Here is a 46006-nt window from a genome sequence, read left to right on the forward strand (position 1 = left end):
TTCGTGGCCGCCCGCGCGCCCGCCTTCCCGCGCCCTGCTCGCGCGAACGTCGTGCGGGCGGCCCTCGACCTGATCGAGACGCCCGACCTCGCGCCGCTCTTCGCCCGCGATGCGCGCGCCGAGGTCAGCCTGTCGGGGCGGGTGGTGGTGGAGGGCGTCGAGCGGCCGGTCTTCGGCCGCATCGACCGCCTCGCGGTCGCCGACGGCATCGTGCGGCTCGCCGACTTCAAGACCGGACGCCCGCCGGACGAGGGCGCGCCGCCGCCGCGCCCCGAGACGGCGCAGATCGCCCTCTACGCCCGGCTGCTCGCGCGGATCTACCCGGACCACGCGATCCGGCCGATGCTGGTCTGGACCTCCGGCCCGGTGATCCGGACCTTGAGCGAGGACGAGATCGCCGAGGCTTTGGCCGGGCTCGGGCTCGCCGCAGCCTGAGGCGGCTAGGGGGATCTCGCGGCGGCCCGCGCCCCATGCGGGCGGCCCCTGCGGAAATGGCGGTTGCGTCGGTGCGCGAGAACCAGCATCAGGCATCCCGTATTTCGGGCCGTTCGGATCGCCGCCGCCGGATTCTCGTCACGGGAACGCCGAGGGTCGGAGCGAGCCGAAGCGCCGTCGCCTGTCGACGCCGTCCGTGATCGTTCAGGCACAGGGAAATCCGACATGAAGACGCGCGCAGCCGTGGCGTGGGAGGCGAAGAAGCCGCTCACCATCGAGACCATCGACATCGAGGGGCCCAAGGCCGGCGAAGTGCTCGTCGAGGTGATGGCCACCGGCATCTGCCACACCGACGCCTACACCCTCTCGGGCCTCGATTCGGAGGGCAAGTTCCCGGCGATCCTCGGCCACGAGGGCGCGGGCATCGTCCGCGAGGTCGGCGCCGGCGTCACCGACCTGAAGGTCGGCGACCACGTGATCCCGCTCTACACGCCGGAATGTCGCGGCTGTAAGTCGTGCCTGTCGCAGCGCACCAACCTCTGCACCGCGATCCGCGCGACGCAGGGCCAGGGCGTGATGCCGGACGGCACCTCGCGCTTCTCCTGCGTCTCCACCGGCGGCAGCCCGGGCGGGTCCGACACCCTGTTCCACTACATGGGCTGCTCGACCTTCTCGAACTTCACCGTGCTCCCGGCGATCGCACTCGCGAAGATCCGTGAGGACGCCCCCTTCGACAAGGTCTGCTACATCGGCTGCGGCGTCACCACCGGCATCGGCGCGGTGATCTACACCGCGAAGGTCTGGCCCGGCGCCAACGTCGTGGTGTTCGGCCTCGGCGGCATCGGCCTCAACGTGCTCCAGGCCGCGCGGATGGTGGGCGCCGACAAGATCATCGGCGTCGACATCAACCCCGACAAGCAGGAGATGGCGAAGAAGTTCGGGATGACGCACTTCATCAACCCGAAGGAAGTCGGCAACGACCACGTCGTGGCCGCGATCCTCGACGCGACCGGCGGCGGCGCCGACTTCTCGTTCGACTGCACCGGCAACGTCAACGTGATGCGCCAGGCGCTCGAGTGCTGCCACCGCGGCTGGGGCGAGTCGATCGTCATCGGCGTGGCGGAAGCCGGCAAGGAGATCTCGACCCGTCCGTTCCAGCTCGTCACCGGCCGCGTCTGGAAGGGCTCGGCCTTCGGCGGGGCGCGGGGCCGCACCGACGTGCCGAAGATCGTCGACTGGTACATGGAGGGCAAGATCAACATCGACGACCTGATCACCCACACCATGCCGCTCGACCAGATCAACCACGGCTTCGACCTGATGCACGAGGGCAAGTCGATCCGCTCGGTGGTGATTTACTAGGCCACGACGCGTACGCCCTCCCCCCTCGAGGGGGGAGGGACATGCCCGCCCGACCGTCCCGATCAGGAGATCACCCCATGGAAACCGTCTCGAAGGCCCTCTCGCATGGTGGCGTCCAGGGCGTGTACCGGCACGACGCCGAGACCACCGCCTGCCCGATGACCTTCGCGGTCTTCGTGCCGCCGCAGGCCAAGGACGGCCCGGTGCCGGTGCTGTGGTACCTTTCGGGGCTGACCTGCACCCACGCCAACGTCATGGACAAGGGCGAGTACCGGCAGGCCGCCGCCCGCCACGGCGTGATCGTCGTCGCGCCGGACACCTCGCCCCGCGGCGAGGGCATCCCCGACGAGGCCGGCAACTGGCAGTTCGGCTCCGGCGCGGGCTTCTACCTCGACGCGACGGAAGCTCCCTATTCCGCGAACTACCGGATGTGGAGCTACGTCACCGAAGAGCTTCCGGCGCTGATCGCGAAGAACTTCCCCGCGGACATGAGCCGCCAGGGCATCGTCGGCCACTCGATGGGCGGCCACGGCGCGCTCACCATCGCGCTGACCTATCCCGACCGCTTCAAGTCCTGCTCGGCCTTCGCACCGATCGCCCAGCCCTCCACGGCGGGCTGGTCGAAGCCGGCCTTCGAGAAGTATCTCGGCGCGGACACCGCGGCCTGGCGCGCCCACGACGCCACCGCGCTGATCGAGGACGGACACCGCTTCCCCGAGCTCCTGGTGGACCAGGGCACCGACGACAGCTTCCTCGACGACGGCCTGCGGCCGTGGCTGCTGGAAGAGGCCTGCAAGAAGGCCGGCATCGCGCTCACCCTGAACATGCGCGAGGGCTACGACCACTCCTACTTCTTCATCTCCAGCTTCATGGACGACCACATCGCCTGGGCCGCCGCCCGGCTGAAGTGACCGGACGGTGCCCGCCGCCTGACAGACCGCACGAAGCTTCGGCGCCGCATGGCCGGTGCCGGGGGTTTTACAGGCCCGCGATGCTATAACCTTCCGCAAAGACGCCGCCGCCCGATCCGGGACGGACGTCGCGACGGGAGGATGCCATGGCCGGTCTCGACAGGCGACAGGTGCTGATGCGGGCCGGGCTCGTGGCGATCGGCGCGGGGCTTCCCTTCCGCGCCGCCGCCGAGGACCGGATCGCCCTGCCCTTCGGCAACGGCGCGCGCGCCCTCGTCCGCTATCCGGGCAAACGCCCGCTGATCCAGCTCACCAGCCGCCCGCCGCAACTCGAAACGCCGTTCTCGGTGTTCGACGAGGGTGCGATCACGCCCAACGACGCCTTCTTCGTGCGCTACCACTTGGCCGACCTCCCACTCGCGATCGACCCGGAGACGTACCGACTGGAGATCAAGGGCCATGTCGAGCGCCCGGTCGCGCTGTCGCTTGCCGACCTCAAGCGCATGGCGCCGATGGAGGTTGTCGCGGTGAACCAATGCTCCGGCAATTCCCGCGGCTTCGTCGAGCCACGCGTCGCAGGCGGCCAGCTCGGCAACGGCGCCATGGGCAACGCCCGCTGGACCGGCGTGTCGTTGAAGGCGGTGCTCGACGCGGCTGGCATGAAAGCCGGCGCGGTGCAGGTCGCCTTCGACGGCCTCGATGGCCCGGTGATTCCCGAGACCCCGGACTTCGTGAAGGCGTTGACCGTCGATCACGCCCGCTCCGGCGAGGTGATGCTGGCTTGGGGCATGAACGGTCAGGACCTGCCCTTTCTCAACGGCTTTCCGGTACGCCTCGTGGTGCCGGGATTCTACGGCACGTACTGGGTGAAGCACCTCGGCGCGATCACCGTGCTCGACCGACCGTTCGAGGGCTTCTGGATGAAGTCCGCCTACCGGATCCCGGACACGCCGTGCGCCTGCACCGAGCCGGGCAAGGCGCCTGCGGCCACGGTGCCGATCGCGCGGTTGAACGTGCGCTCGTTCGTGACGAACCTAAACGACGGCGCCAAGGTCAAGGCCGGGCCGACATCGCTTCGCGGCATCGCCTTCGACGGCGGCTCCGGCGTCGCGCGCGTCGAACTCTCGACGGACGACGGCCGCACCTGGATACCGGCCGAGCTCGGACAGGATCTCGGCCGCTACGCGTTCAGGACTTGGACGGCGACCACCGAACTCGGTGCCGGCATGCATGCCATTCGTGTGCGCGCGACAGCCAAGGATGGCGCAGGCCAGCCGATGGAGCCGCAGTGGAACCCGCCGGGCTACATGCGCAACGTCGTCGAGACCACCCGCATTCAAGCGGCCTGAGAGGGGGAATCGATGTCCATTCGCTGCCACATCGTACTTATGGTCTCGCTTTGGGCGGGCGCAACGACGGCCGCGCCGCTGGATTACGCGTTGCCGGATGCCTATTCCGAATTGCGTTCGAGCGCAGGCCAAGAGGCCGGCCGCACGGCGGCGCAGGGCAATTGCCTCACCTGCCATTCGACCGACTACATCGCGATGCAGCCGCCGGGCAAAGGTAAGGCGTTCTGGGATGCTGAGGTGACCAAGATGATCAAGGTCTATCACGCCCCGATCGACGAGGCGGACGGCAAAGCGATCGCCGCCTATCTCGCGGACGCCTACTGAGGGCGTCCCGCCGACGCGGACCGGTTCAGCGAAGGGCCGTCCCCGGAAGGGTCATCGATGTCGCTTCCGCGACCGCTCCGTGTGACGGCGTCTGCTCGGACAGGTAGATCCGGCCGCCCACGAACAGCAGCGCGAGCGCCCAGAACACAATCGCGGCGCGGCGCGTCTCGCCGTAGCTCCCGAACTTTCCGGAGATCTTGGCGTCCGCACAGGCGCGCGACATCTCCATCGGCTCGCCGAAGGGGTCGTAGGCTGTCGTGAGTTGGTCGAGCTGGGCGGTCATGATTGAAGATGTCGCGCTTGGGCGCGCCTGAATCAATGGTTGCGTCTTCCGAAGATTCCTCGATAAGGAAAGACTTCTTCTCCGCCTGATCCTCGGCGTGGAAGTTCCTTCCCAAGCGCCCCTCGGGGTGCGGATTCTGCCGAGCGAGAGGCCGCATGGGCGCTGACTCGAAGCCGATGACGACATCCGCGCGCACCGAGCCGACCGCCGGCGCCGGCCCGTTCGCGCTGCTGCCGGGCATCCTCGTCTGCGTCGCGATCACCGGGATCGCCATGGGCGTCCAGGCCGCCGAGGAGCGCGCGCTGGATCACCCCTACATCGAGGCCCTGGTGATCGCGATCCTGCTCGGCATCGCGGTCCGCAGCGCCTGGGTGCCGGGTCCGCGCTTCCGCAGCGGAATCGCCTTCAGTGCCAAGCAGCTGCTCGAGCTCGCCGTGACCCTGCTCGGCGCCTCCCTGAGCCTCGGGGCGATCGTCGCCTCGGGGCCGGCGCTGCTCACGGGCATCGTCGGGACCGTGATCCTGACGATCGCGGCGAGCTACGGCATCTGCCGCCTGCTGGCGCTGCCGGCGCGGATGGCGATCCTCGTCGCCTGCGGCAACGCGATCTGCGGCAACTCGGCGATCGCCGCCGTCGCCCCGGTGATCGGGGCCGACAACAAGGACATCGCCGCCTCCATCGCCTTCACCGCCGTGCTCGGCGTGCTGATGGTGCTCGGGCTGCCGCTGTTCGTGCCGCTGGCCCACCTCTCCGACAACCAGTACGGCGTGCTCGCCGGCCTCACCGTCTACGCGGTGCCGCAGGTGCTGGCGGCCACCGTGCCGGTCAGCCTCGTCAGCACCCAGGTCGGCACCCTGGTGAAGCTCGTGCGCGTGCTGATGCTCGGCCCGGTGGTGCTGGCCTTCTCCGTCATCGCCCGGTGGCTGCCGGCCGACGGCGGCGCCGCGACAAGGCCCGGCCGCCTGAGCCTGACCCGGCTGGTGCCGTGGTTCATCGTCGGCTTCCTGGTGCTGGCGAGCCTGCGCTCGCTCGGCCTGATCCCCGACGCGGCCGCGCTGCCGATGACGAGGTTCGCCGGCCTCCTCACCGTCGTCTCGATGGCGGCGCTCGGCCTCGGCGTCGACGTGCGCATCCTCGCCCGCGTCGGCGGCCGCGTCACCGCCGCCGTCACCGGCTCGCTCCTCTTACTCATCGGCATCAGCCTCGTGCTGATCCGGACGCTCGGCATCCCCTGAGCGGCTGCGACGCGGGCGCCGAGACGGTCTATCCTCCGCGTCCCCCGGCGCGACGCCGTCACGAAGGATCGAACCCCATGCGCCTGGATGCCTCCGAACGCGGCGTCTTCCCGATCGCCCCGACGCCGTTCCATGCGGACGGCCGCATCGACGTCGACTCGATCGACCGGCTGACCGACTTCTACGCCGAAAACGGCGCCACCGGCCTCACCGTGCTCGGGGTGATGGGCGAGGCGGGCAAGCTCGATCAGGGCGAGGCGCTCGATGTCGCCCGCCGCTTCATCGTGCGGGCGGAGGGCCTGCCGGTGATCGTCGGCGTCTCGGCGCCGGGCTTCGCCGCGATGGCGTCGCTGGCCCGCAGCGCCATGGATGCGGGCGCGGCCGGCGTGATGATCGCGCCGCCGAGCACGCTCCGCACCGACGACCAGATCGTCGGCTATTACGCGCAGGCCGCCGAGGCGATCGGCGCCGACGTGCCGTTCGTGATCCAGGATTACCCGCTGACCTTCAGTGTGGTGATGACGCCGGGCGTGATCCGCCGGATCGTCAACGACAACCCGGCCTGCATGATGCTCAAGCACGAGGATTGGCCGGGGCTGGAGAAGATCTCGGCGCTCCGCGGCTTCGAGGCGGACGGCGCGATGCGGCACATCGCGATCCTGTGCGGCAACGGCGGCCTGTTCCTCGATTTCGAGACCGAGCGCGGCGCCGACGGCGCGATGACCGGCTACGCCTTCCCCGACATGCTCGCCGACGTGGTCCGCCTGGCGGCTGCCGGCGAGCGCGACGCCGCGCACGACCTGTTCGACGCCCACCTGCCGCTGCTGCGCTACGAGCAGCAGCCAGGCATCGGCCTGGCGGTCCGCAAATACGTGATGGCGCGCCGCGGACTGATCGCCTCGCCCGCCCAGCGCAAGCCCGGCGGCGCCCTCGGCAAGAGGGCGGTGGCGGAGGTCGAGTACCTGCTCGGCCGCCTCGCCCGACACGACCCCCGCGCCGCGTTGGCCCCGGTCTGACGCCTCACGTCGCTTACACGTCTCATCGAAGCGAAACGCGATCAGTCCCGCTCCCTCGCCGTCATCCCGGATCGATCCGTTGGCGATCGGATCACCCTTCCCCGTCACCCCCGAGCGACCATTCGCCGACGCGGGCGAGGTGGTCGTAGTCGCCGTAGGACTTGGCGTATTTCGGGTAGGGCCGCGAGGTGTAGGCGGCCTGCCCCGTCATGAAGCGGGCGACGAGCCCCTTCAGGCGCGTGGCGTGCTCCTCGACGATCTCGGGGACGGTGCGCGGATCGCCCTTGGGCGGCTTGACCGCCAGCGGCACGAACGGCTTCCGCCCGCCGGAGGCGTGGACGTAGAGCAGGTCCGGCGCCGCGTCCGCCGCCAGGAAGCCGTCGAAGGCGCCGTGCATCAGCATGGCCGCCTCCAGGGTCAGCTGCGGCGAGAAGCCGGCGAAGATTTCCCGCGCGGAGGGCGGCGCGCCGGTCTTGAAGTCGACGATGCAAGCGCCGTCGGCCCCGCGCTCGATCCGGTCGGCGCGCGCCCGCAGGGTGAAGGTCTCGGACCCGAGCGGGATCGCCCAGCGGCCGAAGATCTCGGGCTCGACGCGGGCGAGCGTCGCCCGCCGCGCGATCTCCCAGGGCAGGTAGAGCGCGGCCATGCGCTCGTAGCGCGGCCACCACTCGGCGTAGAGCTCGGGGTAGGTGTTGGCCGTCTCCGAGAAGGCGTCGACCGCGATCTGATTGAGCCGCTGCCACGCGATCTCGGGGGCGGGCAGCGCGCCCGGATAGCGCTCGGCGAACTGGCCGAAGATCGCGTGGATCATCGTGCCGCGGTCGCCCGCGCCCGGCCGCTCCGCCACCGCCTCCAAGGGATCGAGCCCGAGCACATGGCGCGCGAAGATCGCGTAGGGGTCGCGGACCAGCGTCTCGATCTCGGTGACGCTGAGGCTGCGCGGGAACAGGGCCGGGTCCGGCTTCGGCTTCGGCTGGGTCAGGCGCGGTTGCGGGGCCGCGGTGTCGAGCGCGCGCGCGTAGCCGGCAAAGCGACGACCCGCGTCGAGCGCCGTCGCCCACGCCGCCTCGCCCGCGAACGCGCGGATGCGCTGCAGGAAGCGCGACGGCACGGTCGGCGAGCCCTCGCGCTTGGCCGCGCGGGTGATCACCGCGTCGCGGCAGCTCATGCCCTGCACGAAGTCGTGGGCGGCCTGGCCGAGCTGGCGCTCGGGCGGGTTGAGTCCGACGCGCTCGCGCATCGGGCGGTTGAGGAAGGCGTCCGTGGTGGTCTTGCCCGGCCAGACGCCCTCGTCGAGCCCGGCGAGCACGACGCGATCGTAGTGCATCAGGCGCGATCCGAGCGGATCGAGGATGCTCAGGCGCGGGTGCGGCGCCGGACCGGCGCAGGGCACGGTGCGGTCGGCGGCGAGCGTGGTGAGGAAGGCGGGGTAGTCGTCGAAGTGTCCCGGCAGCAGCGCCGCGTCCGCCTCCGCGCGGTGGCCGACGAGGTTGCGCACGTCGTCGAACAGCGTGTCGAGGCAGTTCAGCGAGGCGTCCGCGATCGGCTCCGTCACCTCCGCCGGCCGCGCCAGCAGCGCCTCGCAGACCTCGGCGTGGAGGCGTGCCGCCTCGACGAGGTCGCAGGACGCAGGCTCGGTGCCGCACGCGCCCGCGAACGCCGTAAGCGGGGCGAACGCGGCCTCCAGGTGGTCGAGGATCGTCGCCGCCAAGTCCCAGTCGAGGTCGGAGAGGCGCTGCTTGGCGCGGGGCTGGTGCCTGTGCGGGGCGGCGCGCTGGGCGGCAAGCGCATCCTTCAGGCCCTGGAAGCTGCCGGCCGGCGCCGGGCCGCGCAGCACGCCGATCTCGAGGGCCGCCGCCCCGCGCATGACGTCGCCGCGCGGAAGGCCGAGGCCGACCAGCGGGTGCGCCAGGAGCGCGATGATCCGCGGCGGGATCGCGTCGCCCTGCTCGGCGTGGAGGTCGACGGCAAGCTCCGCCGAGAGCCGCGCCAGCCGGCCCGCCGAACTGCGGCTCAGCGTCGACCCGGCGCTGTCCTCGGCGACGATGTCCCAGCGGGCGAGCTCGGCGGCGACCCGCATGGCGAGCGCGCGGTCGGGCGTGATCAGGGCGGCCGTCCGGCCCGGGGTGGCGAGCGTTTCGCGCAGGGCGAGGGCGGCGATCAGCGCCTCGTCGCGCTCGTCGGCGGCCTCGGCCACGGCGAGCCCGGCGAGGCCTTCACGGCCGAGGGTGTCGCGCAGGGCCGGGTCGAGGCGCGCCCAGGCGTCGGTGGTCTCGGCCGGGCGCAGGGCCTGGGACAGCAGGGCGGCGCGCGCGGTCGCCTTGGGATCGTGGCCGCCGAGATCGACGATCGCGGCCCGTGCGAAGCCGAGGCAGCCGGGGCCGAGCAGCCGATGCAGCACGGCCTGCGGATGGCCGTGGGCGACCTCGCGGTCGAAGCCGGCGCCGGTCTCGATCGCGTCCCACCCGGCCTCGTCGAGGTCGAGGTCGAGCCCCGGAAGCACCACCGCGCCGTGCGGCAGCCCCGCCACCGCGGCGATGAGCTTGGCGGTGGCCGGCACCGAGCCGGTGGAGCCGGCGATCACCACCGGGTCGCGCGGCCGTGCGCGGGTCAGCCGCGCGGCCTCCGCCAACACGAGGTCGCGCGCGCGCGAGACCGGATCGGTGAGGCCGCGCTCGGCCAGGATCCGCGGCCAGTTCTCGGCGGCGATCCGCACGAAGTCGAGGGTCAGGCCGAAATAGCGCGAATACTCGGCCTCGACGGCGCCCGCGATCTCCGACCAGGGCAGCCCCTCGACGGTCAGCGCGTCCATCAGGCCTTCGAGGTCGGCGGCCAGCGCCACCGCGTCGGCGGGCGAGGCCGGCACCAGGAACGGCACCTCCTCGTCGATCGGCAGCAGCGAGCGATCGACCGCTTGTGCCCAGGACTGCACCAGCCGGGCGAGGATCAGCCGGCGCTCCAGCTTCTGCATCTCGGGGTCGAGCCCGGTGGCGGCGTTCGCCACGAGCGGCATCGCGGCGAGATCCAGCTCGGCCTCGTCCGCCTCGCCGAGCGGGATCATCCGCGGCAGCAGCGCCGCCTCGCCGAGCCGCGCGGCGAGGCGCTTGGCCAGCTCCTTCGCCACCCCCGGCGTCGGCAGGTAGATCGTCACGGCGGCCAGCGCCAGCGGGTCGCCCCCGAGGTCGCCGACGAGGCGCCCGTCGAGCAACGCGTCGACCAGCGTCGGCAGGAACGGCGCGCCGCGGGTGATGGTGAAGACGTGGGAGGGTTCGATCGGTTCGATCTGGGTCAACCGAGGATCCGTTCGCGCTCGTGCGTGAAGTTGAGGGCCTTCCTGCCAGACATCGCGCTCGTCAGGTAGAGGTGCAGGCCATCAGTGATCAAAGTCACGTCCGACTCTTGAGCATCCAGGATCGAGATGTCGTTGAGACCGAGCGTGTCGAAGTCGGAGGCATTCACGGCGACCGCACTTGGAACATATGTCTCCGTTGCCGCCTCGGCATAGCCACGAAACGCCTGAAGTACGGGGGCGAGACGAGTCTGGTCGAACTGCCGGATCAGGTTCGAGGTCTCGGCGAGGACGTTCGGCGTCGTGACGAAGACCGCCGCATCCCCGATCACGAGCTTCAGCAGCGCGAAGTCGTCGATCGTGTAGATCCGTGTCCGCCGGTGGGCGGCGATGTAGGTTTCCGACGCGGTCCCGACGAAGAGCAGCAGAAGCAGGTTCGTATCGATGAACAGGCGTCTCGCACTCAAGGCTCGACTCGGCGGTCGGTGACGGAGACGACGCGGCCGTCGTCATCCTTGAGGTGCACCACCTTGTAGGATCGCTTGAGGTCGAGATCGCGCCCAAGTGCCGTCACCAGCGGCTTCGACGCGTCCCAAGGACGCGAAAAGCCGACGGTGATGAGCCATTGGTTCAGTGCGTCGTCGAACCGAATCTCTTCGAGGCCGATGTTCTTCGGCTGCTCGGCATCGAAGACCGTGGCGACATAGTCCTTCGCTTTGGAAACCGCTTCCTTCACGTCCACCGGGACCTCCGCAGCGACCAGGGCCAGCCTCGACGCGAGCAATCTAGAGGTTCCGCTTCCGTTCCTCAAACGGAATCGCCGCTCACCCCTCCTGCGCGCTTACCCGCACCCGCTCCTCGGCGGCGCGGATCGCGTCCGGTGTTCCGACGTGGAGCCATTGCCCGTCCAGGCGGAGGCCCGAGAGGCGGCTCGCCGCGATCGCGCGGTCGAACAGCAGGTTGAGCGAGAAGGCGCCGTCCGGCGTGTCGGCGAACAGCTCCGGCTTCAAGACCGCGACGCCCGCGTAGATGAAGGGCGCGATCCGGCGCTCGCCCCGCCGCGCGAGGCGGCCGTCGGCGGCCATCACGAAGTCGCCGGCGCCCTCGTAGCCGAGGCTGGTGGTGGTCGGCGCCACCAGGAGCAGGATGTCCATGCGCGCCGCGTCCCAGGCCTCGATGAGCCGGGCGAGGTTCGGGGTCGGGCCTTCCAGCCAGAACGAATCCGAGTTGAACACCACGAACGGATCGGCGCCGACGAGGTCCAGCGCCTTCTTCACGCCGCCGCCGGTCTCGAGCAGCGCCGCGCGTTCGTCGGAGACGACGACCTTCGGCAGGCCGCCCCGCTTGGCCAGGTGACCCTCGATCAGGTCCGGCAGGTAGTGCACGTTGACCACCGCGGTCTCGATGCCGCCTTCCGCCGCCCGGTCGAGGGCGTGGTCGATCAGCGCCTTGCCGGCGACCTCCACCAGGGGCTTCGGCACGGTGGCGGTGACGGGGCGCATGCGCTTGCCCAGGCCCGCGGCGAGGACGAAAGCGCAATTTATCGGGGATCGCGTGATCGGCGCTTGCGCGGTCGGCGGCGAGGCGGGGGTGTCGCTCATGCGCGGGGCTCGCGAAGGAGGGGTCGGAGGGCGGCTCAGGCGGGCTCGGCGGGCGGCTCGGCGGGTGCGAGCAGCCCGGGCAGGTGCCGCAGGTGCCAATCGCGCAGCGACGCCAGGGCCGGGTGGGCGAGGTTGCGGGCGAGGTAGCCCTCGATCCGCGGGATGTGGGCGAGGTAGGCGGGCTTGCCGTCGCGGAGGTTCAGCCGCGCGAAGATGCCGAGGATCTTGGTGGCACGCTGCGCCGCCAGGATGGCGTAGGCGGTGGCGAAGCCCTGCACGTCGAAGGCCGTGTCGCGGGCGCGGCGCTCGCGGGCGTAGAGCCCGAGCAGCCGGAGCTCGAACTCGGCGTTGGCGTCGACCCGCGCGTCCTGGAGCAGCGAGGCGACGTCGTAGGCCGGGTGGCCGAGCACCGCGTCCTGGAAGTCGATCACGCCGATGCGCTCCAATCCGTCGCGCTCGGGCAGCCAGATCAGGTTGGGGGAATGGTAGTCGCGCAGGGTCCAGGTCGGGCGGGCGGGTACGGCGCCCTCCAGCACCTCGGCCCAGAGCGCGCCGAACTCGGCCCGCGCCTCCGGCGAGAGCGTCACGCCGCGCAGCGCCGGGGCGTACCAGTCCGGCAGCAGCTCGGTTTCGAACAGCAGCGCCTCGGCGTCGTAGGTCGGCAGCACGTGGTCGATGCCCTCGGCCACCGGCAGCACGCCGGGCAACTCGACGGCGTGGAGCTTGGCCAGCAGGCGCGTCGCCTCGGCGTAGCGCTCGGGCCGCGGGCCGGCGGCGTCGACCACCGGTTCGATGCCGAGGTCTTCGAGGATCAGCAGGCCGGTGTCGAGGTCCTCGCCGTAGATGCGCGGCGCCGAGAAGCCCAGCGCCCGCAGCCCCCGGTCGATGGCGACGAAGGCGTGGACGCTCTCGGCGAGCTTGACGATGGCGCTGTAGGGCTTGCCGTCGCGCACCGGGGGGCCGTCGGCCCGCGGCGGCGAGATCATCAGCACCGCCGAGCGGCCGTCGGGATGGGTCAGGCGCTCGTAGGCGCGCGACGACGCGTCGCCCTGCATCAGGGTGCGCGTCGCCTCGTCCCAGCCGCTGCGGGCGAGCAGCGCGCGGACCGCGCGCGCGCGATCGAGGCGGGCGCGCATGCCCTCGGTGCCGGAGATGCGCGCGAACCGGGAGCCCTCGCCGAACTCGGGCCGGAGCGACAGGTCGATCGAGAGCACCGGCCCCTCGCGCGGCGGCAGCCGCTCGGGCCACTCGACCAGGGTGATCGCGGAATCCGTCATCTCGTCGAAGCCGAGCTCGACCAGCTCGTCGGCGCTGCGCAGGCGGTAGAGGTCGGCGTGGACGATCGCGCCGAGCCGGCCCTCGTAGGGCTGGATCAGGGTGAAGGTCGGGCTTGGAACCTCGAGGTCCGGGTCGCCGGCCAATTCGCGGATCAGCGCGCGCGCGAGCGTGGTCTTGCCACCGCCCAGGCCGCCCGAGAGCGCGACGAGGTCGCCCGGCATCAGGAACTCGGCCAGGAACAGCCCGAGATCCTCGGTCGCGCCCTCTTCGGGCAGGACGATCTCCCAGGCCGGCGGCTGACCGTCCGACGGGGGCGTGCCGGCCGCGGGGGCATCGCCCGAGACGGCGTCCTGCCGGTCGTGATCGGGATCGTCGTCGCCCAAAACCGTCAACCTCCGAGCGCCGGTGCGCGGCGCGGCCTTCGCATCCGCTGTATCGGAGGATCCTTAACCGAACTTCGCGAAATCGCGCATCCCCGCCCGCCCCGACGACCGGTGCGAGCGGCTACGGCGCGACGATCAGCGCCGCATCGTAGGGCGCGAGCCGCCAGGTCTTGGTCAGGGCGAGGGTCTCCGCGAGCGGCACCGGGCGGCCGAAACGGTAGCCCTGGCCGTAGGCGCAGCCCATCTCGGCGAGGGCGTCGGCCTCGACCGGCTCCTCGATGCCCTCGGCGACCACCGGGATGCCGATCTCGTCGGCGAGCCGCAGGATCGTCTGGATGATCTTGCGGTTGGACGGGGTGGTGAGCATCGCGCGCACGAACTCGCGATCGACCTTCAAGGTGGTGATCGGCAGCTTCGAGAGGTCGCTCAGCGACGAGTAGCCGGTGCCGAAGTCGTCGATGGCGACGCCCATGGCCGCCTCGCGGCACTGGCTGAGCGCTTCCGTGGCGCCCACGGGATCGCGCATCACCGTGGTCTCGGTGATCTCGAGCTTCAGCGTCGACGGGGCGATGCCGGTGCTGCGCAGCATCTCGCCGACCATCTCGGGGAAGCTCGCCCGGGCGAGGTCGTGGCCGCTGACGTTGATCGAAAGGAACAGCGGCCCGTCGGTGGCGGCCGGGTTCTGCAGGGCCGCCCTCATGATCTCGGGTATGATCCGCCCGACCTCGGAGACGACCCATTGGGTGATCTCGACGATCAGTTCGCTCGCTTCCGCGACCGGGATGAACGCCATCGGGTGCACGAGGCCCTTCTCGGGATGGCGCCAGCGGATCAGGGCCTCGAAGCCGGCGAGCGCCTCCGTCCCGAGGTGGAAGATCGGCTGCAGGTACAGCTCGAACTCGTTGCGGTTCAGCGCCAGGCGCAGCGCGCGCTCCGTCATCATCGCGTCGATCGAGGCCTCGAAATCCGCCTTCAGCGACGGCGAAAAATGGGCGCCGGCGGCTCGCGTCGGCGCGACCCTACCGTTCGGCGCGACCGTACCGTTCGGCGCGACCGTACCGTTCGGCCTCGGCAGCGCCACGGCATCCCGGCAGCAGGCCATGATGACGCCGAAGCACAGGCGCAGGATCGGGTCGGCATTGTGCAGGCGATGCCGGATCTGCTCCTCGGAGACCGAGACGAGGATGCAATCCTCGATCGCCCGCGCCGAGGCGGAGCGCGGGCCGGCATCGAGCAGCGCCATCTCGCCGACGATCTCGCCGGCGGCGCGCTCGGCGATCGACACCTCGACGCCGTCTCGCCGAAGGAAGAGCGCGGCCCGCCCCGCGACGATCAGGTTAGGCGAACGCGCCGGGCTCGCCCTCCTCGAAGATCGCGGCGCCGGCGGACAGTGTCACGTAGGCGTTAGGATCGTTCATCTTCCGGTCCATGCCCCGCAGACCGCACCGGTGGCCGATGCGGAAATTGCCCGACCGACATTAATCAACCCGCAATTTTCTTGGCCGCCGATCGAAAAACCACGATCGATCACGTGAATGCTTTCTTCCACCGCCCAATAGTGGCCATATCCACGGACACAAACGCTGGACGGTCAAACGAATACTACTCGAGGTGGCGCCGGTTGCCTTCTGCCAACGCGACCCGGCGGCGGCGCCCACCGGATCACCCGACGAACCGCCAGACGTGGCTCTGCTTGATCTCGGCATCCTCCAGCGCCCGCGTCACCGGCACGGCGTAGCTGGCGATCGCCTCGAGGCGGGCGCGCGGCAGGTAGCTGCGGCCGGGATCGCCGAGCAGCACCGTGGTGCCGGCAGCGTGCAGGCGCCCGAGCCAGCCGCCCACCGCGGCGGCGAGGTCGCGCTCGTAGAAGATGTCGGCGGCGAGCACGAGGTCGACGTCGGGCACGGTGCCGACCAGGTCGGCCGCCGTCGCGGTGATCCGGCCGGCGACGCCGTTGGCGGCGGCGTTGAGCGGGATCGCGGCGATGGCGAAGGGGTCGAGGTCGCTGGCGAGCACCGAGGCGGCGCCGGACTTCGCCGCGGCGATCGCCACCAGGCCGGAACCGGAGGCGAAGTCGAGCACGCGCCGCCCGGCGACGACCTCCGGGTTGTCGAGGAGGTAGCGGGCGAGTGCCTGGCCGCCGGCCCAGGCGAAGGCCCAGAACGGCGGCGGCAGGCCGATCTCGGCCAGTTCGTCCTCGGTCTTCTGCCACAGCTCCGTCGCCTCGTCGGCGACGTGGATCACCAGCTCCGGCGCATGCGCCACCGGCAGCAGGCGGGTGTTGGCGCGGATGAAGGCGTCGGCGTCTTTGCTCGCGATCATGAGCCCAGCAGCTCGCGGTAGAGGCCGGAGACGGCCGCGGACACCGCGGCCTCCGAGAACCCGTCCTCGACGACCCGTCGGCGGGCCGCGGCGCCGAGACCCGCGACGAGGGCCGGGTCGCGGGCAAGGCGCACCAGGGCCGCGGCCAGGGCCGGCGCGTCGTCCGGAGGGACGACAAGGCCCTCGACGCCGTCGCGCACCAGGGCGCGGCAGCCCGGCACGTCGGTGGTCACGAGCGCCCGGCCGCAGGCGGCGGCCTCGAGCAGGGTACGCGGCAGGCCCTCCCCGCCCCGCGAGGGCAGGCAGCCGACATGCGCGCTGGCGAAGGCCGCAGCCGCGTCGCGCGTCGGCCCGAGCCAGGCGACGCCGTCGCGGGACCAGTCGCGCAACGTCGCCTCGGGGATCGCGCGGCGGTTCGAGGCGTCGGGGGCGCCGTGCAGGGCGAGTTCGACCGCCGCGCCTTGCGCGCGGGCGAGCCGCACCGCCTCGACGGCGACGTCGATCCCCTTCGACCACAGCATCCGCGCGACGATCGCCACGCGCAGCGGTGGGTGGGGCGGCAGCGGCGCCGGCACGAACGCGTCCGGGTCGACTCCGGCGCCGCCGACGATCGTCACCGCGGTGTCGGCCGGGTCGAGGCCGAGGGCGGCGGCGTCGTCCGGGTTCTCGAACAGGAAGCGGGTGCGCTTCGAGGCCAGCGGCCCGCGGATCAGGTGGCGGAGCGCCGTGCGCGCGAGGCGGCCGGCGGCGTCGCCGCGCGCGCCGATCAGCCCGAGGCCGGTGAGCGCGTAGACGCGGGCCGGGATGTTGGCCATCGCCGCCGCCGTGCCGCCGACGAGGATCCCGCGCAGCGCGATGCAGTGGACGATGTCGGGGTTCAGGGCCTTCAGGATCGCCGCAAGTTGCCCGGCCGCGTAGCCGGCGGCCATCGGGTTGAGGCTGGAGCGCTCCGCCTCCAGCGCGACCACCCGGGCGCCGGTCGCCTCGATCGCCGCGCGGTGCTCGCGCACCCGCGTCACCACGGCGACCGACAGGCCCATCGCCACCGCCGCCCGCGCCATCGGCAGGAAGTGCGAGGCGAAGAACCAGTCCTCGGTGACGACGAAGGCGAGGCGCCGCATCGGCGCGGCGGGGGCGGGGGAGTCGGCGGCGTCCATGGGCCGACCTCTAACACGGGCGGGCATCCGTGTGCGGCGGATACGCAAGCGCCGGAACAGGGCCGGTCCGGCCCCGGTTGAGGCCAGGCTTTCGCAGGGAGGAGCAGGGCCGATGGGAGCGGAGCTGATGGCATCGGACGAGACCGCCGGCACCGTCGTCGACCCGCGCGACGCGGCCGCCGAGGCCGGGCTCGCCTACGTCGACGACACCATGCCCGGCCTGACCCGGAAGAAGACCGCCACGGGCTTCCGCTTCGTCGACGCCAAGGGCGCCCCCGTCCGCGACAAGGCGCAGGTCCAGCGGATCAAGTCGCTCGCGATCCCGCCGGCCTACACCGACGTATGGATCTGCCCGCGCCGAAACGGCCACATCCAGGCGACCGGGCGCGACGCCAAGGGGCGCAAGCAGTACCGCTACCATCCCGATTTCCGGGCGGCGCGGGACTCGACCAAGTTCAGCCACATCATGGCCTTCGCCGACGCCCTGCCCGGCATCCGCACGCGCATCGACGCCGACATGCGGCGCAAGGGCCTGTCGCGCGAGAAGGTGCTCGCCACCGTGGTGCACCTGCTGGAGACGACGCTGATCCGCGTCGGCAACGACGACTACGCCCGGGCCAACAAGAGCTACGGGCTGACGACGCTGCGGGACCCGCACGTCAAGGTCGAGGGCGCGGAGATGACGTTCCGCTTCAAGGGCAAGAGCGGCAAGACCTGGGACCTGTCGGTGAAGGACCGGCGCGTGGCCAAGATCGTCAAGGCCTGCCAGGATCTGCCGGGCCAGGAGCTGTTCCAGTACGTCGACGAGGCGGGGCAGCAGCGCGACGTGACCTCCTCGGACGTCAACGCCTACCTGCGCGAGATCTCGGGGCAGGACATCACGGCGAAGGATTTTCGCACCTGGGCCGGCACGGTGCTGGCGGCGCTGGCGTTGCGCGAGTTCGAGGCCTTCGACGGCGAGGCCGGCGCCAAGAAGAACGTTCGCGCGGCGATCGAGAGCGTCGCCGGGCGGCTCGGCAACACGCCGACCATCTGCCGCAAGTGCTACATCCACCCGCAGATCATCGACTGCTACCTCGAAGGCGCCCTGCTGCTTCAGGTGAAGGAGGCGGTCGAGAGCGAATTGGTCGAGGATCTCAGCAGCCTGCGCCCCGAGGAGGCGGCGGTGCTGAGCCTGCTGCAGAACCGGCTCACCGCGGACGCGCCGACGGCTTCGAAGGCGAAGGCCGGCAAGGCGAGGAAGACGGCGGCCAAGGCGGCCGAGCCGGTGAAAACGCAGGCGAACAAGACGAAGGCAAGCAAGACGAAGACGGCGGCCAAGGCGCGAAAGTCGGCCAAGGCGAGGACGACCGCTGCGAGCGCGGAGCTGGCGCGCGCTTGAACGGACCGGCCGCGCGGCCGGGTCGCAGCGCGCTCAGTGGCGCGCCGGACCTTCGCCCGTGTTCGTCCGAGGCGCTTCGACGCCGCGCCGGCTGGTCTCCGCGTCGAGCACCGGCGCGAGGCCGAGTTGCCGGGCGAGCGAGACCAAGTCCTTCAACCGGCCGGTCTGGGTCTTGCGCCGCAGGTTCAGGCGGTGGGTCTCCACCGTGCGGACCGAGAGCATCAGGCGGCGCGCGACCTCCTTGTTGCTGAAGCCTGCGCTGAGGAAGCGCAGCACCTCGGCCTCGCGCGGGGTCAGCCCGAGGCCGTCGGCCGGCTCGGCGGCGGCGGAGACCGGCTCGGCCTCGACCTCGGCGCGGGCGATCAGCTGCAGGGCGCCCTCGGCGAGGGCCAGCACGGCGTTGCAGAGGTCGCGCGGGGCGGCGGAGCGCGCCACGAAGGCGTCGGCCCCGGCCCGGAGCAGGGCGTCGAGGTCGGCCGCATTCAACGCCTGGAACGCCACCAGCGTCTTCAGGGCCGGCAGGCGTGCCTTGAGGTCGGCGAGGTGGCCGAGGCCGTCCGCCAGCCGCGTCTCGTCGAGGAAGATCAGCGCGACGACGTTGGCCGGGTCGACCCGGTCGAGGTCGGCCTCGCCGATCGTGTGGAGCGCCGGCATGTGCTCCAGCGTCGCGCGGAAGGCGGGATTCATCTCCTGGGGCTCGTCGAAAACCAGGACGTCAACGGCCATACTCATCCCGCACACCCCATCTTTTCCCGGCATGGCACAATTCCGCCGGGGTCGGAGAAGGTGTTTCAAGACTCGTTCCAGACGAATCCTGGGGTTTTCGGCCTCGGACTTGTGTCGAAATCACATATGGCGCGAGGCTTATACTTAACGCGTGTCTCGCGCAGGCACAGCGCGATCAACCTTAACGCAGGCGAATCGCTGCGAAATCCGGCGCGATCGTGTCCGCGCCCGCCCTGCGAAGACTGGCGAGGTACGCCCGCCCGCCTCGCTCCGCAAGGACATCTGGCGTCGGACCCGCGGGCGGCGTCAGCCGGCGCGCGCGAGCACGATGTCGGTCTCCGCCGAGACGACGCGGTCGCGCCCGGTGGTCTTGGCCTCATAGAGGGCGATGTCTGCGCGCTTGGTGAGCGCGGTGACGCTGTCGCCCTCGCACCAGGTGCTGACGCCGAAGCTGCAGGTCAGGCGCACGGGGCCGCGCGTCCCGCGGATGCGCAGGTCCCGGATCTGGAGGCGCAGCCGCCCCGCGACGGCCTCCGCCGCCGCGAGCGAGAGCCCGGGCAGCACCACCGCGAACTCCTCGCCGCCGAGGCGCCCGGCGATCCCCTGTGCGCCGAGGAGATCGGAGACGGCGCGGATCGCGGCGTCGCCGACGTCGTGGCCGTGCTCGTCGTTGATGCGCTTGAAGTGGTCGATGTCGGCGAACACGGCCGACAGGGTGCCGTGGTTGCCGGCGCGCTCCGCGACGGCTCCGACGCGGGCGAAGAAGGCGCGGCGGTTGAGCAGGCCGGTGAGCGAGTCGGTCTCGGCGAGGCGGATCAACTCGTCCTGCATCGTGGTCAGCCGCTCGGCGGCGCGCAGGCGCGCATGCAGCTCCTCGGCGCCCGGCGGCTTTTCGATGAAGTCGTCGGCGCCGCTGTCGAGGGCCTCGGCGAGGTTCCGGGCGTTGCGCGCCGACGACATGGTGATCACGTAGAGCGGGCGGCGCGCCTCGGCGAGCAGCCTGGCCGACCAGCACAGCTCCAACCCGGTCATCGGGCGGACTTCGAGGCTGGTGATCAGCACCCGGACGCTCGGCGTCTCCTCGAGGAAAGCGCAGGCGGCGGCGGAATCGGTGAACGTGTTGATGACGTGCCCGCGCGGTTCCAGCAGCCCGGTGATGACCTTGAGGACGACGCGGCTCGAATCGACGATGACGATGTGCATGGCGCGCGATACCGGTGGAAACTGGCGTCGCACGAGATGGCCTGAAAAACCTTAAGATGCAGTCTCAGCGAGATACGCGCAGAACGTGGATCGCAGGATCGTACGAGGCGACGCAACCGCCGACGCCGCGCGACGACCCTGGCGCGCCGACGGGAGAGGCATGTGACCACAGCGAAGAAGTCGATCGGGACCGGGGCCCCACCCTACCCGCGCACGCCGGACGGCCGCTACTTCGTCGTCGGCGGACGGCTGTGGCGCTGCAGCGATCCGCGCCTACCCGAGGAGACCCGGCAGCGCCATGTCGATGAATTGATGGATGCACGCCGCGCCGTCGGGGCGGCCAAGCGCGCGAAGCGCAAGGGCGAGGCCGGCGCGGCCGAGCTGATGCGGAGCGCCCGCGACGCGGTCCAGGCCGCCAAGGAGGCGCTCGGCGAGCGCGGGCCGGTGTGGTGGGGCGACGGGGCCGAGGATCAGGGCGGGCGCAACCCACGCGACTCGCCCTACGCCGCGTGGTACGCGGCGCTCACGCGGGCGGAAGACGCCTGAGGCTCAGCGGTGCGGGACGGAGACCGTGACGACGGAGACGCCGTTGCCGGTCTGGACCCGCCCGCCGGAGGTCCAGGCGCCGTCGCGGCCGCGCGAGAGGATGCGGGGGCCGCGTCCGGGGCGGGCGACGGCGCGCTCGCCCGGGTTGACCACGGTCACGCTCGGCGCGGCCACCGGCGCCTCGCGCAATCCGGAGATCGTCGGCACACCGTAGGTGCCGTAGCTCCACGGCGCCGGGACGATGCGGTTGGGAGAGGGCACGCTGCTGAAGGGCGCGCCGACATAGGCGCCGCGCACCGCCTCGTCGGCAAAACCGTAGCCGCCCTGGCCGGCATAGGCCGCGCCGTAGCCGTAGGACGTGACGCGGACGGTCTCCGCGCTCGCCGCTCCGGCACCGAGGGACAGGGCGGCGGAAAGGACGAACGAAGCGGCGAGCGACGGGCGGTGACGGGCCATGGATCGGAACTCCGGACGGAACGCTGACTTCCCGGGCAAACCCCGGTTTCGGCGATCTCGTTCCGGTTCGGGGCGGCGAGCTACGTGCGAAGACTGCTTAAACCGTGCGCCGGGCGGTGTTGCGCACAGCTTCGCGCAACGAACCCAAATCGAACCTGTCCGACGTCGATCCGGTTCAGCGGCAGGTGGTGATGCGGCGGACGATCCAGCCCTCGCCCTCGACCCAGAGGCGGCGGCGCATGCGGCTGCAGGTGCCGCCATCCTCCTCGCCCTCGTTCGCCGAGACCGCGCGAACCGGCGGGGTCACGTCGGCGACCTTGGTCACCGCGGCGGTGGTCGCCGAGGCGGCCGAGGCAGCGGTCGGAGTAGCAAGGGGGGCGGCAAGGCTGAGCAAAGCCACGAGCGTGAGGGCGGGAGCAACGGACGTCGTCGACATGGATCTGGATCTCGCCTGGGCAGCGTTCCCGGCGCGTCGGCACCGGTCGCGGACGACGCTTTTCCGCGTCTTCAAGCGAGTAATCCGCGACTCCGCGTTTCGGTTGCAACGCGAACGTGCATCCGTGCCAAAATGGGATGACGCGTGACCGCGCCGCCACGAGGCGGCGACACCGGCGTCCTCGGCTTCAGTCCAACTGCTCGATCAGCCCGTCGCGGATCGTGACCCGGCGGTCCATGCGGGCGGCGAGATCCATGTTGTGGGTCGCGATCAGCGCCGCGAGGCCGGAGGCACGCACCAGCGAGAGCAGGATCGAGAAGACGTGGCCCGCGGTCGAGGGGTCGAGGTTGCCGGTGGGTTCGTCGGCGAGCAGCAGGCGCGGCCCGTTGGCGACGGCGCGGGCGATGGCGACGCGCTGCTGCTCGCCGCCCGAGAGCTCCGCCGGACGGTGGACGAGACGGTCCTTGAGGCCGAGGAAGCTCAGGAGCTCGGTGGCCCGCGCCTTCGCCTCCCCGCGCCCGAGGCCGCGGATGAGCTGGGGCATCACCACGTTCTCCAGCGCCGAGAACTCCGGCAGCAGGTGATGGAACTGGTAGACGAAGCCCATCTCCTCGCGGCGGAAGCGCGTGCGCTCGGCATCCTTCATCGCCGCGGTCGGCTGGCCGCCGACATAGACCTCGCCGCCGTCGGGCCGTTCCAGCAGGCCGGCCAGGTGCAGCAGCGTCGACTTGCCGGCGCCCGACGGCGCGACGAGCGCCACCAGCTCGCCCGGCCAGATCGCGAGGTCGGCTCCGCGCAGGATGTCGAGGCCGCGGTCGCCCTGCGCGTAACGCCGCTCGACGCGGGAAAAGAACAGGGCCGGCACCGGCGGAATGCCGGCGGGCTCGGGGGTTCCACTCATGGGAATGCCGCTCAGCCGTAGCGCAGCGCCTGCACCGGATCGAGCCGGGCCGCGCGCCAGGAGGGATAGACCGTCGCGGCGAGCGCGAGCAGGAACGAGGTCAGCACCACGACCGTGATCTCGGTGGGGTTCATCTCGGCGGGGATCTCGGCGAGGAACCGCACCGTCGGGTCCCAGGCTCCGGGAAACAGCACCCGCTGGATCGGCTTGATGTTCAAGGTGATCAGGATGCCGAGCCCGAGGCCCGACAGCGTGCCGACGAGGCCGATCAGCGCGCCGTTGATCAGGAACACGCGCATTACCGTGCCCGGCGTCGCGCCCATGGTGCGCAGAATCGCGATGTCGCTCGACTTGTCACGCACCAGCAGGATCAGGCCGGAGACGATGTTGAGCGTCGCCACCACGACGATGAGGCTCAGGATCAGGAACATCACGTTGCGCTCGACCTCGAGCGCCCCGAAGAAAGTGCGGTTGCGCTGGCGCCAGTCGGTGAGCAGCACCGGCCGCTCGGCCGCCATCTCCAGCGGCTCGCGCATGGCGGCGACCGCGTCGGGGTTGTCGATGTAGATCTCGATCAGGCTGACGTCGCCCTCGCGGTTGAAGAACGCCTGCGATTCGGAGAGCGGCATGAACACGAAGGTCGAATCGAACTCGGTCATGCCGATCTCGAAGATCGCCTTCACATTGTAGCTCTTAGTCCGCGGCGCGGTGCCGAAGGCCGTGGTCGCCCCCTTCGGCGTCGAGAGGGTGATGGTGTCGCCGGCCTGGATCGCCAGGCTGTCGGCGAGCCGGCGGCCGATCAGCACGCCCGAGCCGTCGTCGAAGCCCTCCAGCGTGCCGCCGCGCAGGGATTTCGAGATGCCGCCGATCGCCCCGAGGTCGTCGCCGCGCACGCCGCGGACCAGCACGCCGCTGCCGCCGTAGGGCGAGGAAGCGAAGGCCTGGCCCTCGACCAGCGGGATCGCGGCGCGCACCCCCGCCACCTTCGAGAGCCGCTCGGACAGGTCGGCGAAGTCGGTGAAGGTGCGGTCGATCGGGGTGACGAAGATGTGGCCGTTGATGCCGACGATCTTCGACAGCAGCTCGGTGCGGAAGCCGTTCATCACGGAGAGCACGATGATCAGCGTCGCGACGCCGAGCGCGATGCCCAGCACCGAGAAGAACGCCACCACCGAGACGCCGCCGCCCCGGCGCCGCGCGCGGAGGTAGCGGCCGGCGATGATCCACTCGAAGGCGGCGAACGGCGCGGTCGCGCCGCCGCGCGACGCCGGCTTGGCACCCGGCTTGGCGTCCGGTTTGCGCGGGCTCGCCCCGGTTTCGGCTGCGACCGCCATGGGAGCCTCAGGCACGCCGGATGCGCGCGATCAGGTCCACCGCCGCCAGGGTCTCGCGCTCGCCGCCGGCGCGGCGCTTCAGCTCGACCTTGCCCTCGGCCAGGCTTTTCGGGCCGACCACCACCTGCCAGGGCAGGCCGATCAGGTCGGCGGTGGCGAACTTGGCGCCCGGCCGCTCGTCGCGGTCGTCGTAGAGCACGCTGAGGCCGGCGGCCTCCAGCGTCGCCTGGATCTCGGCGCAGGCGGCGTCGGTGCCGGCGTCGCCGACCTTGAGGTTGATCAAAGCCACGTCGAACGGCGCGACAGCATCGGGCCAGACGATGCCGGCCTCGTCGTGCGAGGCCTCGATGATCGCGGCGACGAGACGGCTCGGGCCGATGCCGTAGGAGCCCATGTGGACCGGGCGCTCGATCCCGTCCGGGCCGGCGACCTTGGCGCCCATCGGCTCGGAATACTTCGTGCCGAAGTAGAAGATGTGCCCGACCTCGATGCCGCGGGCCGACATGCGGTTCTCCTCCGGCACCTCGGCGAAGGCGTCGGCCTCGTGCATCTCGTCGGTGGCGGCGTAGTGCGAGGTCCAGGCGTCGACGAGGCCCTGCAGGGCGGCGACGTCCTCGAAGTCCACGGTGGCGGGCGGGATCTCGAAATCGAGGTAGGCGCGGTCGCAGAACACCTCGCTCTCGCCGGTCTGGGCCAGGATGATGAACTCGTGGCTGAGGTCGCCGCCGATCGGCCCGGTGTCGGCCCGCATCGGGATCGCCTTCAGGCCGAGCCCTGCGAAGGTGCGCAGGTAGGCGACGAACATCCGGTTGTAGGCGTGGCGCGCGCCGGCCTGGTCGAAATCGAAGGAGTAGGCGTCCTTCATCAGGAACTCGCGCGAGCGCATGGTGCCGAAGCGCGGCCGCACCTCGTCGCGGAACTTCCAGGAGATCTGATAGAGGTTCTTCGGCAGGTCCTTGTAGGAGCGCACGCTCGCGCGGAAGATCCCGGTCACGACCTCCTCGGCGGTGGGGCCGTAGAGCATCTCGCGCTCGTGCCGATCCTTGATGCGCAGCATCTCCTTGCCGTAGGCGTCGTAGCGGCCGGATTCCCGCCACGGCTCGGCCGACTGGATCGTCGGCAGCAGCAGCTCGACCGCGCCCGCGCGGTCCTGCTCGGTGCGGATCACGTCGCAGACCTTGTTCAGCACCCGCAGGCCGAGCGGCAGCCACGCATAGATGCCGGCCGATTCCTGGCGCACGAGGCCGGCGCGTAGCATCAACCGATGCGAGACGATCTCGGCTTCCTTGGGCGTCTCGCGCAAGGTCGGCAGGAAGTAGCGGGACAGACGCATGGGGCTTCTTTTGACGGTTCCGGCGGGCGGCTCGGGGCGGGCGGCGCGCACGGACGCCGATCCCGTTGCCGGGGGCACACAACACATTGCAACCGGAAAACACAAGCGGCTTGGATTTTTCGGGCCGGCCGGAGCCCGGTTTCGCCCGCGCGAGCGTCCGGCGGCGGGCCGGGAGGCCGATTCATGCGGCCTGTCGGCGAAAAAACGCAGATTTCTCTCTTCGACCCGGTGACAGGACGAAATGTTGTTCCTATAAGCGGCCCGCGATGGTTGCGAAGCCCCTTAGAGGGCACGCAAAGGTCCGGGTCTCGGGAGGAAAATCGACCGCCACGCAGTCAATGCGTAGGACAATCAAAGGTCGAACCAGATTGACTGCTAGAAAAGCAAGGCCTCAGGCCTTGCTTTTTTGTTTTGCGAGACCACCGACGAGCGCTTTCCTCTTGGCGGCATTGGCCGGGCCGCCGACGCGGACGGCATTCAGCGGGCGGCCATTACCGGCAATCCGAGCACCAGCCCGCGCAGGCGGACGTTGCGCTAGAGCCCCGTCAGCGGAAACGCGGCGAGCGCGACCAGGAAGGCCGCGCCGGCGGCGAGCGTCGTCCAGATCGCCTTCTCGCGCAGACGCGGCGCGGCGGGCGCGCCGGGGTCCTGCCCCGGCACCACCCGGGCCGGGTCGGTCTCGGCCTGGTTGCGGATCGGCAGGATCGCGAAGAGCAGCGTCCACCACACCACGAAGTAGAGGGCGCTCGCCCCGAACACCGTCAGGCGGAACTGCAGCACCGCCACCGCGACGAAGGCGGCGACGAGGACGAGCACCACGCCGAGCGTCCGCGGGGTCGAGCGCGCCACGGCCTTGAGGAATGCGTTCACCCGGATCAGACCTGCTCCAGCTCGGTCAGCGTCCCGAGGAAGTCCTTCGGGTGGAGGAACAGCACCGGCTTGCCGTGCGCGCCGATGCGGGGCTCCCCGGTGCCGAGCACGCGGGCGCCCTCGGCCTTCAGCCGGTCGCGGGCCGCGATGATGTCGTCGACCTCGTAGCAGACGTGGTGGACGCCGCCGCCCGGGTTGCGCTCGACGAAGCTCGCGATCGGCGAATCCGCGCCCAGCGGCGCCATCAGCTCGATCTTGCTGTTGGGCAATTCGACGAACACGACGGTGACGCCGTGCTCCGGCTGCGGCAGCGGCGCCGTCAGCGTCGCGCCCAGCGTCTCGCGGTAGACCTTGCACGCGGCGTCGAGGTCGCGCACCGCGATGGCGACGTGGTTGAGCCGGCCGATCATTGGTTTCTCCCGATCTTCACCGTGCCCTTCCCTCTCCCCTCTGCGGGAGAGGGCGGCCCGCGAGCTAAGTCGGGAGAGGAGAGCGACGGTGCCTGGAATGGCGTTCCCCTCTCCCGACCTTCGCTCACGCGAAGGCCACCCTCCCCCCGCTTCAGGGGGAGGGACGATCGCGATCAGACCTCGACCACCTGCACGTGGCAAGCGGGCTTCTTGCCCCAGACCTCGTTGACGGCCGAGCGCACGGCGCGGTCGACGGCCTTCTCGACGGCCTCCGAGTCGCGGCGCTTGCCCTTCGACAGGCCGGACAGCGTGCGCGAGACCGAATCGACGACGGTGTCGATCAGCGGCGCGCCGCCGCGGCCGCGGTTGGGCAGGCCGATGATGTCCACCGCCGGCTCGCCCAGCACCTCGCCGCTCTCGTCGATGGCGATCGCCACCGAGACGAGGCCGGCCTGCGCGAGCTTGCGCCGCTCGGGGATCGCGCGGTCCTTGCCGTCGATCAGGACGTTGCCGTCCTTGAACAGGCGGCCCGACTTCACGTGGTCGATGATCTCCGGCCGGCCGGGGCTCAGGCGGATCAAGGTGCCGTTGCGGGCCTTGACCACGTTGTCGACGCCGTGGGCGCGGGCGAAGCGCGCGTGCTCGTCGAGGTGCAGGGCCTCGCCGTGGACGGGAATCGCCGTCTGCGGCCGGGTCCAGGCGTACATCTCGGCCATCTCGTCCCGGCGCGGGTGGCCTGAGACGTGGACCAGCTCGGTCCGGTCGGTGATGACCTCGACGCCCTGCTCGATCAGGTCGTTGATGATCGCGCCGACCTCGCGCTCGTTGCCGGGGATGGCGCGCGAGGAGAAGATCACCTGGTCGCCCGCGGCAAGCGCGATGTCCGGGTGATCCTTACGGGAGACGCGGGCCAAAGCCGCACGCGGCTCGCCCTGCGAGCCGGTGAGCAGCGCCACGACCTTGTCGCGCGGCAGGTCGCGCCAGGAATCGGCGCGGCGGAAATCCTGCAGGCCGTCGAGGAAGCCGCATTCGCGGGCGACGTCGATCACCCGGTCCATGGCGCGGCCGACCGCGACCACCTCGCGGCCGCAGGCCTTGGCCGCCAGGGCCACGGCACGGATGCGGGCGACGTTGGAGGCGAAGGTCGTCACCGCCACGCGCTGCGGCGCGACGGCGATGAGCTTGGCGAGCGTCGCGGCGACCTCGGCCTCGCTCGGCGAGAAGCCCTCGCGGACGACGTTGGTCGAATCGCAGACGAGCGCCAGGATGCCCTCGTCGCCCATGGCGCGGAACGCCTCGGCCGAGGTCACGTCGCCGAGGATCGGCGTCGGGTCGATCTTCCAGTCGCCGGTGTGCAGCACGAGGCCGGCGGACGTCCGGATCGCCACCGCGTTCGACTCGGGGATCGAGTGCGAGACCGGCACGTAGTCGATCTCGAACGGTCCGAGCGTCACCCGGCGGCCCGGCTTGATCTCGCGCAGGTCCACCTTCGGCGCGCCCGGCTCAGACAGGCGCCGGGTCTCGAGCAGGCTTTTGGCGAAGCGGGTGGCGTAGACCGGCACCTTCAGGCGCGGCCACAGCTCGGAGATCGCGCCGATATGGTCCTCGTGCGCGTGGGTGATGAAGATCCCCAGGAGGTCCTTCTTCCGCTCCTCGATGTAGGTGAGGTCCGGGAACATGAGGTCGACGCCGGGCATCGCCTCCTCGCTCGCGAAGCCCATCCCGCAATCGACCATGATCCACTTGCGGCCCTTCTCCGGCCCGAAGCCGTAGAGGGCGGCGTTCATCCCGATCTCGCCCACGCCGCCGAGCGGCAGGAAGACGAGCTCGTCGTGTCCCGTTGTCATCAGTTCCAAATCCATCTCATGCCGCCGTCGCGGCCGTCCCAAAATGCACCTCGCCCGCCGTCACGGTTCGCCGCGTTCCGTCCGGGGCGAGGATCACGAGCCGCCCCCCCTCGTCGATGTCTTCGAAATCGCCGACCAGGGTCTCCGTGCCGCTGCGGACCGCGATGCGCGACCCGAGGCCGGAGGCCCGTGCGAGCCATCGCTCGCGAATCTCAGGGAATCCCCGCCCGCGATCCCAGATACGGGCCGCCGCGGCAAGCTTATTCGTCAGATCCGCCAGCACCATGCCGGCATCACCTGGGTATCCGAGCCCCGCGAGCGAGGCGGCGGAACTCGAAAACGCCTCGGGAACGCCTGCGACATTGACGCCGAACCCGATCGCCACCGCCCGCCTGCCGCCCGGCAGCGTCTCCGCCTCGAGCAGGATGCCGGCGAGCTTGGCGCCGCCCGCCAGCACGTCGTTCGGCCATTTCAGCCCGAACGTCCCGGCCGAGCCCGAGCCGCAGACCGCCTCCAGGGTCTCGACCAGCGCGACCCCGGCGACGAAGCCGAGGCCGGCGACCCGCTCCGGCTCGACGCCCGCCACCGGCCACAGCACGCTGGCGGTGAGGTTCCCCGGCACCGAGGCCCAGGCGTTGCCGCGCCGGCCGCGGCCGGCCTCCTGGGCGTGCGCCGCGACCCAGAGCGGGCCGGTCGCCCCGGCGCGCGCCTGGTCGAGCGCTTCGGTGTTGGTCGAGCCGAGGCGGTCGTGGACGTGAAGGCGATGCCCGACGGCGCGCGCGCCGTCGCCGAGACGGAAGTCCAAGGCCCTAGAACAGCGACTTGGCCGCCGCGCCCGCCGCCCCGACGAGCGGTGCCGGCAGCAGCCAGAACAGGATCACGACGACGCTCGACAGGGCGAGCACGATGCGCAGGCCCGGGGCCATCGCCTCGTAGGGCGCCTTGGCCTCGTCGAAGTACATGATCTTGACCACGCGGATGTAATAGTACGCCCCGACCACGCTGGTGACCACGCCGACGACGGCGAGCGCCACGAGGTTGGCCTGGATCGCGGCGGCGAAGACGTAGAACTTGCCGAAGAACCCGGCGAGGGGCGGGATGCCGGCCAGCGAGAACATCATCATCGCCAGGCAGAACGCGATCCACGGGTGGGTGCGCGAGAGGCCGGACAGGTCCTCGATCGTCTCGAACATCTCGTTCCGGCGGCGCAGGCTCAGGATGATGGCGAAGGCGCCGAGCGTCATCGCGAGGTAGATGATCATGTAGACCACCACGCCGCGGATGCCCTCCTCGGTGCCCGCCGCCAACCCGATCAGGGCGTAGCCGACGTTGCCGATCGACGAGTAGGCCATCAGGCGCTTGAGGCTGCGCTGGCCGATGGCGGCGAAGGAGCCCAGCGTCATCGAGGCGATGGCGATGAACACGATGATCTGCTGCCAGATCGCAGTGACGTCGGGGAACGCGCCGATGAAGACGCGGACCGTCATCGCCATCGCCGCCATCTTCGGAGCGGAGGCGAAGAACGCCGTCACCGGCGTCGGAGAACCCTCGTAGACGTCCGGCGTCCACATGTGGAACGGCACCGCCGCCAGCTTGAACGAGACGCCGGCCGCGACGAACACGATGCCGAGCACGATGCCGAAGCCGGCATCCTCGTGGAGCGCCGAGACGATACCGGGGAAGGACACGGTGCCGGTGAAGCCGTAGACCAGCGAGGCGCCGTAGAGCAGCATGCCGGAGGAGAGCGCGCCGAGGACGAAGTACTTAAGGCCGGCTTCGGTGGACTTCAGGTCGTCGCGGTGGAACGCGGCGATGACGTAGGCGGCGAGCGACTGCAGCTCGAGGCCGAGATAGAGCGCGATCAGGTCGTTGGCCGAGACCATGACCAGCATGCCGATCGTGCACAGCACGATCAGGATCGGGAACTCGAACCGGTCGATCTTCTCGCGCTGGAAGTAGTCGCGCGACAGCAGGATCGTCGCGGCGGAACCCAGCAGCACCAGGGCCTTCATCACCTTCGAGAAGCCGTCCTGGATGAAGCTGCCGGACAGCGTCGTCACCTTGGTGCCGGGCGCCTGCGACATCACCACGAACAGGGCGACGAGCAGCAGCGCGAGGGCGCCGACGTTGATGGTCTCGACGGAGCGCTCGCCGCGGAACGCGCCGTAGAGGATCAGCACCATCACGCCGACGCCGAGGATCAGCTCGGGCAGCAGCGGGGTGAGCGAGGGCAGGACGGTCTGCACGGTCTGGACGGTCGGCATCTCTGGCCCTGCCTTCAGCGCGCGAGGGGCAGCGCGGCGGCCGCGGTCTGCGTGTTCGAGAGGGCGGCCTTCATGCTCGTCATCAACGCCTCGGTGGAGGGGGCGAAGACGTCGAGGATCGGGGCCGGGTGGACGCCGTAGTAGATCGTCAGCGCGACGAGCGGCGCGAGGATCAGCTTTTCACGGTTGTCGAGATCGAGGATGCCCTGGAGATTGGGCTTCTCGAGCTTGCCGTAGATCACCCGCGCGTAGAGCCACAGGGCGTAGCCGGCCGACAGGATGATGCCGAAGACCGAAAAGAACGCCACCGTCGGGTTCGCCTTGAATGCGCCCATCATCGCCAGGAACTCGCCTACGAAGCCGGAGGTGCCGGGCAGGCCGACATTGGCCATGGTGAACACCATCATCGCCACGGCGTAGAGCGGCATCCGCTTCACCAGGCCGCCATAGGCCGCGATCTCGCGGGTGTGCATCCGGTCGTAGACCACGCCGACCCCGAGGAAGAGCGCGCCCGAGACGATGCCGTGCGAGATCATGAGGAACAGCGCGCCCTGGATGCCCTGCTCGTTGAGGGTGAACAGGCCGAGCGTGACGAAGCCCATATGCGCCACCGACGAGTAGGCGATGAGCTTCTTGATGTCGGTCTGCATCAAGGCGGTGAGCGAGGTGAAGATGATCGCGATCACCGACAGCGCGAAGACCAGCGGCGCGAAGGTGTGGCTCGCATCCGGCAGCATCGGCAGCGAGATCCGGATGAAGCCGTAGCCGCCCATCTTGAGCAGGATGCCGGCCAGGATCACCGAGCCGGCGGTGGGCGCCTCGACGTGCGCGTCGGGGAGCCAGGTGTGCACCGGCCACATCGGCATCTTCACCGCGAAGCTCGCGAAGAAGGCCAGCCACAGCCACCATTGCATGCCCACGGGGAAGCGGGTCTGCAACAGGGTCGGGATGTCGGTGGTGCCGGCCTGCCAGTACATCGCCATGATGGCGAGCAGCATCAGCACCGAGCCGAGCAGGGTGTAGAGGAAGAACTTGAAGCTGGCGTAGATGCGCCGCTTGCCGCCCCAGATGCCGATGATGAGGAACATCGGGATCAGGCCGGCCTCGAAGAAGAGGTAGAACAGCACCAGGTCGAGCGCCTGGAAGACGCCGATCATCGTCGTCTCGAGCACGAGGAAGGCGACGAAGTACTCCTTCACGCGGGTGCCGATCGCGTGCCACGAGGCGCCGACGCAGAACGGCATCAGGAACGTCGTCAGCAGCACGAGCGGCATTGAGAAGCCGTCGACGCCGAGCTTGAACCGGATCGTCTCGGCGAGCCACGCGTGGCTCTCGACGAGCTGGAAGCTCGCCGAGGTCGCGTCGTACCGGTTCCAGGCGACGAGCGAGAGCAGGAAGGTGACGACCGTGGTCGCGAGCGCCGCCCAGCGGGCGTTCTTCGCGACGGCCTTCTCGTCGCCCGACAAGGTCAGGATGAAGGCCGCGCCGCAGAGCGGCACGATCAGCAGGCCGGAGAGGATGCCGAGACCGAACATCTAGCGAAGGCTCCAAACGATGGGATTCGCGCTCGGACGGCACGACGCAGCCGCCTCTCCCGTGCGGGAGAGGGTTGGGGTGAGGGATGAGGACGTGCCGGAGAGGTCACGCCCCTCACCCTGTCCCTCTCCCATTGGAAGAGAGGACCCGCGCAAGGGCCGGATGCGATGCTGAGCGACGACCATCGTCAGTGCCCCCCGGGCTTCGGAAGGCCGGCCATCAGGTACCAGCTCAGGATGCCCGCGACGCCGATCAGCATCACGAAGGCGTAGTGGTAGACGTAGCCGGTCTGGAAGCGGACGACGCCGCGGGTCACGTCGACGACGCGGGCCGCGATCCCGTCCGGGCCGGCGCCGTCGATGGCGCGGCCGTCGACCTGACGCCACAGGAACAGGCCGAAATCCTTGGCCGGACGCACGAAGATCCGGTCGTAGATCTCGTCGACGTACCACTTGTTGAGCAGGAACCGGTACAGGGCCGGCTGCTGGGCGGCGAGCGCGCCCGGCAGCTTCGGCCGGCGGATGTACATGATGAAGGCCAGCACGAACCCGAGCAGCAGCATGATGAACGGCGCGTAGGAGACCAGCGCCGGCACGTGGTGGATGTCGTGCATGATGTGGTTGTCGGGCCCGTGCGCCAGGGCGTGGCCCCAGAACGCGTCCATGCCCTCGCCGATGAAGCGATCCTTGAAGATCAGGCCGGCGAACAGCGCGCCGAAGGCGAGGATGCCGAGGGGGATCGTCATCACCAGCGGGGATTCGTGTGGCGTGTGATCGCCGTGATGGCCGTGCCCGTGGTGGTCGTCGGCGACGAGGTCGCTCTTGTGCGCCGGCTCGATGTCGTGGCCGTGGTCGTCGTGCGCCACGCCCTCGGTGTGGCCCGGCGCGCCGTCGGCTTCGACGGCCTGAGACGCATGCGCGACGGCCGGCGTCGCGTGGTCGTCGTGGTGGGCGTGCGCGCCCCAGCGCGCCGGCCCCTCGAAGGTGAGGAAGAACAGGCGCCAGGAATAGAACGAGGTGAAGAACGCCGCGATCACGGTCGCCATGAAGGCCAGCGTGTGCCCGGGCCGCGTCGAGGCGTAGGCCGCCTCGATGATCGCATCCTTCGAGTAGTAGCCGGCGGTGAAGGGGAAGCCGATGAGCGCCAGCGTACCGATCGCCATCATCGCGGTGGTGAACGGGATGTAGCGGCGCAAGTCGCCCATGTTCCGCATGTCCTGCTCGTGGTGCATCGCGTGGATGACCGAGCCGGCGCCGAGGAACAGCAGCGCCTTGAAGAAGGCGTGGGTGAACAGGTGGAAGATGCCGGCGGAGTACGCGCCGACGCCGAGCGCGACGAACATGTAGCCGAGCTGCGAGCAGGTCGAGTACGCGATCACGCGCTTGATGTCGTTCTGCACCAGGCCGACCGTGGCGGCGAAGAAGGCGGTGATGCCGCCGATGACCGTGACGAACACGAGGGCGTCGGGCGCGAGCTCGAACAGCGGCGACAGGCGCGCCACCATGAACACGCCGGCCGTCACCATGGTCGCGGCATGGATCAGCGCCGAGACCGGGGTCGGGCCTTCCATCGCATCCGGCAGCCAGGTGTGCAGCAGGAACTGCGCCGACTTGCCCATCGCGCCCATGAACAGCAGCAGGCAGGTCAGCGTCAGCGCGTGCCAATCCTGGCCGAGGAAGTGGAAATGCGCGTCCTTGAGCTCGTTCACCCGCGGGAAGATGCCGTCGAAGGCGACCGAGCCGAACAGCACGAAGACGAGGAAGATGCCGAGCGAGAAGCCGAAATCGCCGACGCGGTTGACGATGAAGGCCTTCATCGCGGCGGCGTTCGCCGAGGGCTTCTCGTACCAGAACCCGATCAGCAGGTAGGAGGCGAGGCCGACGCCCTCCCAGCCGAAGAACATCTGCACGAGGTTGTCGGCCGTCACCAGCATCAGCATGGCGAAGGTGAACAGCGACAGGTAGGCGAAGAAGCGCGGCCGGTGCGGATCCTCCTCCATGTAGCCGACGGAGTAGAGGTGCACGAGGGTCGAGACGGTGGTGACGACGACGAGCATCACCCGCGTCAGCGTGTCGATGCGGAAGGCCCAGTCGACGGTGAGGTCGCCGGCCGTGAACCAGGTCGCGACCTGCACCCGCGTGGCGTGGTCGCCCTCGATGAACACGCCCCAGGACAGCAGCGCCGAGAAGGCGAGGCAGGCGGTGGTGACGTACTCGCAGACCCGCGCGCCGATGAAGCGCCCGAACAGCCCTGCGATGAGGGCGCCGATGAGCGGGAAGAAGACGATCGCGTGATACATCGTGCGGTCCGGCCTCGCAGGGCGGCGGGTTTCTGGCGGAAGGGCGTCGCGGGGTGAGCCGCTCAGCCCTTCATCATGCTGATGTCCTCGACCGCGATGGAGCCGCGGTTGCGGAAGAACACCACGAGGATGGCGAGCCCGATCGCGGCCTCGGCCGCGGCGACCGTCAGCACGAACAGGGCGAAGACCTGGCCGGTGATGTCGTTCAGGTGGGTCGAGAAGGCGACGAAGTTGATGTTCACCGCGAGCAGGATCAGCTCGATCGACATCAGGATGACGATGACGTTCTTGCGGTTGATGAAGATCCCCAGCACGCCGAGCGTGAACAGGATCGCGGCGACCGTGAGGTAGTGGCTGAGGCCGATCATCGTGCTGTCTCCGCCCAGGTCTTCAGGGTCGCCCAAGCCGTCCGGGTCTCGGCCATCAGACCTCGACGCCCTGGCGGGAGGGCACCTTGCGGGTCTCGACCGCGTCGCCTTGCGTGCGCGCGTTCTGCAGCGCGATGTTCTGGCGCTTGACGCCGGGGCGATCGCGCAGGGTCAGCACGATCGCGCCGATCATCGCGACGAGCAGGATCAGGCCGGCGATCTGGAAGAAGTAGACGTATTCCGTGTAGAGCACCCGGCCGAGAATCACCGTGTTGCTGGTGTGCTCGCCCGCCGCCACGTTGCCGAGCGGCGCCTGCACCAGGCCGGGATCGATCGTCCACGAGCCGACGACGAGCAGAAGCTCGATCAGGAACACCGCGCCGATCATCGCGCCGACCGGGAGATACTGCTGGAACCCCTGCCGGAGCTGGGCGAAGTCCACGTCGAGCATCATCACGACGAACAGGAACAGCACCGCGACCGCGCCGACGTAGACGACGACGAGGATCATCGCCAGGAACTCGGCGCCCATCAGCACGAACAGGCCGGCGGCGTTCACGAAGGCGAGAATCAGGAACAGCACCGAGGCGATGGGATTGCGGGACGCGATCACCATGAAGCCCGAGGCGATGGTGAGGCCCGCGAAGAGGTAGAAGAAGGCGGCGGCTGCAGTCATGCGCTTGTCGGGATCGGCCGCCGGAGCGGCCCCTTCTGCCTCATGAGAAAACGGTCCGCAAAAACGGTCCGGACCCGGCCGGCCGTCTATAGAACCCGCTCCCGCGCCGCACAACCCGCGGCGCTGAGGGACGGGGCGGGGATGTCAGCGGTAGGGGGCGTCCATCGCGAGGTTTCGCGCGATCTCGCGCTCCCAGCGGTCGCCGTTCAGCAGCAGCTTCTCCTTGTCGTAGAGCAGCTCCTCGCGGGTCTCGACCGAGAACTCGAAGTTCGGCCCCTCGACGATGGCATCGACCGGGCAGGCCTCCTGGCACATGCCGCAATAGATGCACTTCACCATGTCGAGGTCGTAGCGGGTGGTGCGCCGCGTGCCGTCGTTGCGGCGGGGTCCCGCCTCGATGGTGATGGCCTGCGCCGGGCAGATCGCCTCGCACAGCTTGCACGCGATGCAGCGCTCCTCGCCGTTCGGATAGCGGCGCAGGGCGTGCTCGCCGCGGAAGCGCGGGCCGCGATGGCCCATCTCGAAGGGGTAGTTGATCGTCGCCTTCGGCTTGAAGAAATACTTCATCGCGAGGACGAACCCCGAGGCGAACTCCTTCAGCAGAAGGCCCTTGGCGACCTGATCGAGCTTCATGCCGCGATCTCCGATTTCTGGGTGAGGCTCAGGCGCGAATTCAATCAGGCACCTGGAGCGAGGCCGGTCAGCTTGAGCACGAAGGCGACGACCACGACCGAGGCGAGCGAGAGCGGAAGGAAGACCTTCCAGCCGAGCCGCATGAGCTGGTCGTAGCGGTAGCGCGGGACCATGGCCTTCACCATGGCGATCATGAAGAACAGGAAGCTGGCCTTCAGCGCGAACCAGATCAGCCCCGGCACCCAGGTGAAGGGCGCGAACGGGATCGGCGAGAGCCAGCCGCCGAGGAACAACACCGTGCCGAGCGCGCACATGGTCATGATCGCCACGTACTCGCCGAGCATGAACAGCAGGTACGGCGTCGAGGAGTACTCGACCATGTAGCCCGCCACGAGCTCCGATTCGGCCTCCGGCAGGTCGAAGGGGGGGCGGTTCGTCTCGGCCAGCGCAGAGATGAAGAATACCACGAACATCGGGAACAGCCACAGCCAGTACCAGCCGAGGATGCCGAGCGAGGTGTCCTGCGCGATGACGATCTTCGAGAGGTTGAGCGAGCCGGCGCAGAGCAGCACGCAGATGATGACGAAGCCGAGCGAGACCTCGTAGGAGATCATCTGCGCCGCCGAGCGGAGCGCGCCGAGGAAGGCGTATTTCGAGTTCGAGGCCCAGCCGCCCATCAGAACGCCGTACACGCCCAGGCTGGAAATCGCGAAGATGTAGGTCATGCCGACGTTGATGTCGGCGAGCGCCCAGCCCTCCGCGAGCGGGATCACGGCCCAGGCCGCGAGCGCGAGCGTCGCGAAGACCAGCGGCGCCAGCAGGAACAGCGCCTTGTTGGCGCCGGCGGGGATCACCGGCTCCTTCAGCACGAACTTCAGCAGGTCGGCGAAGGACTGGAACAGGCCGAACGGCCCGACCACGTTCGGGCCGCGGCGCAGCTGCACCGCCGCCCAGATCTTGCGGTCCGCCAGCAGCGCGTAGGCGATGAAGACGAGCAGGCACGCCAGCAGCAGGAAGCTCTTCAGCGCCAGCATCAGCACGAGGCCGACGGTTTCCCAGGGTGTCATGACGGCCCCTTACTCGGCGGCTTCGAGGGCGCGCCCGCGGGCGAGGCTCGAACATTCGGCGAGCACGCGCGAGGCGCGCGCGATCGGATTGGTGAGGTAGAAGTCGAGCACCGGCGAGGCGAAGGCGGCCTTGGCCATCGTGCCGCCGAGGCCGGCCAGGCGATCGACCGCCGCCACCGTGTCGCCCGGCTCGACGCTGCCGATGGCGGCCAGGTGCGGGTGTTCGGCGTAGAGCGCACGGCGCAGGGCCACCAGCGAATCGTAGGGCAGGCGGTGGCCGAGCACGTCGGAGAGCGCGCGCAGGATCGCCCAGTCCTCGCGGGCGTCGCCCGGCGGGAAGCCGGCGCGGTTGGCCTGCTGCACCCGGCCCTCCAGGTTGACGTAGGTCGCGCTCTTCTCGGTGTAGGCGGCGCCCGGCAGCACCACGTCGGCGCGCGAGGCGCCGCGGTCGCCGTGGGTGCCCTGGTAGATCACGAAGGCGCCGGCCCCGACCGTGCATTCGTCGGCGCCGAGGTTGAACACGACGTCGAGGGCGCCCGGCGCGATCATGCCGGAGAAGTCGAGGCCGCCCTCCCCCGGCACGAAGCCGAGGTCGAGCGCGCCGACCCGGGCGGCGGCCGTGTGCAGCACGCCGAACCCGTTCCATTCCGCCGTGACGGCGCCGACGTCCTTGGCGAGCGCCGCGGCCGCGGCGATCACGGCCGGGTCGGCGAGCGCCGCACCGCCGACGATCACCAGCGGGCGATCGGCGCCCTTCAGGATCTCGAGGAAGCTGTGCTCGCCCTTGGCCAGGGCCGCCAGGGTGTCGGTGCCGGCGCCGAGATAGGTGTGGGGATAGGTGAGGTCGGTGTCCTCGCCGATCAGGCCGACCGCGAGCGGCCCCATCCGCCAGCGCTTGCGGATGCGGACGTTGAGGAGCGACGCCTCGGTCCGCGGGTTGGCGCCGACGAGCAGTATCGCGTCCGCCGCCTCGATGCCGGGGATGGTCGGGTTGAAGACGTAGGACGCCCGACCCCAGGCCGGATCGAGCCGCTCGCCGCCCTGGCGGCAATCGAGGTTGGCCACGCCGAGCGCGGTCATCAGACCCTTGAGCGCGAAGATCTCCTCGACGCCCGCCAGATCCCCGACCAGAGCGCCGACGCGCTTGGGGTCGGCGCCCTTCACCTTGGCGGCGATCGCGGCGAAGGCCTCACCCCAGGAGGCGGGGCGCAGGCGGCCGTTCTCGCGCAGGTACGGCCGGTCGAGGCGCTGGACGCGTAGGCCGTCCACGGGATGGCGGGTCTTGTCGGAGATCCACTCCTCGTTGATGTCCTCGTTGACCCGCGGCTCGATCTGCATGACCTCGCGGCCGCGGGCGTCGACGCGGATCGCCGAGCCGACCGCATCCATCACGTCGACCGATTCGGTCTTCGACAGCTCCCAGGGGCGGATGTTGTAGCTCTGAGGCTTGGGCACGAGGGCGCCCACGGGGCAGAGGTCGGCGACGTTGCCCTGAAGCTCCGAGCCCATCGCCTGCTCGAGATAGCTCGTGATCTCCATGTCCTCGCCGCGGCCGATCGCGCCGAGGTCCGGCACGCCGGCGACCTCGGCGAGGAAGCGCACGCAGCGCGTGCAGTGGATGCAGCGGTTCATCGCCGTCCGCACCAGCGGGCCGATGTACTTTTCCTCGACCGCGCGCTTGTTCTCGCCGTAGCGGGTCGAGTCGACGCCGTAGGCCATCGCCTGGTCCTGCAGGTCGCAATGGCCGCCCTGGTCGCAGATCGGGCAATCGAGCGGGTGGTTGATGAGGAGGAACTCCATCACCCCCTCGCGCGCCTTCTTCGTCTGGCCGGAGCGCGTCAGCACCTCGGGCGGCTCGCCGTTCGGGCCGGGGCGGCAATCCTTCACCGCGTAGGCACAGGAGGCCACGGGCTTGGGCGCACCCTTCAGCTCGACCAGGCACATCCGGCAATTGCCGGCGATCGACAGCCGCTCATGGAAGCAGAAGCGCGGGATTTCCGCGCCGGCCATCTCGCAGGCCTGCAGCAGGGTGTATTCGGCGGGAACATCGACCTCGATGCCGTCGACGAGGATTTTGGTCATGCGTTCATCTCAGGACTGAGCGTCGGCAAAGGCGGTCACTCGGCGGCCATCGGCACCGCATCGGAATGCGGGTTGGCGCTGTAGCGGTCGATGCGCTTCTCGATCTCGGGGCGGAAGTGGCGGATGAGGCCTTGGATCGGCCAGGCCGCCGCGTCGCCGAGCGCGCAGATCGTGTGGCCCTCGATCTGCTTGGTGACGTCGAGCAGCATGTCGATCTCGCGCTTCTGCGCGCGCCCTTCCGCCATCCGCAGCATCACCCGCCACATCCAGCCGGTGCCCTCGCGGCAGGGCGTGCACTGGCCGCAGGACTCGTGCTTGTAGAAATACGCGATGCGGGCGATCGCCTGGACGATGTCGGTCGAGCGGTCGAGCACGATCACAGCCGCGGTGCCCAGGCCGGAGCCGAGGTTGCGCAGGGTGTCGAAGTCCATCTTGGCGTCGATGATCTGCTCGGCCGGCACCAGCGGCACCGAGGAGCCGCCGGGGATCGAGCAGAGCAGGTTGTCCCAGCCGCCGCGCATGCCGCCGCAATGCTTGTCGACGAGCTCGCGGAAGGTGATGCCTAGCTCCTCCTCGACGTTGCACGGCTTGTTGACGTGGCCGGAGACGCAGAACAGCTTGGTGCCGGTGTTGTTCTTGCCGCCGAGGCCTGCGAACCACGCGCCGCCGCGACGCAGGATCGTGCCGGCGACCGCGATCGACTCGACGTTGTTCACCGTCGTCGGGCAGCCGTAGAGGCCCATGTTCGCCGGGAACGGCGGCTTGAGCCGCGGCATGCCCTTCTTGCCCTCGAGGGATTCGAGCAGCGCCGTCTCCTCGCCGCAGATGTAGGCGCCTGCGCCGTGGTGGACGTAGATGTCGAACGGGTAGCCGTGGACGTTGTCCTGGCCGACGAGCCGGGCCGCGTAGGCTTCGTCCACCGCCCGCTGCAGCGCGTGCTTTTCGGCGACGTATTCGCCGCGGATGTAGATGTAGCAGGCATGCGCCGCCATCGCGAAGGAGGCCAGCATGCAGCCTTCGATCAGCAGGTGCGGATCGTGCCGCATGATCTCCCGGTCCTTGCAGGTGCCGGGCTCGGACTCGTCGGCGTTGACCACGAGGTAGTGCGGCCGCCCGTCCGACTTCTTGGGCATGAACGACCACTTGAGGCCGGTCGGGAAGCCGGCGCCGCCGCGGCCGCGCAGACCCGAGGCCTTCATCTCGTCGATGATCCAGTCACGGCCCATCTCGAGGAGGAATTTGGTGCCGTCCCACGCGCCGCGCTTCTGCGCGGCCTCGAGGCCGGGCGAGTGCAACCCGTAGAGGTTGGTGAAGATGCGATCCTGATCGGCCAGCATGGCTTTGGCTTTCCGTGTCTCAGGTGGCCGGATCCGACTTCGCCGGCTTCGCCGAAGGCTCTGCCGGTTTCGTCGAAGGCTCGGACGGCTTCGCGGCGGGCGCGTTCTCGCTCGCGCCGGACGCCTCCGGCTGCGGCGGCACCGCATCGCGCGGCAGGTCCGACTGCGCCCCCGCCTCTGCGCCCGCAGGCTCGCCCTCCGCCACGCGCTTGGCCGGCGAATCCAGCACGTCGGCGTCGCCCGGGCGGGCGCTGCCGTGCTTGGCGATGGAGCGGCCGCGCTCGGCCGCGTCGGCGTGGTCGTCGGCCTTGATCGGTGCGTCGCCGCCCGCCGCACGCTGCGCCGGGGCGTCGGAGACGGGCCGCTCGACGGGGCGGCCTGCATCGGGCTTGGCGATCTTGGGCTCGGTCGCGGCGCGGGCCTCGGTCGAGGCGGCCTCGTCCTTGGCCCGGGCCTCGTCGCCCTCCGCCTTGTTCTTGTCCTCGAAGCGCTGGCGCCAGGCGCCGACGCGCGAGCCGTCGAACAGCGTCGGGTCGCTCAGCGTCGCAGCGCCGCCCTGCGGCTCCGACGAGACGCGGCCGGTCTGCGAGCCGACATTGACCGGACGGCCGGCGGCGAGGTCGTCCATCAGCGTGCCGAGGCTTTCGGGCGTCAGGTCCTCGTAGTAGTCCTGGTTGATCTGCACCATCGGCGCGTTGCAGCAGGCGCCCAGGCACTCGACTTCGAGCCAGGAGAAGTTGCCGTCGGCCGAGACGTGGCCGGCCGGCCCGAGGCGGGACTGCAGCATGCCCTTCAACTCGCGCGCGCCGCAGGAATCGCACGGCACCGTGCCGCAGAGCTGGATCCAGAACCGGCCCACGGGCTCCAGGGCGAACATCGTGTAGAAGGTCGCCACTTCGAGCACGCGGATGTGCGGCATGCCGAGCTCGTCGGCCACCGCCTCGATCGCGCGGCGCGGCAGCCAGCCGCCGTTCTGCTCCTGCGCCTTCCACAGCAGCGGGATCACGGCCGAGGCTTGGCGGCCCTCCGGGTACTTCTCGATCTGCCCCTTGGCCCAGGCGGCGTTCTCTTGCGTGAACGCGAAGCTCTCGGGCTGCTCGGAAGCGGGGGCGAGCCTGCGGTTCGACATCTCAGTTCTGGCCCTTCCAGCTCACCGGTCCACCTCGCCGAAGACGATGTCGAGCGTGCCGAGCACGCAGGACACGTCGGCGAGCAGGTGGCCGCGGCACATCCAGTCCATCGCCTGAAGGTGGGCGAATCCCGGAGCGCGAATCTTGCAGCGATACGGCTTGTTGGTGCCGTCGGAGACGAGGTAGACGCCGAACTCGCCCTTGGGCGCCTCGACGGCCGCGTAGACCTCCCCCTCGGGCACGTGGAAGCCTTCGGTGTAGAGCTTGAAGTGGTGGATGAGCGCTTCCATCGAGCGCTTCATCTCCCGGCGCGGCGGCGGCGCGAACTTGCCGTCGATCGAGGCGATCGGGCCCAGGCCCGCCGGCTCGCGCAGCTTGACGCAGCATTGCCGCATGATCTTCACGGATTCCCGCATCTCCTCCATGCGGATCACCTGGCGATCGTAGGTGTCGCCGTTCTTCCCCACGGGGATGTCGAACTCCATCTCCTCGTAGCACTCGTAGGGCTGCGACTTGCGCAGGTCCCACGGGATGCCCGAGCCGCGCACCATCGGGCCGGAGAAGCCCCAGGCCATCGCCTCGTCCACCGAGACGATGCCGATGTCGACGTTGCGCTGCTTGAAGATGCGGTTGGACATGACGAGGTCGTCGAGGTCCTGGACCACCTGCAGGAACGGGTCGCAGAACGCCTCGATGTCGTCGATCAGCGCGGGCGGCAGGTCCTGGTGGACGCCGCCGGGGCGGAAGTAGTTGGCGTGGAGCCGGGCGCCCGAGGCCCGCTCGTAGAAGATCATCAGCTTCTCGCGCTCCTCGAAGCCCCAGAGCGGGGGCGTGAGGGCGCCGACGTCCATCGCCTGCGTCGTGACATTGAGCAGGTGCGAGAGCAGGCGGCCGATCTCGCAGAACAGGGTGCGGATGAGCTGCGCGCGCCGCGGCACCTCGATGCCGGCGAGCTTCTCGATCGCCAGGCAGAAGGCGTGCTCCTGGTTCATCGGCGAGACGTAGTCGAGCCGGTCGAAGTACGGCGTGACCTGGAGGTAGGTCTTGTACTCGATCAGCTTCTCGGTGCCGCGGTGCAGCAGGCCGATATGCGGGTCGACGCGCTCGACCACCTCGCCGTCGAGCTCCAGCACCAGGCGCAGCACGCCGTGCGCCGCCGGATGCTGCGGCCCGAAGTTGATCGCGAAGTTGCGGATATTATGCTCGGTCATGGTGAGCCCTCCGCCTCAAGCCGTCTTCTTCTCGTCGCCCGGAAGCACGTATTCGGTGCCCTCCCACGGCGAGAGGAAGTCGAAGTTCCGGAATTCCTGCGTCAGCTTCACCGGCTCGTAGACCACGCGCGCCTCGTCCTGGTCGTAGCGGACCTCGACGAAGCCGGTCAGCGGGAAGTCCTTGCGCAGGGGGTGGCCCTCGAAGCCGTAATCGGTGAGCAGCCGGCGCAGGTCCGGGTGGCCCGAGAACAGGATGCCGTAGAGGTCGTAGGTCTCGCGCTCGTACCAGTTGGCCGCCGGGAACACCTCGATCACGGAGGGGACCGGCGTGACCTCGTCGGTGCGCACCTTCAACCGGATGCGGGAATTGTGGCGCAGGCTGAGCAGGTGGTAGACCACGTCGAAGCGCTGCGCGCGGCTCGGGTAGTCGGCGCCGCAGATGTCGATGAAGTTCCGGAAGGCGCAGGCCGGGTCGTCGCGCAGGAACGTCAGCGCGAACACGATGTCCGAGGCCTGGACCACCAGCGTCAGCTCGCCGAGCGCGATGGTGCGCTCGACCACCGCCGGGCCAAGCGCCCCGGCCACGTGGTCCGACAGCGCCTGCAGGGCCGCGTCGCCGGAGACGGGCTGGGTGTGGGCGAGGATCGAGATGCCGTTGGTCATCGCCTGCCCTCAGCGCTCGATCGTGCCGGTACGGCGGATCTTCTTCTGCAGCAGCAGCACGCCGTAGAGCAGCGCTTCGGCCGTCGGCGGGCAGCCCGGCACGTAGATGTCGACCGGCACGACCCGGTCGCAGCCGCGGACCACCGAATACGAGTAGTGGTAGTAGCCGCCGCCGTTGGCGCAGGAGCCCATCGAGATCACGTAGCGCGGCTCCGGCATCTGGTCGTAGACCTTGCGCAAAGCCGGGGCCATCTTGTTGGTCAGCGTGCCCGCGACGATCATCACGTCGGACTGGCGGGGCGAGCCGCGCGGGGCGAAGCCGAAGCGCTCGCAATCGTATCGCGGCATCGACATCTGCATCATCTCGACCGCGCAGCAGGCGAGCCCGAACGTCATCCACATCAGCGAGCCGGTGCGGGCCCAGTTGATCAGGTCGTCGGTGGAGGTGATCAGGAAGCCGCGGTCGGCGAGTTCCGCGCTGATCGTCAGGAAGGTCGGGTCGTCGGCACCGATCGGGCGGCCGGTGTTCGGATCGACGAGCCCCTTGGCCTGCGGCGCGATCGCCGGGGCGCGGGACAGTTCGGGGGTGAAGGCCATGGATGCCTCAGGAGCGGGCGGGCGGGGCGACGACGCGGACTAGTCCCATTCGAGGGCGCCCTTGCGCCACTCGTAGACGAAGCCGACGGTGAGGACCCCGAGGAAGGCCATCATCGACCACATGCCGAACCAGCCGAGATCCCCGAACGTGATGGCCCAGGGGAACAGGAAGGCGACTTCGAGGTCGAAGATGATGAACAAGATGGCGACGAGATAGAACCGCACGTCGAACTTCATGCGGGCGTCGTCGAAGGCGTTGAAGCCGCACTCGTAGGCCGAGAGCTTCTCCGGGTCCGGGCTCGAATAGGCCACCAGGAACGGGGCCACCAGAAGAGCCGCCGCGATGAACAGCGACACGCCGAGGAACACGATGAGCGGCAGGTAATCCGCCAGGAGACCGGTCATGCGACACCTCTCACGCGCTGGACCGCGCCGCCCTGAACTTCACCGAACGGCGATATGGAATTGCTCCAATGCCAGAGTGCGCGCGGGCCGAGGCTTAGTCGAGCCGACCCGGTGAAACAAGCCGTTTGCGCGTCGCACAATCGCGGCCTGAGACAGAGAGGTGGCGCGATGTCAGGTCTTCGCCAACACGGCAGATCGGCGCAGCCCCCCAATAGACAGATCCGGTTCGGCGACCGGAGAATCGGGGTCTGCGGACAATCGCGTCTCGCGTGGCAAGGTCACGCTTGACACTCCCTGCCCCCCCACCTAAACCCCCGCTCGTCGCCGAGGCCCACCGGGCTGTCGAGCGGATACGCCGTGCGGGCGTAGCTCAGTTGGTTAGAGTGCCGGCCTGTCACGCCGGAGGTCGCGGGTTCGAGTCCCGTCGCCCGCGCCACGTACCTTCCCGATCACATTAGTCGAACCAGCCCTCCGGCCCGACGCCGTCGAGGGCTTCTTGCGTTGGGCCCTCAGCCCGGCAGGACGAGGGTCGCGCGCAGACCGCCGAGGTCGGACCGGTCGAGGGTCAGGCCGCCGCCGTAGAGTTCGGCCAGCTCCAGGGTGATCGACAGGCCGAATCCGTTGCCCGGCACGGTCTCGTCGAGGCGCTGCCCGCGCCGGAGGACCGAGGTCGCCGCCGCCGGATCGAGGCCCACCCCGTCATCCTCGACGCCAATCGCCACCGCGCCGTCCTGCATCGCCGCCGAAACCCGGACCTCGCCGCGGCACCATTGGCAGGCGTTGTCCATCAGGTTCCCGAGCATCTCGTCGAGGTCCTGCGCCTCGCAGCTGACAGTCAGCCCTTCGGCGATCTCCATACGGACGCGCACGCCCTTGGCGGCATGCAGGCGGCCGAGGGTCGCGGCGAGATCCTGGATAGGGCTCGCCAAGCCGATCCGCCCACGGGCCGTGCCTTCGAGCGCCGCCGCGCGGGCGCGGCGCAGGTGATGGCGGACCTGCCGGTCCATCGACCCGACGAGGCCGCGCAAGGTGCCGTCGGCATCGCGCCCCGGGTCGGCGAGCGCCAGGGTCAGGGTGGCGAGCGGCGTCTTGAGGCCGTGGGCGAGGTTCGCGACATGCGTGCGCGCACGCGCGAGGTTGGCGGCGTTCTGGTCGAGGAGCCCGTTGAGTTCGGCGACCAGCGGCCGGATTTCGGCCGGCTGCGCGACCGGCACCCGCTCGCGCCGCCCGGCGCGGACGTCGGCGAGGTCCGCGCGCAGGCGCTGCAGCGGCGCGAGGCCCAGGCGCACCTGCGCCAGCACCCCGCCGACGAGGCAGAGGCCGAGCACCGCGAGCGCCAGCGCCAGCGTG

44 protein-coding genes and 1 tRNA gene are annotated in these 46006 nt (G+C 70.0%); 10 read left to right on the forward strand and 35 right to left on the reverse strand.

Annotated features, from left to right (window positions below):
* From FV229_RS05585 to FV229_RS05605, 5 genes are all read left to right on the forward strand, one after another.
* The coding region (locus tag FV229_RS05585; RefSeq protein WP_187275070.1) for a PD-(D/E)XK nuclease family protein at nucleotides 1-435 on the forward strand (435 nt) is incomplete at its 5' end.
* A gap of 225 nt (nucleotides 436-660) precedes the next feature.
* Nucleotides 661-1797 carry an S-(hydroxymethyl)glutathione dehydrogenase/class III alcohol dehydrogenase gene (locus FV229_RS05590; RefSeq protein ID WP_147751016.1) on the forward strand — a complete coding sequence of 379 codons (1137 nt, stop codon included), beginning with the start codon at nucleotides 661-663 and terminating at the stop codon, nucleotides 1795-1797.
* 77 nt (nucleotides 1798-1874) lie between these two features.
* Nucleotides 1875-2708, forward strand: coding sequence for an S-formylglutathione hydrolase (gene fghA / locus FV229_RS05595; protein WP_147751017.1), 834 nt, complete (start codon nucleotides 1875-1877; stop codon nucleotides 2706-2708).
* A 146-nt stretch (nucleotides 2709-2854) separates the two neighbouring features.
* Nucleotides 2855-4057, forward strand: a complete 1203-nt coding sequence (locus FV229_RS05600) for a molybdopterin-dependent oxidoreductase (protein ID WP_147751018.1) — start codon at nucleotides 2855-2857, stop codon at nucleotides 4055-4057.
* A 12-nt stretch (nucleotides 4058-4069) separates the two neighbouring features.
* Nucleotides 4070-4381 carry a cytochrome c gene (locus FV229_RS05605; RefSeq protein WP_147751019.1) on the forward strand — a complete coding sequence of 104 codons (312 nt, stop codon included), beginning with the start codon at nucleotides 4070-4072 and terminating at the stop codon, nucleotides 4379-4381.
* 25 nt (nucleotides 4382-4406) lie between these two features.
* Here the strand turns inward: FV229_RS05605 and FV229_RS05610 are convergent, their stop codons facing one another.
* Nucleotides 4407-4664: a hypothetical protein gene (locus FV229_RS05610; protein WP_147751020.1), complete on the reverse strand. Its 258-nt coding sequence runs from the start codon at nucleotides 4662-4664 to the stop codon at nucleotides 4407-4409.
* A gap of 176 nt (nucleotides 4665-4840) precedes the next feature.
* On the opposite strand from FV229_RS05610, the gene FV229_RS05615 reads away from it, so the two are divergent.
* Entirely contained in the window at nucleotides 4841-5899 is a 1059-nt protein-coding gene (locus tag FV229_RS05615) for a putative sulfate exporter family transporter (protein ID WP_147751048.1), read from the forward strand.
* A 77-nt stretch (nucleotides 5900-5976) separates the two neighbouring features.
* Nucleotides 5977-6915: a dihydrodipicolinate synthase family protein gene (locus FV229_RS05620; RefSeq protein WP_147751021.1), complete on the forward strand. Its 939-nt coding sequence runs from the start codon at nucleotides 5977-5979 to the stop codon at nucleotides 6913-6915.
* Between the two features lie 91 nt (nucleotides 6916-7006).
* Here the strand turns inward: FV229_RS05620 and addB are convergent, their stop codons facing one another.
* The 8 genes from addB to FV229_RS05660 all read right to left on the reverse strand — a co-directional run bounded on the left by addB (nucleotide 7007) and on the right by FV229_RS05660 (nucleotide 16945).
* Nucleotides 7007-10207 (reverse strand): double-strand break repair protein AddB, encoded by a 3201-nt coding sequence (addB, locus tag FV229_RS05625; RefSeq protein WP_246688065.1) that lies wholly within the window; start codon nucleotides 10205-10207, stop codon nucleotides 7007-7009.
* Complete coding sequence (locus FV229_RS05630; RefSeq protein WP_147751022.1) at nucleotides 10204-10671, reverse strand: hypothetical protein; 468 nt, start codon at nucleotides 10669-10671, stop codon at nucleotides 10204-10206. Before FV229_RS05630 ends, addB begins: the two co-directional genes overlap by 4 nt.
* Nucleotides 10668-10946 carry a hypothetical protein gene (locus FV229_RS05635; RefSeq protein ID WP_147751023.1) on the reverse strand — a complete coding sequence of 93 codons (279 nt, stop codon included), beginning with the start codon at nucleotides 10944-10946 and terminating at the stop codon, nucleotides 10668-10670. Before FV229_RS05635 ends, FV229_RS05630 begins: the two co-directional genes overlap by 4 nt.
* A gap of 82 nt (nucleotides 10947-11028) precedes the next feature.
* Nucleotides 11029-11805: a nucleotidyltransferase family protein gene (locus FV229_RS05640; protein ID WP_147751024.1), complete on the reverse strand. Its 777-nt coding sequence runs from the start codon at nucleotides 11803-11805 to the stop codon at nucleotides 11029-11031.
* A gap of 35 nt (nucleotides 11806-11840) precedes the next feature.
* Nucleotides 11841-13364: a tRNA (adenosine(37)-N6)-threonylcarbamoyltransferase complex ATPase subunit type 1 TsaE gene (gene tsaE / locus FV229_RS05645; protein ID WP_238271144.1), complete on the reverse strand. Its 1524-nt coding sequence runs from the start codon at nucleotides 13362-13364 to the stop codon at nucleotides 11841-11843.
* A gap of 223 nt (nucleotides 13365-13587) precedes the next feature.
* Complete coding sequence (locus FV229_RS05650) at nucleotides 13588-14751, reverse strand: EAL domain-containing protein (protein ID WP_147751026.1); 1164 nt, start codon at nucleotides 14749-14751, stop codon at nucleotides 13588-13590.
* Between the two features lie 377 nt (nucleotides 14752-15128).
* Entirely contained in the window at nucleotides 15129-15788 is a 660-nt protein-coding gene (locus FV229_RS05655) for a methyltransferase (protein ID WP_147751027.1), read from the reverse strand.
* On the reverse strand, nucleotides 15785-16945 hold the full coding sequence (locus FV229_RS05660) for a glycosyltransferase (protein ID WP_147751028.1): 1161 nt from the start codon (nucleotides 16943-16945) through the stop codon (nucleotides 15785-15787). The genes FV229_RS05655 and FV229_RS05660 overlap by 4 nt, the downstream gene beginning before the upstream one ends.
* 127 nt (nucleotides 16946-17072) lie before the next feature.
* On the opposite strand from FV229_RS05660, the gene FV229_RS05665 reads away from it, so the two are divergent.
* Nucleotides 17073-18326 carry a DNA topoisomerase IB gene (locus tag FV229_RS05665; RefSeq protein ID WP_147751029.1) on the forward strand — a complete coding sequence of 418 codons (1254 nt, stop codon included), beginning with the start codon at nucleotides 17073-17075 and terminating at the stop codon, nucleotides 18324-18326.
* Between the two features lie 33 nt (nucleotides 18327-18359).
* On the opposite strand, the gene FV229_RS05670 is transcribed toward FV229_RS05665, so the two are convergent.
* On the reverse strand, nucleotides 18360-19058 hold the full coding sequence (locus tag FV229_RS05670) for a response regulator transcription factor (protein ID WP_147751030.1): 699 nt from the start codon (nucleotides 19056-19058) through the stop codon (nucleotides 18360-18362).
* Nucleotides 19059-19358: 300 nt separating this feature from the next.
* A complete protein-coding gene (locus tag FV229_RS05675; protein WP_147751031.1) occupies nucleotides 19359-20255 on the reverse strand; it encodes a diguanylate cyclase in 897 nt (298 codons plus the stop codon).
* A 162-nt stretch (nucleotides 20256-20417) separates the two neighbouring features.
* Between FV229_RS05675 and FV229_RS05680 the strand changes: the two genes are divergently transcribed.
* Nucleotides 20418-20801, forward strand: coding sequence for a hypothetical protein (locus FV229_RS05680; protein WP_238271079.1), 384 nt, complete (start codon nucleotides 20418-20420; stop codon nucleotides 20799-20801).
* A gap of 3 nt (nucleotides 20802-20804) precedes the next feature.
* Here FV229_RS05680 and FV229_RS05685 read toward each other — a convergent pair whose 3' ends face one another.
* The 23 genes from FV229_RS05685 to FV229_RS05795 form a co-directional block, all read right to left on the reverse strand.
* Nucleotides 20805-21257 carry a hypothetical protein gene (locus FV229_RS05685; protein ID WP_147751032.1) on the reverse strand — a complete coding sequence of 151 codons (453 nt, stop codon included), beginning with the start codon at nucleotides 21255-21257 and terminating at the stop codon, nucleotides 20805-20807.
* Nucleotides 21258-21432: 175 nt separating this feature from the next.
* Complete coding sequence (locus tag FV229_RS05690; RefSeq protein WP_187275071.1) at nucleotides 21433-21693, reverse strand: hypothetical protein; 261 nt, start codon at nucleotides 21691-21693, stop codon at nucleotides 21433-21435.
* Between the two features lie 187 nt (nucleotides 21694-21880).
* Nucleotides 21881-22594 carry an ABC transporter ATP-binding protein gene (locus FV229_RS05695; RefSeq protein ID WP_147751033.1) on the reverse strand — a complete coding sequence of 238 codons (714 nt, stop codon included), beginning with the start codon at nucleotides 22592-22594 and terminating at the stop codon, nucleotides 21881-21883.
* 11 nt (nucleotides 22595-22605) lie between these two features.
* Nucleotides 22606-23928: a lipoprotein-releasing ABC transporter permease subunit gene (locus FV229_RS05700; protein ID WP_147751034.1), complete on the reverse strand. Its 1323-nt coding sequence runs from the start codon at nucleotides 23926-23928 to the stop codon at nucleotides 22606-22608.
* 7 nt (nucleotides 23929-23935) lie between these two features.
* Nucleotides 23936-25261, reverse strand: coding sequence for a proline--tRNA ligase (proS, locus tag FV229_RS05705; protein WP_147751035.1), 1326 nt, complete (start codon nucleotides 25259-25261; stop codon nucleotides 23936-23938).
* Nucleotides 25262-25795: 534 nt separating this feature from the next.
* Entirely contained in the window at nucleotides 25796-26140 is a 345-nt protein-coding gene (locus FV229_RS05710) for a DUF1467 family protein (RefSeq protein WP_147751052.1), read from the reverse strand.
* Complete coding sequence (mce, locus tag FV229_RS05715; RefSeq protein ID WP_147726100.1) at nucleotides 26137-26541, reverse strand: methylmalonyl-CoA epimerase; 405 nt, start codon at nucleotides 26539-26541, stop codon at nucleotides 26137-26139. Before mce ends, FV229_RS05710 begins: the two co-directional genes overlap by 4 nt.
* 173 nt (nucleotides 26542-26714) lie before the next feature.
* The gene (locus FV229_RS05720) at nucleotides 26715-28388 is read right to left on the reverse strand and encodes a ribonuclease J (protein ID WP_147751036.1); all 1674 of its coding nucleotides are present in this window, start codon (nucleotides 28386-28388) and stop codon (nucleotides 26715-26717) included.
* 16 nt (nucleotides 28389-28404) lie between these two features.
* Complete coding sequence (locus FV229_RS05725; protein WP_147751037.1) at nucleotides 28405-29193, reverse strand: biotin--[acetyl-CoA-carboxylase] ligase; 789 nt, start codon at nucleotides 29191-29193, stop codon at nucleotides 28405-28407.
* 4 nt (nucleotides 29194-29197) lie between these two features.
* Nucleotides 29198-30652, reverse strand: coding sequence for an NADH-quinone oxidoreductase subunit NuoN (nuoN, locus tag FV229_RS05730; protein WP_147751038.1), 1455 nt, complete (start codon nucleotides 30650-30652; stop codon nucleotides 29198-29200).
* A 14-nt stretch (nucleotides 30653-30666) separates the two neighbouring features.
* Nucleotides 30667-32187 (reverse strand): NADH-quinone oxidoreductase subunit M, encoded by a 1521-nt coding sequence (locus tag FV229_RS05735; RefSeq protein ID WP_147751039.1) that lies wholly within the window; start codon nucleotides 32185-32187, stop codon nucleotides 30667-30669.
* A gap of 188 nt (nucleotides 32188-32375) precedes the next feature.
* Nucleotides 32376-34487: an NADH-quinone oxidoreductase subunit L gene (nuoL, locus tag FV229_RS05740; protein WP_147751040.1), complete on the reverse strand. Its 2112-nt coding sequence runs from the start codon at nucleotides 34485-34487 to the stop codon at nucleotides 32376-32378.
* Nucleotides 34488-34549: 62 nt separating this feature from the next.
* Nucleotides 34550-34855, reverse strand: a complete 306-nt coding sequence (nuoK, locus tag FV229_RS05745; protein WP_147751041.1) for an NADH-quinone oxidoreductase subunit NuoK — start codon at nucleotides 34853-34855, stop codon at nucleotides 34550-34552.
* A 55-nt stretch (nucleotides 34856-34910) separates the two neighbouring features.
* Entirely contained in the window at nucleotides 34911-35531 is a 621-nt protein-coding gene (locus tag FV229_RS05750; protein ID WP_147726107.1) for an NADH-quinone oxidoreductase subunit J, read from the reverse strand.
* Nucleotides 35532-35675: 144 nt separating this feature from the next.
* Entirely contained in the window at nucleotides 35676-36164 is a 489-nt protein-coding gene (nuoI, locus tag FV229_RS05755; protein ID WP_147751042.1) for an NADH-quinone oxidoreductase subunit NuoI, read from the reverse strand.
* A 44-nt stretch (nucleotides 36165-36208) separates the two neighbouring features.
* Nucleotides 36209-37231, reverse strand: coding sequence for an NADH-quinone oxidoreductase subunit NuoH (nuoH, locus tag FV229_RS05760; protein ID WP_147751043.1), 1023 nt, complete (start codon nucleotides 37229-37231; stop codon nucleotides 36209-36211).
* Between the two features lie 9 nt (nucleotides 37232-37240).
* A complete protein-coding gene (nuoG, locus tag FV229_RS05765; RefSeq protein ID WP_147751044.1) occupies nucleotides 37241-39313 on the reverse strand; it encodes an NADH-quinone oxidoreductase subunit NuoG in 2073 nt (690 codons plus the stop codon).
* A gap of 35 nt (nucleotides 39314-39348) precedes the next feature.
* Nucleotides 39349-40650, reverse strand: a complete 1302-nt coding sequence (gene nuoF / locus FV229_RS05770) for an NADH-quinone oxidoreductase subunit NuoF (RefSeq protein WP_147726111.1) — start codon at nucleotides 40648-40650, stop codon at nucleotides 39349-39351.
* A 19-nt stretch (nucleotides 40651-40669) separates the two neighbouring features.
* On the reverse strand, nucleotides 40670-41779 hold the full coding sequence (nuoE, locus tag FV229_RS05775) for an NADH-quinone oxidoreductase subunit NuoE (protein ID WP_147751045.1): 1110 nt from the start codon (nucleotides 41777-41779) through the stop codon (nucleotides 40670-40672).
* Between the two features lie 21 nt (nucleotides 41780-41800).
* Nucleotides 41801-42991, reverse strand: coding sequence for an NADH-quinone oxidoreductase subunit D (locus FV229_RS05780; RefSeq protein ID WP_147751046.1), 1191 nt, complete (start codon nucleotides 42989-42991; stop codon nucleotides 41801-41803).
* 15 nt (nucleotides 42992-43006) lie between these two features.
* On the reverse strand, nucleotides 43007-43654 hold the full coding sequence (locus FV229_RS05785) for an NADH-quinone oxidoreductase subunit C (RefSeq protein ID WP_147751047.1): 648 nt from the start codon (nucleotides 43652-43654) through the stop codon (nucleotides 43007-43009).
* 9 nt (nucleotides 43655-43663) lie between these two features.
* Nucleotides 43664-44251, reverse strand: coding sequence for an NADH-quinone oxidoreductase subunit B (locus FV229_RS05790; RefSeq protein ID WP_147728470.1), 588 nt, complete (start codon nucleotides 44249-44251; stop codon nucleotides 43664-43666).
* A gap of 39 nt (nucleotides 44252-44290) precedes the next feature.
* On the reverse strand, nucleotides 44291-44656 hold the full coding sequence (locus tag FV229_RS05795; protein ID WP_147728471.1) for an NADH-quinone oxidoreductase subunit A: 366 nt from the start codon (nucleotides 44654-44656) through the stop codon (nucleotides 44291-44293).
* 359 nt (nucleotides 44657-45015) lie between these two features.
* On the opposite strand from FV229_RS05795, the gene FV229_RS05800 reads away from it, so the two are divergent.
* Nucleotides 45016-45092: transfer RNA gene (locus FV229_RS05800), tRNA-Asp, on the forward strand.
* Between the two features lie 73 nt (nucleotides 45093-45165).
* On the opposite strand, the gene FV229_RS05805 is transcribed toward FV229_RS05800, so the two are convergent.
* Nucleotides 45166-46006 (reverse strand): ATP-binding protein (locus FV229_RS05805; RefSeq protein ID WP_246688066.1); only part of this gene is annotated, 841 nt, incomplete at its 5' end.

The sequence above is a fragment of the Methylobacterium sp. WL120 genome (assembly GCF_008039465.1).
Lineage (GTDB): Bacteria > Pseudomonadota > Alphaproteobacteria > Rhizobiales > Beijerinckiaceae > Methylobacterium > Methylobacterium cerastii.

Excerpts from the sequence above, each read along its gene's own strand:
- FV229_RS05590 (WP_147751016.1), top strand. The coding sequence starts at position 661 with ATGAAGACGCGCGCAGCCGTGGCGTGGGAGGCGAAGAAGCCGCTCACC.
- fghA (WP_147751017.1), top strand. The coding sequence starts at position 1,875 with ATGGAAACCGTCTCGAAGGCCCTCTCGCATGGTGGCGTCCAGGGCGTG.
- FV229_RS05600 (WP_147751018.1), top strand. The coding sequence starts at position 2,855 with ATGGCCGGTCTCGACAGGCGACAGGTGCTGATGCGGGCCGGGCTCGTG.
- FV229_RS05605 (WP_147751019.1), top strand. The coding sequence starts at position 4,070 with ATGTCCATTCGCTGCCACATCGTACTTATGGTCTCGCTTTGGGCGGGC.
- FV229_RS05610 (WP_147751020.1), bottom strand. The coding sequence starts at position 4,664 with ATGACCGCCCAGCTCGACCAACTCACGACAGCCTACGACCCCTTCGGC.
- FV229_RS05615 (WP_147751048.1), top strand. The coding sequence starts at position 4,841 with ATGACGACATCCGCGCGCACCGAGCCGACCGCCGGCGCCGGCCCGTTC.
- FV229_RS05620 (WP_147751021.1), top strand. The coding sequence starts at position 5,977 with ATGCGCCTGGATGCCTCCGAACGCGGCGTCTTCCCGATCGCCCCGACG.
- FV229_RS05640 (WP_147751024.1), bottom strand. The coding sequence starts at position 11,805 with ATGAGCGACACCCCCGCCTCGCCGCCGACCGCGCAAGCGCCGATCACG.
- FV229_RS05655 (WP_147751027.1), bottom strand. The coding sequence starts at position 15,788 with ATGATCGCGAGCAAAGACGCCGACGCCTTCATCCGCGCCAACACCCGC.
- FV229_RS05660 (WP_147751028.1), bottom strand. The coding sequence starts at position 16,945 with ATGGACGCCGCCGACTCCCCCGCCCCCGCCGCGCCGATGCGGCGCCTC.
- FV229_RS05665 (WP_147751029.1), top strand. The coding sequence starts at position 17,073 with ATGGCATCGGACGAGACCGCCGGCACCGTCGTCGACCCGCGCGACGCG.
- FV229_RS05670 (WP_147751030.1), bottom strand. The coding sequence starts at position 19,058 with ATGAGTATGGCCGTTGACGTCCTGGTTTTCGACGAGCCCCAGGAGATG.
- FV229_RS05675 (WP_147751031.1), bottom strand. The coding sequence starts at position 20,255 with ATGCACATCGTCATCGTCGATTCGAGCCGCGTCGTCCTCAAGGTCATC.
- FV229_RS05685 (WP_147751032.1), bottom strand. The coding sequence starts at position 21,257 with ATGGCCCGTCACCGCCCGTCGCTCGCCGCTTCGTTCGTCCTTTCCGCC.
- FV229_RS05690 (WP_187275071.1), bottom strand. The coding sequence starts at position 21,693 with ATGTCGACGACGTCCGTTGCTCCCGCCCTCACGCTCGTGGCTTTGCTC.
- FV229_RS05695 (WP_147751033.1), bottom strand. The coding sequence starts at position 22,594 with ATGAGTGGAACCCCCGAGCCCGCCGGCATTCCGCCGGTGCCGGCCCTG.
- FV229_RS05700 (WP_147751034.1), bottom strand. The coding sequence starts at position 23,928 with ATGGCGGTCGCAGCCGAAACCGGGGCGAGCCCGCGCAAACCGGACGCC.
- proS (WP_147751035.1), bottom strand. The coding sequence starts at position 25,261 with ATGCGTCTGTCCCGCTACTTCCTGCCGACCTTGCGCGAGACGCCCAAG.
- mce (WP_147726100.1), bottom strand. The coding sequence starts at position 26,541 with ATGATCGGCCGGCTCAACCACGTCGCCATCGCGGTGCGCGACCTCGAC.
- FV229_RS05720 (WP_147751036.1), bottom strand. The coding sequence starts at position 28,388 with ATGACAACGGGACACGACGAGCTCGTCTTCCTGCCGCTCGGCGGCGTG.
- nuoN (WP_147751038.1), bottom strand. The coding sequence starts at position 30,652 with ATGCCGACCGTCCAGACCGTGCAGACCGTCCTGCCCTCGCTCACCCCG.
- FV229_RS05735 (WP_147751039.1), bottom strand. The coding sequence starts at position 32,187 with ATGTTCGGTCTCGGCATCCTCTCCGGCCTGCTGATCGTGCCGCTCTGC.
- nuoL (WP_147751040.1), bottom strand. The coding sequence starts at position 34,487 with ATGTATCACGCGATCGTCTTCTTCCCGCTCATCGGCGCCCTCATCGCA.
- nuoK (WP_147751041.1), bottom strand. The coding sequence starts at position 34,855 with ATGATCGGCCTCAGCCACTACCTCACGGTCGCCGCGATCCTGTTCACG.
- FV229_RS05750 (WP_147726107.1), bottom strand. The coding sequence starts at position 35,531 with ATGACTGCAGCCGCCGCCTTCTTCTACCTCTTCGCGGGCCTCACCATC.
- nuoI (WP_147751042.1), bottom strand. The coding sequence starts at position 36,164 with ATGAAGCTCGATCAGGTCGCCAAGGGCCTTCTGCTGAAGGAGTTCGCC.
- nuoH (WP_147751043.1), bottom strand. The coding sequence starts at position 37,231 with ATGACACCCTGGGAAACCGTCGGCCTCGTGCTGATGCTGGCGCTGAAG.
- nuoG (WP_147751044.1), bottom strand. The coding sequence starts at position 39,313 with ATGACCAAAATCCTCGTCGACGGCATCGAGGTCGATGTTCCCGCCGAA.
- nuoF (WP_147726111.1), bottom strand. The coding sequence starts at position 40,650 with ATGCTGGCCGATCAGGATCGCATCTTCACCAACCTCTACGGGTTGCAC.
- nuoE (WP_147751045.1), bottom strand. The coding sequence starts at position 41,779 with ATGTCGAACCGCAGGCTCGCCCCCGCTTCCGAGCAGCCCGAGAGCTTC.
- FV229_RS05780 (WP_147751046.1), bottom strand. The coding sequence starts at position 42,991 with ATGACCGAGCATAATATCCGCAACTTCGCGATCAACTTCGGGCCGCAG.
- FV229_RS05785 (WP_147751047.1), bottom strand. The coding sequence starts at position 43,654 with ATGACCAACGGCATCTCGATCCTCGCCCACACCCAGCCCGTCTCCGGC.
- FV229_RS05790 (WP_147728470.1), bottom strand. The coding sequence starts at position 44,251 with ATGGCCTTCACCCCCGAACTGTCCCGCGCCCCGGCGATCGCGCCGCAG.
- FV229_RS05795 (WP_147728471.1), bottom strand. The coding sequence starts at position 44,656 with ATGACCGGTCTCCTGGCGGATTACCTGCCGCTCATCGTGTTCCTCGGC.